Annotated in this window: 56 protein-coding genes (1 of these 56 running past the window's edge); 13 read left to right on the plus strand and 43 right to left on the minus strand. The window is 59.0% G+C overall.

Annotated features, from left to right (window positions below; genetic code table 11):
• Positions 1-383: 383 nt before the first annotated feature.
• Together FD02_RS09280 and FD02_RS09285 are read right to left on the minus strand one after the other, a co-directional pair.
• Positions 384-749 carry a CvfD/Ygs/GSP13 family RNA-binding post-transcriptional regulator gene (locus FD02_RS09280; protein WP_056952204.1) on the minus strand — a complete coding sequence of 122 codons (366 nt, stop codon included), beginning with the start codon at positions 747-749 and terminating at the stop codon, positions 384-386.
• A 2-nt stretch (positions 750-751) separates the two neighbouring features.
• Entirely contained in the window at positions 752-1,339 is a 588-nt protein-coding gene (locus FD02_RS09285) for a peptidylprolyl isomerase (protein WP_056951911.1), read from the minus strand.
• Between the two features lie 124 nt (positions 1,340-1,463).
• Between FD02_RS09285 and FD02_RS09290 the strand changes: the two genes are divergently transcribed.
• The 3 genes from FD02_RS09290 (at position 1,464) to FD02_RS09300 (ending at position 3,682) form a co-directional block, all read left to right on the plus strand.
• Positions 1,464-2,444 carry an NAD(P)/FAD-dependent oxidoreductase gene (locus tag FD02_RS09290; protein WP_235806709.1) on the plus strand — a complete coding sequence of 327 codons (981 nt, stop codon included), beginning with the start codon at positions 1,464-1,466 and terminating at the stop codon, positions 2,442-2,444.
• 9 nt (positions 2,445-2,453) lie between these two features.
• The gene (locus tag FD02_RS09295; protein WP_056951916.1) at positions 2,454-2,957 is read left to right on the plus strand and encodes a phosphatidylglycerophosphatase A family protein; all 504 of its coding nucleotides are present in this window, start codon (positions 2,454-2,456) and stop codon (positions 2,955-2,957) included.
• A gap of 71 nt (positions 2,958-3,028) precedes the next feature.
• Positions 3,029-3,682: a VTT domain-containing protein gene (locus FD02_RS09300; protein WP_056951918.1), complete on the plus strand. Its 654-nt coding sequence runs from the start codon at positions 3,029-3,031 to the stop codon at positions 3,680-3,682.
• A 22-nt stretch (positions 3,683-3,704) separates the two neighbouring features.
• Here FD02_RS09300 and FD02_RS09305 read toward each other — a convergent pair whose 3' ends face one another.
• Genes FD02_RS09305 through FD02_RS09340 form a run of 8 tightly spaced genes read right to left on the minus strand, consistent with a single transcriptional unit; the run spans position 3,705 to position 9,743 of the window.
• Entirely contained in the window at positions 3,705-4,340 is a 636-nt protein-coding gene (locus tag FD02_RS09305; protein ID WP_054723379.1) for a TIGR01906 family membrane protein, read from the minus strand.
• Positions 4,340-5,116 carry a TIGR01457 family HAD-type hydrolase gene (locus tag FD02_RS09310; RefSeq protein ID WP_054723380.1) on the minus strand — a complete coding sequence of 259 codons (777 nt, stop codon included), beginning with the start codon at positions 5,114-5,116 and terminating at the stop codon, positions 4,340-4,342. The genes FD02_RS09305 and FD02_RS09310 overlap by 1 nt, the downstream gene beginning before the upstream one ends.
• Before the next feature lie 3 nt (positions 5,117-5,119).
• Positions 5,120-5,644 (minus strand): YutD family protein, encoded by a 525-nt coding sequence (locus FD02_RS09315; RefSeq protein ID WP_056951920.1) that lies wholly within the window; start codon positions 5,642-5,644, stop codon positions 5,120-5,122.
• Positions 5,645-5,677: 33 nt separating this feature from the next.
• Entirely contained in the window at positions 5,678-7,048 is a 1,371-nt protein-coding gene (locus tag FD02_RS09320) for a bifunctional metallophosphatase/5'-nucleotidase (protein ID WP_054723382.1), read from the minus strand.
• Between the two features lies 1 nt (position 7,049).
• The gene (locus FD02_RS11385) at positions 7,050-7,652 is read right to left on the minus strand and encodes a metallophosphoesterase (RefSeq protein WP_054723383.1); all 603 of its coding nucleotides are present in this window, start codon (positions 7,650-7,652) and stop codon (positions 7,050-7,052) included.
• Positions 7,653-8,372 (minus strand): YibE/F family protein, encoded by a 720-nt coding sequence (locus FD02_RS11390; RefSeq protein WP_054723384.1) that lies wholly within the window; start codon positions 8,370-8,372, stop codon positions 7,653-7,655.
• Positions 8,369-9,457 (minus strand): YibE/F family protein, encoded by a 1,089-nt coding sequence (locus tag FD02_RS09335; protein ID WP_056951921.1) that lies wholly within the window; start codon positions 9,455-9,457, stop codon positions 8,369-8,371. The genes FD02_RS11390 and FD02_RS09335 overlap by 4 nt, the downstream gene beginning before the upstream one ends.
• The gene (locus FD02_RS09340; protein ID WP_056951922.1) at positions 9,423-9,743 is read right to left on the minus strand and encodes a hypothetical protein; all 321 of its coding nucleotides are present in this window, start codon (positions 9,741-9,743) and stop codon (positions 9,423-9,425) included. The genes FD02_RS09335 and FD02_RS09340 overlap by 35 nt, the downstream gene beginning before the upstream one ends.
• Positions 9,744-9,843: 100 nt before the next feature.
• Here FD02_RS09340 and pepV point away from each other — a divergent pair, with 100 nt between their 5' ends.
• Positions 9,844-11,247 carry a dipeptidase PepV gene (pepV, locus tag FD02_RS09345; protein ID WP_056951925.1) on the plus strand — a complete coding sequence of 468 codons (1,404 nt, stop codon included), beginning with the start codon at positions 9,844-9,846 and terminating at the stop codon, positions 11,245-11,247.
• Positions 11,244-11,996, plus strand: coding sequence for a biotin--[acetyl-CoA-carboxylase] ligase (locus tag FD02_RS09350; protein WP_056951927.1), 753 nt, complete (start codon positions 11,244-11,246; stop codon positions 11,994-11,996). Before pepV ends, FD02_RS09350 begins: the two co-directional genes overlap by 4 nt.
• On the opposite strand, the gene FD02_RS09355 is transcribed toward FD02_RS09350, so the two are convergent.
• The gene (locus tag FD02_RS09355) at positions 11,993-12,682 is read right to left on the minus strand and encodes a YjjG family noncanonical pyrimidine nucleotidase (protein ID WP_056951928.1); all 690 of its coding nucleotides are present in this window, start codon (positions 12,680-12,682) and stop codon (positions 11,993-11,995) included. The two genes, FD02_RS09350 and FD02_RS09355, sit on opposite strands and share 4 nt — an antisense overlap.
• A 98-nt stretch (positions 12,683-12,780) precedes the next feature.
• Here FD02_RS09355 and FD02_RS09360 point away from each other — a divergent pair, with 98 nt between their 5' ends.
• Positions 12,781-15,366, plus strand: a complete 2,586-nt coding sequence (locus tag FD02_RS09360) for a transglycosylase domain-containing protein (RefSeq protein ID WP_056951930.1) — start codon at positions 12,781-12,783, stop codon at positions 15,364-15,366.
• 54 nt (positions 15,367-15,420) lie between these two features.
• On the opposite strand, the gene ccpA is transcribed toward FD02_RS09360, so the two are convergent.
• Positions 15,421-16,422 (minus strand): catabolite control protein A, encoded by a 1,002-nt coding sequence (gene ccpA, locus FD02_RS09365; RefSeq protein WP_054722455.1) that lies wholly within the window; start codon positions 16,420-16,422, stop codon positions 15,421-15,423.
• Positions 16,423-16,618: 196 nt separating this feature from the next.
• On the opposite strand from ccpA, the gene FD02_RS09370 reads away from it, so the two are divergent.
• Positions 16,619-17,719 carry a M24 family metallopeptidase gene (locus FD02_RS09370; protein ID WP_056951932.1) on the plus strand — a complete coding sequence of 367 codons (1,101 nt, stop codon included), beginning with the start codon at positions 16,619-16,621 and terminating at the stop codon, positions 17,717-17,719.
• Between the two features lie 1,073 nt (positions 17,720-18,792).
• On the opposite strand, the gene FD02_RS09375 is transcribed toward FD02_RS09370, so the two are convergent.
• Entirely contained in the window at positions 18,793-19,284 is a 492-nt protein-coding gene (locus FD02_RS09375; RefSeq protein WP_056951934.1) for a YtxH domain-containing protein, read from the minus strand.
• An 11-nt stretch (positions 19,285-19,295) separates the two neighbouring features.
• Entirely contained in the window at positions 19,296-19,721 is a 426-nt protein-coding gene (locus FD02_RS09380; RefSeq protein WP_056951936.1) for a DUF948 domain-containing protein, read from the minus strand.
• 195 nt (positions 19,722-19,916) lie between these two features.
• Between FD02_RS09380 and FD02_RS09385 the strand changes: the two genes are divergently transcribed.
• Entirely contained in the window at positions 19,917-20,741 is an 825-nt protein-coding gene (locus FD02_RS09385; protein ID WP_056952207.1) for a mechanosensitive ion channel family protein, read from the plus strand.
• Between the two features lie 27 nt (positions 20,742-20,768).
• Here FD02_RS09385 and cbpB read toward each other — a convergent pair whose 3' ends face one another.
• On the minus strand, positions 20,769-21,248 hold the full coding sequence (gene cbpB, locus FD02_RS09390) for a cyclic-di-AMP-binding protein CbpB (RefSeq protein WP_054722457.1): 480 nt from the start codon (positions 21,246-21,248) through the stop codon (positions 20,769-20,771).
• Positions 21,249-21,418: 170 nt separating this feature from the next.
• Between cbpB and FD02_RS09395 the strand changes: the two genes are divergently transcribed.
• On the plus strand, positions 21,419-22,150 hold the full coding sequence (locus FD02_RS09395) for an MIP/aquaporin family protein (protein ID WP_054722460.1): 732 nt from the start codon (positions 21,419-21,421) through the stop codon (positions 22,148-22,150).
• 36 nt (positions 22,151-22,186) lie between these two features.
• Here the strand turns inward: FD02_RS09395 and FD02_RS09400 are convergent, their stop codons facing one another.
• Together FD02_RS09400 and racE are read right to left on the minus strand one after the other, a co-directional pair.
• Entirely contained in the window at positions 22,187-22,717 is a 531-nt protein-coding gene (locus FD02_RS09400) for a YfcE family phosphodiesterase (protein ID WP_056951938.1), read from the minus strand.
• Positions 22,714-24,156 (minus strand): glutamate racemase, encoded by a 1,443-nt coding sequence (gene racE, locus FD02_RS09405; RefSeq protein ID WP_056951940.1) that lies wholly within the window; start codon positions 24,154-24,156, stop codon positions 22,714-22,716. Before racE ends, FD02_RS09400 begins: the two co-directional genes overlap by 4 nt.
• A gap of 131 nt (positions 24,157-24,287) precedes the next feature.
• On the opposite strand from racE, the gene FD02_RS09410 reads away from it, so the two are divergent.
• Positions 24,288-24,752 (plus strand): DUF2507 domain-containing protein, encoded by a 465-nt coding sequence (locus FD02_RS09410; protein WP_056951942.1) that lies wholly within the window; start codon positions 24,288-24,290, stop codon positions 24,750-24,752.
• 40 nt (positions 24,753-24,792) lie between these two features.
• On the opposite strand, the gene trxA is transcribed toward FD02_RS09410, so the two are convergent.
• The 24 genes from trxA to FD02_RS09530 all read right to left on the minus strand — a co-directional run bounded on the left by trxA (position 24,793) and on the right by FD02_RS09530 (position 54,306).
• On the minus strand, positions 24,793-25,104 hold the full coding sequence (gene trxA, locus FD02_RS09415) for a thioredoxin (protein WP_054722462.1): 312 nt from the start codon (positions 25,102-25,104) through the stop codon (positions 24,793-24,795).
• Between the two features lie 68 nt (positions 25,105-25,172).
• Positions 25,173-27,527 (minus strand): endonuclease MutS2, encoded by a 2,355-nt coding sequence (locus FD02_RS09420; protein WP_054722463.1) that lies wholly within the window; start codon positions 27,525-27,527, stop codon positions 25,173-25,175.
• 40 nt (positions 27,528-27,567) lie between these two features.
• Positions 27,568-28,107, minus strand: a complete 540-nt coding sequence (locus FD02_RS09425) for a CvpA family protein (protein ID WP_056951944.1) — start codon at positions 28,105-28,107, stop codon at positions 27,568-27,570.
• Between the two features lie 135 nt (positions 28,108-28,242).
• On the minus strand, positions 28,243-28,566 hold the full coding sequence (locus tag FD02_RS09430; RefSeq protein WP_054722467.1) for a DUF1292 domain-containing protein: 324 nt from the start codon (positions 28,564-28,566) through the stop codon (positions 28,243-28,245).
• 18 nt (positions 28,567-28,584) lie between these two features.
• Positions 28,585-29,019, minus strand: coding sequence for a Holliday junction resolvase RuvX (ruvX, locus tag FD02_RS09435; RefSeq protein WP_054722469.1), 435 nt, complete (start codon positions 29,017-29,019; stop codon positions 28,585-28,587).
• Positions 29,020-29,280, minus strand: coding sequence for an IreB family regulatory phosphoprotein (locus tag FD02_RS09440; protein ID WP_054722471.1), 261 nt, complete (start codon positions 29,278-29,280; stop codon positions 29,020-29,022).
• Between the two features lie 64 nt (positions 29,281-29,344).
• Positions 29,345-31,990 carry an alanine--tRNA ligase gene (gene alaS / locus FD02_RS09445; protein ID WP_056951946.1) on the minus strand — a complete coding sequence of 882 codons (2,646 nt, stop codon included), beginning with the start codon at positions 31,988-31,990 and terminating at the stop codon, positions 29,345-29,347.
• A gap of 245 nt (positions 31,991-32,235) precedes the next feature.
• Entirely contained in the window at positions 32,236-33,123 is an 888-nt protein-coding gene (locus FD02_RS09450) for a hypothetical protein (protein ID WP_054722473.1), read from the minus strand.
• Positions 33,124-33,146: 23 nt separating this feature from the next.
• Complete coding sequence (locus FD02_RS09455; RefSeq protein WP_056951948.1) at positions 33,147-34,493, minus strand: DEAD/DEAH box helicase; 1,347 nt, start codon at positions 34,491-34,493, stop codon at positions 33,147-33,149.
• Entirely contained in the window at positions 34,486-35,445 is a 960-nt protein-coding gene (locus FD02_RS09460) for a DHH family phosphoesterase (protein WP_054722475.1), read from the minus strand. Before FD02_RS09460 ends, FD02_RS09455 begins: the two co-directional genes overlap by 8 nt.
• A 1-nt stretch (position 35,446) precedes the next feature.
• Complete coding sequence (locus FD02_RS09465) at positions 35,447-36,763, minus strand: DRTGG domain-containing protein (protein WP_056951950.1); 1,317 nt, start codon at positions 36,761-36,763, stop codon at positions 35,447-35,449.
• A 61-nt stretch (positions 36,764-36,824) separates the two neighbouring features.
• Positions 36,825-37,928: a DNA polymerase IV gene (gene dinB, locus FD02_RS09470; protein WP_054722477.1), complete on the minus strand. Its 1,104-nt coding sequence runs from the start codon at positions 37,926-37,928 to the stop codon at positions 36,825-36,827.
• 60 nt (positions 37,929-37,988) lie between these two features.
• Complete coding sequence (gene zwf / locus FD02_RS09475; protein WP_056951952.1) at positions 37,989-39,470, minus strand: glucose-6-phosphate dehydrogenase; 1,482 nt, start codon at positions 39,468-39,470, stop codon at positions 37,989-37,991.
• 10 nt (positions 39,471-39,480) lie between these two features.
• Complete coding sequence (locus FD02_RS09480) at positions 39,481-40,125, minus strand: metal-dependent transcriptional regulator (RefSeq protein WP_054722479.1); 645 nt, start codon at positions 40,123-40,125, stop codon at positions 39,481-39,483.
• A gap of 91 nt (positions 40,126-40,216) precedes the next feature.
• The gene (adhE, locus tag FD02_RS09485) at positions 40,217-42,829 is read right to left on the minus strand and encodes a bifunctional acetaldehyde-CoA/alcohol dehydrogenase (protein WP_056951955.1); all 2,613 of its coding nucleotides are present in this window, start codon (positions 42,827-42,829) and stop codon (positions 40,217-40,219) included.
• 229 nt (positions 42,830-43,058) lie between these two features.
• Positions 43,059-43,472, minus strand: coding sequence for a preprotein translocase subunit YajC (gene yajC / locus FD02_RS09490; RefSeq protein WP_056951957.1), 414 nt, complete (start codon positions 43,470-43,472; stop codon positions 43,059-43,061).
• Positions 43,473-43,540: 68 nt separating this feature from the next.
• Positions 43,541-44,683 carry a tRNA guanosine(34) transglycosylase Tgt gene (gene tgt / locus FD02_RS09495; RefSeq protein ID WP_056951959.1) on the minus strand — a complete coding sequence of 381 codons (1,143 nt, stop codon included), beginning with the start codon at positions 44,681-44,683 and terminating at the stop codon, positions 43,541-43,543.
• 9 nt (positions 44,684-44,692) lie between these two features.
• Positions 44,693-45,730, minus strand: coding sequence for a tRNA preQ1(34) S-adenosylmethionine ribosyltransferase-isomerase QueA (queA, locus tag FD02_RS09500; RefSeq protein ID WP_056951961.1), 1,038 nt, complete (start codon positions 45,728-45,730; stop codon positions 44,693-44,695).
• Between the two features lie 12 nt (positions 45,731-45,742).
• Complete coding sequence (ruvB, locus tag FD02_RS09505; RefSeq protein WP_056951963.1) at positions 45,743-46,750, minus strand: Holliday junction branch migration DNA helicase RuvB; 1,008 nt, start codon at positions 46,748-46,750, stop codon at positions 45,743-45,745.
• Positions 46,751-46,764: 14 nt separating this feature from the next.
• Positions 46,765-47,346 (minus strand): Holliday junction branch migration protein RuvA, encoded by a 582-nt coding sequence (gene ruvA, locus FD02_RS09510; RefSeq protein ID WP_056951965.1) that lies wholly within the window; start codon positions 47,344-47,346, stop codon positions 46,765-46,767.
• A gap of 37 nt (positions 47,347-47,383) precedes the next feature.
• Positions 47,384-49,297 carry a DNA mismatch repair endonuclease MutL gene (mutL, locus tag FD02_RS09515; protein WP_056951967.1) on the minus strand — a complete coding sequence of 638 codons (1,914 nt, stop codon included), beginning with the start codon at positions 49,295-49,297 and terminating at the stop codon, positions 47,384-47,386.
• Between the two features lie 4 nt (positions 49,298-49,301).
• Positions 49,302-51,872 (minus strand): DNA mismatch repair protein MutS, encoded by a 2,571-nt coding sequence (gene mutS, locus FD02_RS09520; RefSeq protein ID WP_056951969.1) that lies wholly within the window; start codon positions 51,870-51,872, stop codon positions 49,302-49,304.
• 102 nt (positions 51,873-51,974) lie between these two features.
• Positions 51,975-53,810 carry an APC family permease gene (locus FD02_RS09525; protein WP_056951971.1) on the minus strand — a complete coding sequence of 612 codons (1,836 nt, stop codon included), beginning with the start codon at positions 53,808-53,810 and terminating at the stop codon, positions 51,975-51,977.
• A 130-nt stretch (positions 53,811-53,940) separates the two neighbouring features.
• The gene (locus FD02_RS09530) at positions 53,941-54,306 is read right to left on the minus strand and encodes a DUF1827 family protein (protein WP_056952209.1); all 366 of its coding nucleotides are present in this window, start codon (positions 54,304-54,306) and stop codon (positions 53,941-53,943) included.
• 59 nt (positions 54,307-54,365) lie between these two features.
• Here FD02_RS09530 and FD02_RS11555 point away from each other — a divergent pair, with 59 nt between their 5' ends.
• Positions 54,366-54,767, plus strand: coding sequence for a hypothetical protein (locus FD02_RS11555; protein ID WP_235806710.1), 402 nt, complete (start codon positions 54,366-54,368; stop codon positions 54,765-54,767).
• A 46-nt stretch (positions 54,768-54,813) separates the two neighbouring features.
• Here FD02_RS11555 and groL read toward each other — a convergent pair whose 3' ends face one another.
• The gene (groL, locus tag FD02_RS09535) at positions 54,814-56,448 is read right to left on the minus strand and encodes a chaperonin GroEL (protein WP_054721531.1); all 1,635 of its coding nucleotides are present in this window, start codon (positions 56,446-56,448) and stop codon (positions 54,814-54,816) included.
• Positions 56,449-56,484: 36 nt separating this feature from the next.
• On the minus strand, positions 56,485-56,769 hold the full coding sequence (gene groES, locus FD02_RS09540) for a co-chaperone GroES (protein ID WP_054721528.1): 285 nt from the start codon (positions 56,767-56,769) through the stop codon (positions 56,485-56,487).
• A 157-nt stretch (positions 56,770-56,926) separates the two neighbouring features.
• On the opposite strand from groES, the gene FD02_RS09545 reads away from it, so the two are divergent.
• Together FD02_RS09545 and FD02_RS09550 are read left to right on the plus strand one after the other, a co-directional pair.
• Positions 56,927-57,562, plus strand: a complete 636-nt coding sequence (locus FD02_RS09545; protein ID WP_056951973.1) for a CPBP family intramembrane glutamic endopeptidase — start codon at positions 56,927-56,929, stop codon at positions 57,560-57,562.
• A 10-nt stretch (positions 57,563-57,572) separates the two neighbouring features.
• Positions 57,573-57,671: the 5' end (the start) of an LCP family glycopolymer transferase gene (locus FD02_RS09550; RefSeq protein WP_056951975.1), read on the plus strand. 960 nt of this gene lie beyond the right edge of the window; only the first 99 of its 1,059 coding nucleotides appear in the window; its start codon is at positions 57,573-57,575; its stop codon lies beyond the right edge, outside the window.

Here is a 57,671-nt window from a genome sequence, read left to right on the forward strand (position 1 = left end):
TAAATCGAAAAGCCCTATCACATTTACGAAACTTTGTTCAGTTTTCAAAGGACTACGGATGCCGCAAAGGCAACTTTTACAGTCTATCTTTGCGACCGTTGAAAGTCAACAACATTTTCGCTCACCGCCGTAACTAATGCGCTTAATCCCGCATCACGACGCGGCTGGTGTCATTGACAACACCAAATATCTTACCAGCCAAAAGCCTCCGCCGTCAACCACCAAACGCGAAAAAGCCCAAGTTTCACGGGGCCCGAACTTTCCGCCGGATAATATCGGAAAATCGGCATCATTTTCGGTGAAAAGCCGAACCCACGGCCTGGATTAAGTCTGCACGTTCGGGTGAAAATCAAAACACGCACCTCTCAGCGAGGCGCGTGTCCTTAATCCAGTTCTTTGAGTTGACTTGCCACCCAGCCGGGCAGCCGGTCCGCAATCGGGGTAAACCCGGTGCGATCCCGCCGGCTGGTCCAGTAATGCTTGTGCTGCCGTCCTGCGGCCATGGGTGGCGCCGGCAACAACGCGCGCACGGATAGGCTGATTTTTTTGGAGTACTCATCGATATCGAGCACCATCACCTGAATCGTGCTACCGACCTTGAAGTGATCGCTTAATCGCTCGACGTAGCCGTGCTGGCATTCCGAGATATGAATCAGGCCTTGCTGGTGGGCATCGAGCAACACAAACACCCCATACGGCTGAATCCCGGTGACGCGGCCATCGATAATGTCGCCCACGCGATAATCAATCGTCACGGTGCCGCCACCACCTTGATGCCCTCGATCACGACAGGCGTGACTGGGCGATCTTGCTTGGTTGGCACCTGTTCAATTTCGTCGACGACCGCCATGCCGCTTAACACGTGGCCAAACACGGTGTGGCGATGATCGAGCCACGGCGTGCCGCCGTTGGCATAGGCGTCAATGATTGGCTGCGGGTAGCCGGCCGCCTGCATCTGCGCCGCCATGCCAGGTTCGGCGCTTTTTTTCGTCACGATGAAAAACTGGCTGCCGTTCGTGTTCGGGCCGGCGTTGGCCATGGACAAGGCGCCGCGCAGGTTAAATGCCTCGAGGCTAAACTCGTCTGCAAATGGCGTCCCCCAAATGCTTTCGCCACCCGCCCCGGTACCGGTGGGATCGCCGCCTTGAATCATGAAGTCGGTGATTACCCGGTGAAACGTGACATCATTATAGTAGCCTTGCTTGGCCAAGCTCATGAAGTTCTCGACGGCTTTCGGCGCAATTTCCGGGAATAGCGCCAAGGTGATGGCCCCGTGGTTGGTCGTCATCACTGCCTGCGGGCCGGCAAATTCGGTTAGGTTTAATTGTGGATAATTCATCTTCGTCCTCCTGTACTCAAGAGTATTGTAGCTGACGCGCTTCGGTTTTGCTACTCCACTTGGTTGCCGGCAAATTTAATGTTAGGGTAATGCTGATACTGTAATGAAGATAAGGATGACAAACATGGAAACCCATCAATATGAAATCGCGCTGATTGGCGCCGGCCCAGTCGGCATGTTCGCGGCCTTTTACGCCGGGTTGCACACCGCCGATACCTTGGTCCTCGAAAGCCTCGGCGAAGTCGGCGGCCAACCCGCCAACCTCTATCCAGCCAAAACAATCTACGACATTGGCGGCTACCCGAGCATCACCGGCGCGGGGCTGACCGACCAGCTGCACGCGCAGCTCGACCACTTCAACCCGACGGTCGTCACCGGCGCGACGGTCACCGCAATCGAAGACGCCCACCCCGGCTTCACCTTAAAAACGACGGCCGGCGATTTTCACACCGCCAGTGTCATTATTGCTAGCGGTGGCGGCGCCTTTACCCCGCGGCCCCTGGCGGTCGATTACGATCACGCCTTAGACGGCCAGTCGGTGCTGTACAACATTCGCGACCCGCACGACTTGGCCGGATTAGACGTCGCCATTGCCGGCGGCGGCGATTCCGCCATCGACTGGGCGCTGGCCTTGGCGCCGGTGGCTAAGTCGGTGCACCTCATCCACCGCCGCAACCAGTTCCGCGGGTTGGAATCAAGCGTTGCCGCTTTGGCCGAGACCGAGGCCCAGCTGCACACGCCTTACTTAATTGCCGGCGTGCAACAGCAAGACGCCCGACTCAATCTCCAACTGGCTGAGGTGCGCGGCACCGCGCACCCGACGCTAAGTGTCGATCGGCTGTTGGTGAATTACGGGTTTGTCAGCGCCAATACCCAGCTGCAGAATTGGGGCGTCGCCTTAACGCGCAACGAAGTGGTGGTTGACTCCACCATGGCCACTAGCCGCCCGGGGATTTATGCCATCGGCGACGCGGTGACCTATCCCGGCAAGCTCAAGCTGATCGCCAGCGGCTTCGGCGAGGCGCCGACTGCGGTGAACGCCGCCTTGTTGCGCCTGCATCCCGACCGCCGCCAGCCCTTGCACAGCACGCAACTGTATCATTAGGAGGACACCATGACCAATGAAGCAAAACTCGAACAACACACACTCGCCTTGCTCACTGAACGCGGCGTAAGCATCCCGGCCATCGCTGAGTTGGTGCTGTTTTTACAAGCCAAATTTATTCCCGGCTTGGACGAGGCGACCGCTGAAGAAAGCGTGCGGATTGTGTTGCGCAAGCGCGAGGTGCAAAACGCGGTGATGACCGGCATCGCCTTGGACAAAGCGGCTGAAGCCGGCAGCTTGGAGCCGCCGCTGCAAAACATCATCGCCGAAGACGAAGGCCTCTATGGCGTGGATGAGATCTTGGCGTTTGCCATCGTCAACGTGTACGGCTCCATCGGCTTTACCAACTACGGCTACATCGACCGGGTGAAGCCGGGGATTCTGGCCAAGCTCAACGCCCATGAGCCGGGCATCATCCACACCTTCCTCGATGATATCGTCGGGGCCATCGCCGCGGCGGCCGCCAGCCGCCTGGCCCACGCCCATCCCGAGCTCGAAGACGATAATTACTAGTTTCTTAATGCGACTTTCCGCCTCACCCGCCGTGAGTGTCGGTATAATGGTGGATAACTTGGGAGGGCCTCATGACACAACTGATCGATTTTATTCTGCACATCGACGAGCACCTGGTGACCATCGTCAATCAATTCGGCAATTGGACGTACCTGATTTTGTTTGTGATGGTGTTCATCGAAACCGGCGTCGTCGTCTTTCCGTTTCTACCTGGTGACTCGCTGCTGTTTGCCGCCTGCGCCTTGGCAGCCAACCCGGCGTATCACCTCAACGTCTGGCTACTGTACGGCCTGTTTTTCGCCGCGGCAGTCATCGGTGACACCGCCAATTATGAAATTGGCCGCCACCTCGGCCTGGCCGCCAGCAACACCAGCTGGTTCTCCAAGCAGATCAACCGCGACAAGCTCGCCAGCGCGGAACACTTTTTCAACCGCCACGGTGGCAAAACAATCGCCATCGCCCGGTTCATGCCGCTGGTGCGCACATTCGCGCCGTTTGTCGCCGGCGGCAGCAACATGCACTACGGCAAGTTCATCCACTACAACCTGATTGGCGGGTTCCTGTGGGTGTCGCTGTGTTGCGTGTTGGGCTTTTTCTTCGGCAACGTGCCGTTCGTCAAGGCCCACTTCTCCGCCGTGGTGCTCGGCATCATCGCCATTTCCCTGATTCCGGTCCTGATTACCGCGCTGCGGTCCAGGCGCCGCCCGCAACCAGAAGAAGAGTAAGTGAAAAGGCGTGTGACTCAAGTCACACGCCTTTTGCGTCCCGGCGACCCAGGTGAATGCCCCAGGCCAACAGCGCCTCGGCCACCACCAAGGCAATCACGAAGCACACCAGGAAAAAGTCCTCCGGCAACACGTTGATGATGGGATCAACCGCCGGGTCAAACAACCAGTCGTTATTGCGGAACAACACGTGGTGAAACGCGATGAACACCGCGTTGAAGTTGATGGCCATCAAGCCACCGAGAATCAGCGGCACCGGCATGGCGATGGCAAACGGCCGCACCAGCAAGTAACGCCGGCGGGTGCGCCGCAGCTGAGCCAAGAAGTGCCAAGTCACCGGCGCCGTCACGATGAACACGGCGTAATCCAGCAGAAACAGGCGCTTCACGTCGGCGAAATGATGAGCCCCGCTGGCACTCGACGGAAAATTGCTCATGTGTAGCGGTGCCACCCAGGGCAGCTGCAGATAGGCCATGAGCTGATGGTAATTCCGGTTCAACACGCGCGCAGAAAACCCGCTGATTTCCCGCAGGTTATCCAGCCGGATGAACAACGGAAACAACAGGTACGACACCAAGATGGTCAGCGCAATGACGCCAGCCACGATGGTCAACCAGACGCACAGCCACTGCGCCCAGCGCTGACCCCGCGCCGCCATTACAGCACCCAGTCGCTGAGGCTGGCGACTTCATGAGTCGGCGGCACGGCCTCTTTGGCCACGGCCGCCGGCGTCGAGATCCCGGTGTACACCAGTAGCGTGTCGATGCCGGCGTTGATGCCGGCCATGATGTCGGTGTGATAATTATCGCCGACCATCACCACTTGATCGCGGGCCAGCCCCATTTTGCGCAAAGCCTGGTCCATGATGATAGCTTGCGGTTTGCCGATGTAGGTGGCGCGCTGCTGCGTGGCGCGCTCGACCAAGGCAATGACGGAGCCGGCACCGGGCACGTGGCCGCGCTCGTTGGGCAGGTTCGTGTCTTCGTTGGTGCCGATGAAGCGCGCCCCGCGTTGAATCGCCAAAGTGGCGAGTTCAAACTTGTGGTAGGTGACGTCATAATCCAGCCCCACCACCACGTACTCGGGATCAAACTCGTTGAACTTCAAGCCCACGTCGAGCAAGGCCTGCTTGAGCCCCAGCTCGCCGATGGCATACACGCTGTGGCCGTTGGCATCCCCGCCGTGTTGGCTTTGGATCCACGCCGCCGTCGCCAACGCCGGCGAGTACACCTGGTCAGGGGTGGCGTGAATGTCGTGATTATCCGCCAGGTTGCGGCACACCGTTTCCGGCGCCTGGGTGGTGTTATTCGTCAAGAACATGAACGGAATGTGCTTGGCCTGCAGCCGCTCGATGAAGTCCTTGGCCGCCGGGATCCGTTCCTTGCCGCGGTACATGGTGCCATCTAAATCAATCAAATATCCTGAATAACTCAAACCCTACTCCTTGTCATGACGCGTTCGAATCTGAAACCGCCGGCCGTGCGCGCGACTCGTCGGCGCCGTGGCGGCTTGTTTGCCGTCTAACTGCACCGCCGTCACCCGCGTTTCGCGATACGGCGCCGGCTTGCGCCGACCGCTGGGCTTGGCATTACGTTTCGGCCGCGGGGTGGGCGCGTCAAGCCGCTGCAAGACAAAATACGCGCAGCCAAAGTTGCAGTATTCATAGAGGTAATCCTGCAACGTGTCGATGGTTTGGTCGCGGCTGGCGCGCCGGTTGCCCGTGGCGTAAAACCCGCGCAGGCGCAGCTGGTCATACCCCCAGTCGCCGACGATGTAGTCGTATTTACTCAGGATGTCGTTGTAGCGCTCCGCCAAGCGGGTTTGGTCATACGCATCATGAAAATTGGTCACCACCGCGTAGCGCGCGCCATCAATGGTCAGCGTCGTGGCGTCGAGCTGCTTGACGCGGCTGTCCGCATTCGGCGCCACCGCCGCGGTTACCTGCTCACTTAACTTGGTCATCGAATCGTCCTTTCAGAAAATATTGTCAGTATATCACTTTAGCGGATACTGCGCCGCCAGCCACCGGCCAACCACCGTCCGCAGAAAGTCCGGAAACAGGAGCTCATTGTCGCCGACGATCTCCAGCGTCGGGAAAAACGGCAGGAACAAGTAGTGATCCAAGCTGGTCAGCCGATACAAGCGGTTCGGCACCAGCGGCTCACCATCGACATACACGTCGCGATTGTTCGCCACGGTTAACCCCCGATAGTCCAACCAGCCAAACTGCTTGCCGCGAAAACTCATCCCCGTGAAGTGGAAGTGACGCAAGAAGCCCTTGTTTTTTTCCATTTCCATCACGAGCCGCCACAACTCGGTGCCAGGCAAGGTCGTGACCATGAGGTGCATCGGGTGCGGCAATACGCGGTGCAAATCGGCCTTGGTCACCACTCCTGCCGGCAGGTCGCCGAGAAACAAGCCCGCGTTTAACGCCGCTAAATCCGTGTGGCCACCAGCGGCAATCGCGGCCAGCCCGGCGGTCAATAGCGGCGATGGCCCGTCGTTGTCGATGGTCAGCGCCTGCGGCAAGTCCGCCACCGGCTCGGCAGCCAACAACGCCGTACCGCGCGCCTGATAGCCGGCAATGGTCGCGGCATCCTCGGCTTCCTCCGGCAAGTCCGCCACCGCCACCGTGGCGGCGCGCATTGCCGTCACCGCGTGGGCAGCCACATCCACTGTGACCACGCCGACGTGTTCGCCGTATTTGCCCGCCGCGGCCAAAAGTGTGTGCTGATCGGTTTCGCCGGTGGGTAACAAGTGGTGCGTGTGCCCGCCGATGATCACATCGAGTTGCGGATAATGCGTGGCTAAGTAACGGTCGGTCGGCAAGCCGAGGTGAGACAGCACCACCAGCACATCATAGCTGCCGCGAATGTCGGCGAGCAACCCCGGCAAAATATCCGCCACTGGCCGCACGGACCAACCATTCGGCCGATACGAGTCAAAATACGGCGCGGTAAAGCCGATGATGGCCACGCGAATGCCCGCCACCGTCCGATACACCACCGGCTTGGCAAACACCGGCCGCGTGCCATCGGCTTCAAACAAATTGGCCAAGGCCACGGGAAAAGTGGCGTGATCATACAGGTGGGCCAGGGTATCGTGGGGGTTGCCGATGCCTTCGTTGTTGCCAATCGTCGCCGCGTCGTAGCCAGCCGCGTTGAACAAGTCGACGTTGGCCTGCCCATCCGTGGCCTCAGACAGCGGGTGCACGCGGTCCATTGCGTCGCCGTCATCGACCACCAACACGCCTTCGCCGCGCGCCAAGGCGGCCGCGCGGGTGGTGGCGATATAGCGGCTGAGTTTTGGCCAGTGTTCAAAGTGGGAATGCAAATCGTTGGTATGAATAATCGTCAACCTTGGCATCTTACTTCTCCTGTTGCAGCGCTTGCTGCTTGGCGGCGTACAGCTCGTGAATCTCGGCGGCGGCGAGCGGCGCCCCCCAAGGCAGCGGGTGCGCCAATAGTGCGCGTTCCGGCGCATCGACGCCGACATTGAGATTTTCGGCGATCGGCACGCTGCTGTGATGAATGTGCCCGTGCAGGTTCAAGGTTTGGTGCGTGATGCCCAACAACAGCGGGTAATGCGTCATGATGAATTGCGTGTGGTCGTCTTTAATGATGGTCCCGACGGTGTGGAAGCTGAATTTGGCCTGGCCATGCCAGCCCGGATCGTGGTGCGCCAGGTACTTGAAGCGCGCCTGATAGTCGTGGTTGCCCTTAATGAAGACAATCCGCCCGGCGAGCTGACTCAAAATGGCCAACACCGCCTCTTCGCTAGGCATGTCCCCGGGATTCATCGCGATGTCGCCCAGGTGATACACCACATCGTTGTCGTCCACCCGGTCGTTCCACGCCGTGATCATCGCCTGGTTCATCGCCGCCACCGTCGCAAACGGCCGCGGCGCAAAGTCGTTGTCGCCGAGCAAGTCGGCATGAAAGAAATGTGTATCCGCAATAAAATAATTCACTTACGCCCTCCGCTTGGCGACCCAAATCGTGATCGGCACCGTTAATGCCACCGCAATCACGGCAAACAACACCTGAATCAGCTCGCCCACAAATAGCTGGTCATTCAGCACCTGCAACCAAGGGTAATGTAGCTGCGTAAACCAGATGAATAGCGCCGAGAACCCACCGAAAAAGCCGAAGAATAACGTGTTTAAGGCCGTGCCGATGATGGTTTCCTGCACTGCACGCAGCGCAGCCGGGGTCGCGGCAGCACCGAGCTCGCCGACGTCTGCGGCCACCGCACACGCCGCCTCGGCAATCGCGCCGAGCGTCCCGAGCAGCCCACTGGCCATGGCGATTTGCTCAAAGTTCACGCCGATGGCTAGCGAGTAGCCTTCCAGCTCCTCGGCGTCTTCCGGCCCGAACCCGGCCGTATGGCTCAGCCACGTGCCGCCAACCACCAGCACCACGACACCGGCCATGACCAACAGTGCCGCGACAAAAGCCGTGGTCGCCACCTGCACGTGACTCGTGCTCATGAAAATCGTCACCGCCAGCACCAACAAGCCGATCACGACCGCCACCCCGACCGGTGCAAACCCGCCGGCCATGAGGATCACCGCCAAGATCATCAACAAGGTGTTGGCCAGCAGCGCCAAGAAATTGCTAATCCCTTGCGCGCCGCCCACCAGCAGCATCAGCCCCAACAACACGAGGCCGAGTAAGAAAATTGCGTTCATGCCCGCACCTCCTTGGCTAACCAAGCAGCCAAGCCACTCGTCAGCGGGACGGCCAAGACGATGCCAAAGGCGCTGACCAGCGATTGGGCAAAACCTAGCCCCATCACCCAGGCCACCGTGGTGCTGATGGCGTTGCCGTTGCGCAGCCACAACACCGCCTCGGTGAGGGTTTCGGCAATAAACAGCATGAACAACACGGCGATCAGTGGCCCCATCACGTTGCGGCCGATCGACAAGCCGGCGTTAAACCGGGCCCGCGCCGGGCCAGGCAGCTGAAACAAGGCCACGGCAATGTCGGCGCATTCATCCATCACCGCCCCCAGCGAGCCGATGATCACCTGCACGAAGAACAACAGCTGCGGCGCCTGCGTCACGTATTTCACCGTTTCGAGGTGAATACCGCGATAACCAGTTGCGGCAAATACCGTATAGCCAATCAGCACCGCCGCTGCCGTGGCGAGAATCGTCGAAGTGCTCACCACCACCGTCAGCCAGGTCCAGCGGGTGATGAACAACGTGGTGGCCACGGTAAAGGCCACCGCCAGCGCAGCAAACAGCACGAAGGCCAGCTCTTGGTGACTGGCCACTTCGATGTGCAGCGCCGCCCAAAACAGCAAGGTGTTCAGCCCGATGCTGGCGGCAGTCAGCCAAAAGCGCCGGCGCATCACCAGCAGCAACAGCGTTAAGGTCATGGCAAACAGCCCCAACACCACCCCGTCACGCTTGTGGTCACTCACCTGCCAGGTGCGACTGCCATGGGTCACAAAGAGTTGCTGACCCTTGGCGACGGGACTATCGACGGCCCCGCTTTTCGTATATTGATTCGTCAGCTGCACGTGCTGGCCACGCCGCTTGGTGTTTAACCACCGCGCCGTCACGTGCTGCGTCACCGTGACGTCGTGATTGCCGAAGTTATCGACCACCGCCTGGCGGTGGCTGCTGGTCAGCGCCGTCACCTGCACGATTGGGGCGTGGTACAACGGCGCCGAAAATCGCGCCAAGGCGAACACGACGGCAAAGGCGACCAGTGGCAACAGCCAGCGGCCCCAGTTAACCCACGTGGTTTTGCTGCATGATTTCGTCATAGGCTGCCTTAATCGGTCCTGCCGGTTTGTCCCAAACGGTCCACTCGGTCAAGTTGGCCGGCGGGGTCTGGTAATGCGCGTTGATGTAGTCTTCGTAGGTCCGCACGGCGTTACTGTGGGGAATGTTCATTTGTAAGATGCGCACCTGGCGAATCAGCCCGGTTAGCGCGGCTTTTTCCGCCCGGCCGTTCATCAAGACATTGCCGAGTTCGTTGTAGCGCGTGCCGTCGTTGAGCGTAATTTCTTGAATCAAATCAAAGGTTTGTGGCTCCGTATTCACACTCATCGCTCCTTTTGAGGTTGTATCCCCATTCTATCACGTCTGCGCCGATGCCGAAGCCTGCTTAATATGCTATGGTAAGGGAAACGAGAAAGGCGGAGAAATCATGGATTACCAACACCTTGCAGAACAGTATCAAGCGGACTTACTCACCGACCTGGCCACGCTAGTCGCAGTCGACTCTACCCGCGACGTCGCCCACGCGACGCCGGCTGCGCCACTAGGTCCCGGCCCGGCGCAGGCCTTGGCCACAATGCTCGGCTTTGCCGAACGCGACGGCTTCACCACCGCCAATATCGACCACGTTGCCGGCAGAATCGAGGCCGGCCAAGGCGACACCATCTTGGGCATCTTCGGTCACGTCGACGTCGTCCCGGCCGGCAGCGGCTGGACCAGCGACCCCTTCACCACGACAATTGCCAATGGCCGCGTCTATGGCCGCGGCACCGCCGACGACAAGGGCCCGCTGTTGGCGGCGTATTACGCCTTGCGCCTCTTGCACGACCAAGGGGTAACGCTGCACCAACGCGTGCACCTGATTGTCGGCACCGACGAGGAATCCGAGTGGGTGGGCATCAACCGCTACCTCACCACCGAGCCGACGCCGGATTACGGCTTCTCCCCTGACGCGGAGTTTCCCATTATTAATGGGGAAAAAGGCATCGCCACTTTTGCGCTAACGTTCCATCAGCCCCAACTGACCCCAGCGCCGCTGGTGCTCACGGGCTTTTCAGCCGGGTTGCGAGTCAACATGGTCCCAGAAAGCGCAACGGCCACGATGCGCGGGGCCTTGCCAGCCGATTTTGCCAAAGCACTCGGCGAATTTGCCGCGGCTAACGGCGTCACCGCCAGCCTCACGTCAACGGCCACGGACACGGTAACCGTGACGCTGACAGGCAAAGGCGCGCATGCGCTAGAACCTAAGGCCGGCGTCAACGCCGCCACGTATCTGGCCACATTCCTGACGACTTACGCCTTTGATGCCGCCGGGGCGCAGTACCTTCACGCCATTGCCACTTATTTGCACAACGACTCCCGCGGCCACCAGCTTGGCATCGCTTATACCGACAAGGTCATGGGCGAGCTCACCGCCAGCCCCGATCTCTTCAGCTACACGCCGGATGGCCCGCAAACCATTGCCATTAATGTGCGCTACCCGCAAGGCACCGATGCGGCCACGATTCGCGACCAAATCGAAACCACGCTCGGCGCCGAGCACGTCACCGTCGCCGTGGCCGGCCATGCGCAGGGCCCGCATTACGTCGCCGCCAGCGACCCGCTGGTGCAAACCCTTCTGCAAACCTACACGGACCAAACCGGCCTGCCCGGCCACGAGCAGGTCATCGGTGGCGGGACATACGGCCGCATCATCCCCCGCGGCGTCGCGTTCGGCGCCCAACCCGTCGGCCAGGAAAACGTCATGCATCAAGCCAACGAATACATGCCAATCAACGCCTTGATCCAAGCCGTCGCGATTTATGCCGACGCCATTGCGCGGCTGGCGCAATGATCGACGCCGTTGCGCTGCGCCAAGCCGTCGCCACCACTTGGCCGAACCTCGTCATTCACAGCCTGTCCACCACCAGCTCGACGCAACAAGTCGTGGCTGAGCAAGTCGCGGCCGGGGCCACCGTGCCGCGCCTAGTGGTGGCGGATCAACAAACCGCCGGGATTGGGCGCCACGGCCACGGCTTCGTGAGCCCGGCCGGCGGGGTGTATTTTACGCTGGCGCTCCCGGCCTGGGCCAGCCCGTTGCTGACGCCGGCGGCCGGGGTGGCGATGCAACGCGCCATTCACCAGGTGACGGGCCTGCAGCCCACATTAAAATGGGTCAACGACGTCTTAGTCGCTGACCGCAAAGTCTGCGGGATTCTCGCCACCCGCGTCGCTGGGCACGGGCAAGCCCGAGATTTAATCGGCTGCGGCGTCAACCTCGTCGCGCCGGCCAATGTGCCGCCCGCCGACGCGGTGCCGGTGGGCGGCTTATTCCCGCGCCAACCCGCCGCCACGGTGGCCACGGCGCTGGTAGCGGCGTGGCTGACCGAGCTGGCAAACTTGCAGGCCCAGCCCGCCACCATCATGCCGCACTACCGTCGCCACGCCGCCTGGCTCAACCAACGCGTGCGCGTGCAGCCTGGCCGCACGCCGATCGAAGGCACCTTGATTGGCTTCACCGCGACCGGTGGCTTACAGCTGCAAACGGCCACCGGCACCATGACTGTCACCACCGGTTCCTTGCGGCGAATCGCGCCAGCCTAACTCACCGCGCCGGCCAGCAGTTGCGGCAAGTCGGCCCAGTCGCTCAGCTGATACGTCGGCACGAGGTGACTGCGGTTGGGCTTAAAGCGCGGATTGTACCAAATCGTGTCGAGACCAGCATTCACGCCGCCTTGGATATCCGACGTCAGCGAATCGCCCATGATCAGCGTCGTGGTCGCGTCGTAATCGGGAATGTGCTTGGCCACATAATCAAAAAAGGCCACGCTGGGCTTAGGCACCCCGATCGCGTCGGAGACGAATAGGTCGCTAAACTGGTCGATCAAGCCAGCCTTGGTCAGCCGCGCCTGTTGCACGGCCTCGATGCCGTTGCTGACGATGTACAGCCGGTAATCGCCTAAAGCCGCCAACGTGTCCGCGGCGTGGCGCGCCACCACCGCCTCTTGATCTAAAAGCCGGTGGTAGTGGTGTTCGACGGCCAGCCCGTCGGCGGCTAGGTGAAACTGCGCGAACAACTCGGTGAAGCGCCGGGCAAAGATCTGCTCGCGGCTGATGCGGCCGGCCTCGTATTCGGTCCACAGGAACGCATTCAACTTGAGGTAGGCGGCAATCACCGCCGGCGTCGTCGGCAGGTGATAATCCGTCAGCGCGGTGGTCAACGAGCGCAATTCGCCGGCTTCAAAGTCTAAAATCGTGTCATCAATGTCAAATAATAGCGTTTGATACATGGCGCACCTCCGTTGAGCCTACCCTACCAGACCGGCCGGGCAAGCGCACGATTTTTAAGGTATAATAGGCCAATATTCGGTAAAAAGGTGGCGTTGACGTGAACACGGGACACAAAAAGCGCAGGAGCCACGCGTGGCTCGCGCGCCTCAACCACAAACTAACACAGCGCTCGCCAGAGGCCTTGCCGCCACTGTCGGGCAAAACCTGGCGGCTCTACGCCGACATCACCTTGCAAGTGGTGAAGTCGTTGGCGTATTACGTCATTGCAACGATCGGCATCGGCCTGGTGTTTGGCGTGGGCATGCTGGGCGGCTACTTTGCCGCCATCGTGGACCACACGCCGGTGCCGACGCAGCAAAAGATGACGCAAACCCTTGGCGATGTGGATTCCACCACCACGCTGTATTATGCCAATAACGTGATGCTGGGCAACATCAAAAGCGACTTGATGCGCGACAAGGTGCCGCTTGCCGATATTTCGCCGTACCTCAAGCAGGCCATCGTTGCCACCGAAGACGAGGATTTCTATCATCACGACGGCGTGGTGCCCAAGTCGGTGTTGCGCGCGGTGATTTCCGCCTTGACCGGCGTCGGCAGCCAAACCGGCGGCTCCACGCTGACGCAGCAAGTCGTGAAGCTGCAATTTCTCAGCTCGGAAACCACGTTTAAGCGCAAGGTCGTCGAGATCATGTACGCCTTACGCTTGAATCACTTCTTCTCAAAGGACCAGATTCTCGAGGCCTACCTCAACATCGCCACGCTTGGCCGCAACAACAAGGGCCAAAACATCGCCGGGGTGCAAACCGCCGCCGAGGGGATTTTTGGTAAATCCGCCAAGCAGCTCAACCTCGCCGAGGCCGCGTACATCGCCGGCTTGCCGCAAAGCCCGTCGGTGTACACGCCCTACACCATCACCGGGGCGTTGAAGGCCGATGACCAGGTGGCGCTCGGCATCGGCCGGCAAAAAACGGTGCTGTTTCGGATGTACCGCGCGGGGATGATTACCAACAAGCAATATCAAGCCGCCAAGAAATTCGACATCAAAAAAGATTTTCTCCCGCAATCCACGGCCAAGGACACCACCACGGGCAATTATGTCTACACCATGGTCCAAGGCGAAGCCGAAACCGTCTTGGCGCAAAAGCTGGCCAAAGATGACGGCCACAGCCAAGCGGCGATCCAAAAAAATACCAGCCTGGCCAACCAGTACCTCGAGCAAGCCAAAACGATGCTGTCCACCAAGGGGTACAAGGTTCACAGCACCATCAACAAACCGATTTACGACACGATGCAACAAGTCGCCAAGGCCAATGCCGGCAGCCTCGGCTACACCTACCGCACGACGCAAATCGATGCCAAAACCGGCCGGCGCACCACCATCAGCGAGCCGGTGCAAAACGGCTCGCTGCTCCTCGACAATAATTCTGGCGCCGTCATCGGCTTTATCGGCGGCGTCTCGGGCCAGTTGAATCACGTTTACACCACCCGCTCGCCGGGGTCCTCCATCAAGCCCTTGCTCGTTTACGGCCCGGCGGTGGAGAACAAACTGATTGGGTCGCAAACCATGCTGGCCGATTTTGCCAACGACTTCGGGAATTATCGCGTCACGGACTACGGCACCACCTTGCAAAACAAGTTCGTGCCGGCGACCACGGCGTTGGCGCAATCGTATAACGTGCCGGCCGTCGAGCTGTACAACGCGTTGCGCAAGAAAACCAACCCGAAGACTTACATGGAAAAAATGGGCCTGACCACCCTTACCGACCACGACTATTCCCAACTCGGCATCGCGCTAGGTGGTACCGACTACGGGCTGACCGTGGAGGACGAGGCCGCCGCTTACGCCACCTTCTGGCGCGGCGGCACCTATGTGGCCCCATACGTCATCGACAAAATTGTCGATCCGATGGGCAACGTCGTCTATCAACACAAGGCCGCCCCGACGACGGTCTTCAGCAAGGCCACGGCTTACATCATGCAGCAAATGATGCACGAAGTCGTCAACACCGGGACCGCCACTCAGCTCAAGAATCAGCTGAGTTTTTCCACCAATACCTTGATTGGCAAAACCGGGACCAGTAACGACTTCAAGGACATTTGGTTCTCCGGTTCCACGCCGGGGATGACGCTGACCAGTTGGATCGGCTACGACAATAACAACGGCAGCGCCCACCTGTTATCGGAAAGCGCGTCGAGCCTGAACATGACGTTTTGGGCCAAGGTCGCCAACGCCGTGTACCGCAAGATTCCCAACCAGTTTGCGCTCACCAAGACCATGGCCAAGCCAAGCACGGTGAAAACCGTCAAGGTCAACGCCAAAACCGGGGAGAAAATCGGCACGGTGCTGGCCAACAACCGCACCTATCACGTCGGCAACGAAACGCTGACCAGCCTGTACAACGACTGGGAACCAGGCGCCAGCAAGGCCAAGTTCGGCATCGGCGGCTCCGCCGACAACTACGCGTTGTTCTGGTACAACTTCGGCGGCGTGCGCAACGGCTACGGTCGCGTCACCACCGGCGTCAACTCGACGCCAAAGTCGACGACGATTATCAGCAACCCCAAAACCACCAAACGCACCACCAAGCCGGCGGCCAGCACCAGCAGCCGCAAAGCCTCGAGCAGTAGCAAGAAGGCCACTAGCAGCAAGGCCAGCAGTAAAGCATCAAGTGCTCGCCGCTAAAAAAAAATCCCGGTTCGCAAGCAATGCCTGCGAACCGGGATTATTTTTTGGTGGTTATTTCGTCGACTGGCGAGCGGTAATGTCAAAGCCTAACCGCACCGTTTTGGCGTCGATGTCTTCTTTGTTCATCATCTTGGTCAATAGGCGCATCGCCACGGCGCCGATATCATACAGCGGCTGATCGATGGAGGTCAGCTGCGGGCGGGCCATTTCGGTGAGCTTCGTGTTGTTGCTGGTGATCAGCTCAAAGTCCGTTGGCACCTTCACGCCGGCATCAATGGCGGCGTCCAACAGACCCACGGCCAGTTCGTCATCGCCGGCAATGGCAGCGGTGGCGCCGGACTTTTGCACCTGCTTGAACAGGCCTAGGCCGGCATGATAGCTGGCCTCGGTTTCAAACACAAGGCTTTCGTCATAGGCCAAGCCGGCCTTAGCCAACGCCTGCTTGTACCCCTGCAGGCGGTACTCGCCGTTGATCGGCTGAGTCAGCGGACCAGTCACCAAGGCCACCTGCTTGTTGCCGGTTTTAATCAGGCGCGCGGTAGCTTCTTCGACGGCGGCAACATAATCGATGTTGACGCTGCCGACTTGCTCGTCAGGATCCACGGAGCCGGCCAACACGATTGGCGTCTTGCTGCGGGAGAATTCGGCGCGCACATTGTCAGAAATCTCGTGGCCCATGTAGATGAGCCCGTCGACTTGCTTAGCCAACAAGGTGTTGAGCACCTGGACCTCTTTTTGCGAGTTCTCGTCGGAGTTGGCCAGGATGATATTGTACTTGTACATCGTCGCCACGTCATCGATCCCGCGCGCTAAGCTTGAGAAAAACATGTTCGTGACATCCGGGATGATGACCCCAACCGTGGTCGTTTTCTTCGAGGCTAAGCCCCGCGCCACCGCGTTTGGCCGGTAATCGAGGCGGTCGATCACCTCCAGGACCTTCTTGCGGGTCGCGGGCTTCACATTCGGGTTCCCGTTAACGACACGCGAGACCGTCGCCATCGAGACGTTGGCCTCGCGGGCCACGTCGTAAATCGTGATTGTTTGCTTCTCCATTGTTCATGTATCTCCTTACATTTTAATCTTTCGCAGAAATCGTCACTGTGATTTACAGGTCATTTTAGCAGACGGTTGACGGGGTTGCAAGCGTTTACTGAATTTTTCATGCAAATTTTCACGAGGACTTTTCAGAAAGCCGGTGAAAACGGCCTGTGCTATACTTAATCCGCATAACATACTCAGGAGGCGCAACATGAATCAACACTTACAGGAACTGCAAGCATGGGTGGCCAAGCAAGGCCTCGACGTCGCGTACGTCAGCAATTTCACCAACATTAATTACTACACGGGATTCTTCAGCGACCCCGAGGAACGAATCACGGGGCTGTTTGTTTTCCCCGACCACGATCCGCTACTATTCGTTCCGGCGCTATCGCTAGAAGCCGTCAAAAAAGCCGGCTGGCCATACGCGGCTGCCGGCTACCTCGATCATGAAGACCCATTTGCCCGCATCGGCGACGAAATTCGTCAAATCACGCCGCAACCACGCCTATGGGGCATTGAAAAAGACGACCTAGCCGTCTACAAATTCGAAGCCATCACCCGCCAATTCCCGCAGGCCAGCTTTCCCGCCGACGTCTCCCGCTTCGTCGAAGGCCAGAAGTTAATCAAGACGCCTGAAGAAATCGCGCAAATGGTCACCGCCGGCCAACAAGCCGACCGCGCCTTTGCCGCCGGCTTCAAGGCCTTGCGCGCTGGCATCACCGAGCAAGCCGTCGTCGCGGAAATCGAATACGCGATGATGAAGGAAGGCGTCATGAACATGAGCTTCGACACCATCGTGCAAGCCGGCGTCGATGCTGCCGATCCCCATGGTGGCCCGGAAGGTACGCAGATTCAACCTGGCGAGCTCGTGTTGTTCGACCTCGGCACCGATAATCACGGCTACATGAGTGACGCCACGCGCACCGTTGCCTTTGGTGGCGAAGTGTCGGCCAAGGCCAAGGAAATCTACGACGTCTGCTTAGAGGCGCAACTCACCGCGCAAGCCGCCGTGCGGCCAGGCCTGCAAGCCTCTGCCCTCGACAAAATCGCCCGGGATATTATCACCAAGGCCGGGTATGGCGAATACTTCAACCATCGCCTCGGCCATGGCATCGGCATGTCGACCCACGAGTTCCCGTCCATTATGGCGGGCAACGACATGGAATTACAGCCGGGCATGTGCTTCTCGATTGAACCAGGGATTTATATTCCAGGCGTCGCCGGCGTGCGCATCGAAGACTGCGTGCACGTCACCGCCACTGGCTGCGAACCCTTTACCCACACCAGCAAGGCCTACACCACGATTTAGGTGGCATACTAATTACAGACACACGAATGGCCCGCAATGGAAAAAATGCCATTACGGGCCATTTATTTTGGCCAAGTCAGCCTCAAGCAACGGTCATGACTCTGTTGCTTCAGTTGCGGCGCGGCGATGCATGCAATCGCCGACAGCCACCGACGTACAGACGTCTCTGCAAACCGGTGAGGTGCTACCCTTGCAAGTGGTAAGCGCCAAGCGCACTGACTTGATGATGGGCGCTTAATGCTGGCGGCCCGAAGCCTGGACGAAGTATTGCTGACTGTCCAAATCTGTGCGGCATCACCGGCCGGCGAATCTCGCACGCATGGTGATTCAATGACCGACGGATCCCCTAGGCACGGCAAGCCCTGAGCGAATGGTGAGGAGAAACGCAATGTTCTCACTCATGTCCGCATGGCGAGATGCGCAGTTGAGCCAAAGTGGTCATCGAATCACGGGCCTGTTCATCTCGAGCTGCGCGGGCTTGCGCCGTTAATGCGCGGTCAGGAGATTCTCAGGTCATTAGGCGACTGAAGCTGGCGGCCCGCGGCCTGGACGAAATATTGCTGACTGTCCGAGTCTGAGCGCAAATATTGCCGGCGTGCTCGCACCTGAATCGCTGAAGCTGGCGACTCCCACCTGAGTAATTGATGCTGGCGCTCCCGCCTGGACGAAATGGTACTGACTGCCCGAGTCTGTGTGAGGTTTTTGCCGGCCGGTGATGACCCTTACACCTATAAATGTCATTGAGATCGCCAAATGTTAAGGTCGCAAATTCAACAAATTTCAAAAGCCTATTGTACCAAGGGTTACAGCCACTGATTTTGATGAGAATGTTCTCATTTTTTCTGGAGCGGTCCTTCCCATCAAGTCGACCGTCATTTTTTCGTTTAAATGGATAAATGGCGAAATCCAAAATATTGCCAAAATAGAAATGCCGTTACACCGGGGCTAATTGGCCAAAAACTTAACATTTTGGCTTCTCAATGACATTTATCTATGAAGGGGGGAAACCCGACCTGCCAGACGAAAAACAAAAAACGAGCCGCCCGCGGGGGCAACTCGTTCACAATTTTCGCTTAAGCTTCTGGATCTTCTGGTGTCGTCGGCTCAGCGGCCGCCGGTGCTTCTGGGGCTTCCGGTGCCTCTGGCGCGTCAGCATCATCGGCTGGCGCCGTCGCGGCATCGAAATCATCCTTGGCTTGGGCAAAAGCGCTCTTGCCATCCACCACGATGTCGTCGAAGTCGTCATCGGTGGCAACTTCAGGCGCCGCGGTCAGCTCGTCTTTCAACGCGGCGGTGGCGTCGTCGTAGTCGGCCAAGTCGGTGGCTGGCGTTGCGTGGGCGCGTTCCTTGAGGTCGGCTACGAATTCGCCAGCGGATTCGCGCCAGTCGGCAGTGGCATCCTTGGCGTAATCGTAATAGTCAGCGGCGCGGTCCGCCAAGTCGTCTTTTTTCTCCTGCCACTTATGCTTCAGCTCGTCGCTGGTTTGTGGCGTCAGCAGATAGGTGGCGGCCAAGGCGCTGGCCCCGCCAAGAATAAATCCTAACAAGAAATGTCCCTTTGCCATGTGATTTCCTCCTATTTTGTCGCGTCTTTTTTCGTAAACAACTTCATTGCGGTGCGACCAACCTTCAGGGCCACGCCGGCCTTCGCGGAGTTCTTCGCCCCGCTAGAAACCTTCGTCGCCAGGTTGCGCGTGCTCGTATTCAGCTCCGAGACACTTTCACCAAGCTCACCAATCGCGGTAAATACCGGGTCGATGGCGGCGACTTTGCCGTTGACGTCGTTCAATAGCGTATTGGACTTGGTCAGCAATGCCTCGACTTCGTGTGTCAACCCGCCAAGCTCCGCGTTGACCACATTCAAGGTCGTATTGACCTCCTTGACTGTGCCGCGCACTTCCTTGGTGACACTCGCAATGCGCGCCGCCAGTAACAAGAATGCTAACGCAATAATCAAGAATGCAATGGCAGCGATCAATCCTGCAATTTGTCCTCCAGACATATGCTCCCTCCTCGTCCGCTAAGCGGCCTGTTACTACTAAGAATATCATCATTTAAGGCATTGAGCAATTGGAACGAGAAAGCGCTCACGCAGGTGCACAACCCCGGCGATTTCTGCTACACTGAAATGCGACGCCGGCATTTCGGCACAGGAGGTCTAGCCTTGACGGATAAAGTCACGAACCCTAACTGGCTCATGCGCTATTTTGAAAAAATCGACTGGGAACGCGTCTTGTCCTCGCTACTCGGCTTATTGTGGCAACTGGTTCTCTTCACCGTGTTATTCGCCATCATTCGTGCCGTGGGCAGAAAACTAATCGACCGTGGCTTCACGACATACGCCGCGCACTCCCACCTTAGCGCTACCCGCGTCGCGACGATGCACACGCTGAGTCTCAACGCCTTTTCCTATACGGTAATTTTCTTCTACCTGTACGCCGTCTTAACCGTGCTCGGCGTGCCGGTGGGAACGCTGCTCGCCGGCGCCGGCGTGGTGGGCATCGCCTTGGGGCTCGGCGCGCAAGGCTTCGTCAGCGACGTGGTCACCGGCTTTTTCATCATTCTTGAAGGCCAGTTTGACGTCGGCGACACCGTGACCTTAGGCGCCGTGTCCGGCACGGTCACCGCCGTGGGGCTACGCACCACCATCGTCAAAAGCGCTGATGGCACGGTCAACTTCATTCCCAATCGCAACATCACCATCGTCGCCAACAAGTCCCGCAGCCAAATGCAGGTGATTATCAAGCTTCCGGCCCGCGGTGACGCCGACCTGGATCAGATTCGCACCGTGCTGGAAGCCGTCAACGCCAAGCTCGTCCCGCAAACGCCAGCGATTACCGCCGGCCCGGATCTGTTGGGGCTGGCCCCGAATGGCGACGGCACCTTCAGCTACCAGGTCCTCATTTACGTGAAAAGCGGCGAGCAGCTGCCGACGCAACGAAAATTTTTGACCGCGTATGTGAAAGCCCTAACCAAAGCCGGCATTCCCATCCCCACAACGATTTACCCGGGTCAGGCATAAGAAAAGCGCGCCGCTGGCGCGCTTTTCTTATGCCTCAGTTGGCGGCAGCGGCGTCATGTCGTACCGCTTGTCGATGTTATGGCCGATGTAATTAATGCCCTTCATCACTTCGCGCCGAGTCACGATGCCGGTGAAGGTGCCATCAGCTTGCACAACTGGCAGAAATGGCGAATCCACCAGCAGGTGCAAGACATTTTCCACGTCGTATGGGTCTTCAATCGTGGGCACGCCGGTTTCCATCACGTCTTTGACGCACAACTCATCCAGCGGCTTGAGGTTAATGTCGTCGAGGCCCAGCATCGGCTCGGTGATCATCGCCAGGGAAATCAGGCCGAGGAAATGGTCGTCGTTATCAAGCACGGGGACCTTGGCGTAACGCACCTTTGTCAGCACCAAAAACGCGTGGCGCAAGGCGTTGTCGGCGTTGACACTGGCGACCATTTCGCCAGGAATCATAAAGTGTTTGCGATTCTCGATCAGCATTGTGTCGATCGCTTGATTCATCATTCGCTAATCTCTCCTTTAGGGTACCCTTCTATCTTAACCGATTCCCGTTGTGAAAACACTTACAAAGCTGAAACTTTACAACCCGTTAAACTGTCATTTACTATAGTTCCATAAGTTGGTAAAATTGTTTTCATGCGTGCTTTGCGCAGTCACAGAGATGGAGGAGAACAATGGATTATAGTTTAACCGTCCGCCTGATTGCTGAATTTATGGGGACAGCAATCATGGTGGCGCTAGGTAACGGTTCCGTCGCCAACGTCGACCTCAAGGGGACCAAGGGGAACGGCTCGGACTGGATGCTGATTGCCGTGGGTTACGGCGCCGGGGTCATGATTCCGGCGATGATCATCGGCGGCATTTCCGGCAACCACATCAACCCCGCCTTCACCATCGGGCTGGCGGTTGCCGGCATGTTTCCCTGGGCAGAGGTCCTGCCTTACATCCTCGTTCAATTTGCCGGGGCGATGTTTGGCCAGCTGTGGGTCGTCGCCGCTTACAAGCCGCACTACGACCTCACGACTAACCCGCAACACATTCTCGGTACGTTTAGCACCATCAGCGCCACGAAGAGCCAACTCAACGGCTTCATCAACGAATTTATTGGTTCCTTTATTTTGTTCTTCGGCGCGCTAGGCATCACCAAGGCCCCATTTTTCAGCGACAATCTCGGTACCGCACACATGGCGCTCGGTTTTCTGGTAGCCACGCTGGTCGCGTCATTCGGTGGCCCCACCGGCCCGGCCTTGAACCCTGCCCGTGACCTCGGTCCCCGCATCCTACACGCCTTATTGCCGCTGCGGCACAAGGGCGACTCCGATTGGGGTTACGCTTGGGTGCCGGTGGTTGCGCCGACCTTGGCCGCCATCACCGCGATTCTCTTGTATAAAACCGTCTTTCTTTAGTCGAAAATAGACGCCACCAGCCGGTGACGTCTATTTTTATTGGCGCGAGAATTTGCGCGTTAAACTTGGCACGAGTTGCCCGTCGCGCGTGAGAAACTCAACTTGCACCAGCGTGGCCGTCAGGGTCACGATGGCATAGGTGCCGCCTAAGCGGGCAAACTCCCCTCGCGGCTGCGAAATACTGCCGGGATTCAGCAGCACCATGCCGGCGTGCTGCTCGACGCCGAGTTGATGCGTGTGGCCAAAAATCACCAAGTCGGCGTGCACTTCACTGCCCGCGGCGATGAGCTCGCCTAACCCAAAGTTCACGCCGTAGCGGTGGCCATGCGTCAAAAACACCGTCGCCGTCACGTCGGCTGCGGCCACCGGCACGGTGCGCGTCAACGGAAAGCCACTGTCGGCATCCATATTTCCGCGCACGGCGGCAAACTGCGTGAACAAGTCATCGCTAGCCGGCAATTCCGAATCGCCAGCGTAAAAGTACCCGGCGAGGGCTGGGTGACGCGCCAAGATGGTGCTTAAGATGGCGCGATCGCCATGAGTGTCGCTTACTGCCAGTATTTTCATGACTCATCCTCCTGATACCATGCCCGCCATTTCTGATCGAGTTTGCGCAAGGCCGCGCCGCGATGACTGATGGCATTTTTTTCGGTTGGCGATAATTCCGCCAAGGTTTTGCCCAGCGCCGGCACGTAAAAATAGGGATCGTAGCCAAAACCGTCGTGGCCTTGGGGCAGCCCGACAATCCGGCCGCTCACCGTGCCGCTGACCACCAGATCCCGCTCGGGCTGGTTCGGCTTGGCGAACACCAAGGTGCTGACGAATTTGGCGGTGCGCTTGGCGTCTGGCACCTCTGCCAACTCGGCAATCAACTTGGCGTTGTTGGCGGCATCGTTATGCCCCGCCCCGGCGTAGCGCGCCGAGAACACGCCAGGTTGGCCGCCAAGGGCGTCGACCATCAGCCCGGAGTCGTCGGCCAACACCGGCAGCTCGAGCATGCGTGCATACCCGTCCGCCTTCAGCCGCGCGTTTTCCTCGAAGGTCGTGCCGGTTTCGGCGACGTCGGGCAACTCGGGATAATCGGCCAGGCTTTTCACCGTCACGCCTTCTGTGGCAAACATCGCGGCGATTTCCTTGACCTTGCCCGGGTTCTTCGACGCAACTACGATGGTATCGGTGGGCAACTTGGGCACGACGGTTTGCGGCTCGTCGGTGATGTCGACGTGTTTTGCCGCCACGGCGAGGCCCAGCCAGTCGCTGGCGATCACGTTGAACAGCTTCGCCGCCCCGGTGGTATAAAACTGGGCATTGCTGGTCTGGCCAGGGGCCGCGGCGATGCCAAAATAATCCAGGAGCATTGAGACTTCACTGACGGTTTGGACGCCGGAATCGATCAGCGTCACGTCGTCGCCCATCACGTTTTGAATCAATGGCTTGAGCAGCGGGTAATGCGTGCAGCCCATGACCAGGGTGTCGATGTCGGTATGCTGCAATGGGCGCAGGGTTTCGGCCACGACGCGCTTGGCGACGGCCGAGTGCATCTCGTTACTTTCGACCAGCGGCACCAGCTTCGGCGCGGCCAGGCTGGTCACCTGAATGTCGGTGGCTTTTTGGTGCATTGCCTGGGCGTACGCATCGCTGCGTACTGTGCCGACAGTGGCGATGACGCCGACGTGGCGCGTGTGCGTGGCGCGAATCGCGGCGCGCGCCCCGGGCACGATGACCCCAACCACCGGAATCGACAACTTGGCCTTCAAGTCACTCAACGCAGCCCCCGTGGCGGTGTTGCAAGCGACGACCAGCATCTTGATGTGCTGGCGCAACAAGAAGTTCACCATTTGCCACGTGAAGGCCCGCACCTGCGCCGCGGGTCGGGGCCCATAAGGCAGGCGCGCCTGGTCGCCTAAAAAGATGATGTTTTCGTTTGGCAACTGCCGTCGGGCCTCTTTGACCACGGTTAATCCGCCGACACCTGAATCGATGAAGCCGATTGGTTGAGTGTTCACAATAATTCCCCTTCACTGTAATCTGAACCTTTATTGTGGGCCGTCTCTGGTAAAAATTCAAGTTTACCGCGAGGTGTGAATTTTCTCAGCAAGTTGCGTATACTTAACGGTGAAAGCAAGGAGGAACCATCTTGGCCAATCAAGACTACGCATCGCTGCTTCACCAATCCACCACTGTCCCACTCACCGCACCGCTAACCCTGCGTGACCTCCTGCTGCCCGACTTGCTGGGGGAAGAAACCCACGCAATCTTATATTGGGCTGGCCGCAACCTCGCGCGCAAGTTGCCGGTGCAAGAAAGCGACCTGCCTGCCGCCTTTGCGCAGCTGGGCTTCGGCGAACTCCAGGCAGGCAAGGCAAAACGGCAAGTCCGCCTCTTCACGCTTAGCGGGCCGGTGGTGGCGGCGCGGCTGACGGCCAATACGGATGCGGACTTTCGGCTGGAGGCCGGTTTTATCGCCCAAAGCCTGCAGCAACAATTCGGCGCCGTGGTTGAGGCCGACGTCGCCGAGCCGCACCGCGACACCGTCACCATCACCTGCGTCTTAGACCCCAAGGATCCTCAAGGGGCCATCACCGATTTCCTCGAATTCTAAAGCAGCAAAAAGGGAGCGCCGCGGCGCTCCCTTTTTTGGATTACTTCGTATACTTATCGAGAATCTCGTTCAGTTGATCCTTGGTGTGGTAGCCGACGATCTTCTCGACCACGTCACCGTTCTTCTTCACGAGCAAGGTCGGAATGGCCATGATGCCAAAAGACTTCGGCGTGTCCGGATTCGCGTCGACATCCATCTTCACGAACTTCACGTCCTTGCGATCATCGGCCAGCGCCTCAACGACTGGACTTTGCATCCGACACGGGCCGCACCACGTTGCCCAAAAATCGGTTAACGTCACGCCGGCATCGGTTTCTGTCTTAAAGTTCTGATCTGTCACTGCTTGTACCATTGGAAGGCCTCCTCTTACTTTTCGTAACTATAGCATAGCACGTTCGCCAACAAATTGCTATCTTTTCGTCATTTGAATTGCACGATGGTCGCGCCCCCGCCGCCGGCATTTTGCGGCGCAAAGCCAAATTTCGCCACCTGCTTATTTTGCCGCAGGTACTTAGTGACCCCGTTGCGAATCGCGCCGGTGCCAAGGCCGTGAATGATGGTGACCTGTGGATACCCCGCCAACAGCGCGGCATCGATGTATTGATCCAGCTTGGCCATTGCCGCCTCGTAGCGCTCGCCGCGCAGGTCCAGCGTGGTGCTGGGCCCGCTGGCGCCGCGCACGGTGGTGATTCGCCGCTTTGGTTCCGGTTCGCTGGCTTGCGTCACCTTTTGCAGGTCGCTGGTCGGCAGCTGCATGCGAATGATGCCGAGTTGCACCTCCCAGTGTGTCTTATCCACCTGCTTCATCAAGGTGCCGGTTTGTCCGTATTGCAGGGACTTCACGGTGTCGCCTTGGCGCAGGCTTTGCTTGGCCTTTTCGCGACGCAGCACGCGATTTTGCTTCACGGGTTTGCTTTGATGCAAGTTGTTCAGCGCCGTTTTGGCCTCAATCAGCTGATTTTCCTTGATGTCGCTATGTTGCGCCAGCTGCAGTTGCCGCAGCTGTTTGATGATCTTATCGGCCTTAGCCTGCGCCGTGTCCACCAGCGCGTTGGCCTTGTCCTTGGCAATCGCCAGCTGGTGCTCGCGCTCAGCATAAAATTGCTCATAGGCGTGCTGCAAATCGGCGTGCAGCTGCTCGGCTTCTGCCAGCTGCCGCCGGGTTTCGTGATACTCGGTTTCGGCGGCCTTGCGCTGGTTTTCCAAGTCGGCAATCATATTGTTCAAGTCGTGCGAGTCATCGGCAATCAAGCCCTTGGCGCGCTCGACGATTGGCGCGGCCAGCCCGAGGCGCAGGGAAATGTCAAAGGCGTTAGAGCGCCCAGGCACCCCGATCAACAGGCGATAGGTCGGCTGCAAGGTGTTGCTGTCAAACTCCATCGACGCGTTGATCGTGCCCGGCGTGTTATAGCCATACAGCTTCAGCTCCGGATAGTGGGTCGTCGCCACGACGGCCGCCCCGCTTGCACCGACCTCATCGAGAATCGCGATGGCGAGTGCTGCGCCTTCTTGCGGGTCGGTACCGGCGCCGAGCTCGTCGAACAGCACCAGTGAGCGCGCATCGAGTTGATCGAGAATGTCGACGATGGTTTTCATGTGGCCGGAAAACGTACTCAGGCTTTGCTCAATCGACTGCTCATCACCAATATCGGCAAACACGTTGCTGTACACGCCGATTTGACTGCCGGCTTCGGCGGGAATGAACAGGCCGGCTTGCCCCATCAACTGCAACAGGCCGAGGGTCTTCAGCGTGATGGTTTTCCCGCCGGTGTTCGGGCCGGTCACGACAATCGCGCCGTAATCGGCGCCAAGGGTAATGCGATTGGGCACGACCTTGGCGGGGTCCAGCAGCGGGTGCCGGGCCGCCAGCAAGTCGACGTGGTTCTCGGCGGAAACCTCCGGCGCCGTGGCCTTGATAGTTTTGGCGTATTTGGCCTTGGCGTTGATGAAGTCCAGGTGGCCGAGAATGTCGGCGTTTTGCCGCAACTCCGAGGCGTAAGGCGCCACTTCGTTGGATAACTCGGCGAGGATGCGCTCGCTTTCCGTTTGCTCGGCGATTTGCGCCTCGCGTAGCCGGTTGTTCATGTCGACAATGGCTTGCGGCTCGACGAACAGCGTCTGGCCCGAGGCGCTTTGGTCATGCACGACGCCGCCAAACTGGCTACGGTGTTCGGCCTTCACCGGAATCACGTAGCGGTCGTCACGAATGGTGATGATGGGATCCGACAGGTATTTCGCCGAATTACCGCGGGTATACTGCTCCATGCGGCTACGAATGGTGTTTTCCAGCTGCCGAACCTGGCCGCGAATGCGGCCTAACTCCGGCGACGCCTCGTCGGTCAGGCGGCCGTCTTCGTCGACGGCCTTACGCAAGGTGCGCGTCAACGCCGGCAGCGCAGTGAGCTGTGCTGCCAGCGCCGCCACCGTGTCGGCCTCCAGCCGCTCGGCCAAGTCGGCGAAAAAGTCGCTGACGGCTTGCACCGTTTTCAGCACGCGCGTCACGGCGGCGAGTTCCTTGCCGTTCAGCACCGCGCCGATGCGCACCCGCTGCAAGGCCGGCGTAATGTCGGTCAAAGCGGGCACCGGAATGCCGCCGGTTAAGCGCAAAATCGCGGCCCCATCGCTGGTTTCGGCCAGCGTTTCCCGGACGGTGGCGACGTCGGCACTCGGCGTCAAGGCCGCCGCGCGGGCATCGCCGTTAGCCGTGACGACATTAGCCCGCAACGCCTGGCGAATTTTATCAAATTCAAGGGTTTGTAAAATTTTAGTGTTCATCTTGTTCCTTTCACACAAAAAGCGGCCGCAGCCGCTTTTGTCATGCCGTCACCCAAAGCGCCGTAAACAGCTGGGTCAACCCCGGGGTGTAGCGAACAATCGTCTTGGCGGCAAACGAATGCGCCAGCGCCTGTTGAATCCCGCCGACTGGGACCAAGGCCAACAGGTATAACACCAAAAAAATGATGAAATAGCCCACGACAACATTGGTCACCCCACCGACGGCCAGGCTGAGCTGCTCGTCGCCGCGCCGGAAAGTCAAGTCGTGCCACCACAGCGCGACGAAGCGCGTCACGACCCAGCCCAGCGCAAATATCCCGATGAAGGCGACGCCGTGGTAAAACGCCTCATCCAAGGTCAACCCCACCGCATGGGTGAAGAAGACAAACGTGCTGTCTTCCGTCGCGCTGGGGTAAGGGATCCACAGCGCAATCGTCTTGGCCACGCCGCGATAAGTCATTGCCGCCACCATCGCGCTCACCAGGTAGCCAATCAGGTATACGCCTTGCAGCCACATGCCACGCCGCGCACCGGCGTAGAAACTGTAGGCCAACATGGCAATAATCAACAGTGTCAGCATATTTCCTTCCTTTGCAGAGGGTGACGCGAGCAGCGCATCAGCCGAATTTTGTCGCCTCTTAGTTTAGCATATTCAACCGCGGGGCAAAAGAAACCGCGGTGGCGATCCGTTGATCACCACCGCGGTCCAAGCGCTTTAGTCGGTTGCGTCATCGTCATCCGAATCGGCCAAAAACGTGTTCAACACTTCTTCGACCATGTCCCACTCGTCGTCATCCTCGATGGGGTACAAGTCACCGGAAGCCGCGTCGCCAGCCTGGTCTGGCTTAAACGAGTAAGCCTGAATTTCGACTTCCTCGTCTTCCTGCGCCGCGCTTGGGTAAAGCAACACGTAGCTTTTGCCGTAGTCTTCAGAATCAAACGTAAACAGAACCTGATAAAGTTCTTCGTTGCCTTGATCATCGGTTAAGGTAATCTGCTGGTCATCGGTGCCTTTTTGCACATGTTTTTCGTCTGCCATCGTGTCTTCCTCCGGCGCTTATGCGCGTGTTAGTTTGCCTTTGGCGTCTAAATAATTCTGCAGGATCATTTGCGCGGCGAGCTTGTCGATGACTTGCTTTTGCCGCTTGCGGGACGCGTCTGCCTCTTCAATCAGCATGCGGCTGGCCTCCACCGTCGTCAGGCGCTCGTCGGTGTAATCCACGGGCAACCCAAACTCGGTAGCCAAGCGCTCCCCGTATTCCTGTGACTTCTCGGCGCGGGGACCCAGCGAGTTGTTCATGTTCTTCGGCAGGCCCACCACGAATCCGGTGACCTCATATTGCGTCACCAGCTCGCGGACCCGGGCGATGCCGAACTCGCCTTTGTCCTCATTGATCCGGATGATCTCGAGGCCTTGCGCCGTCCAGCCAAACGGATCGCTCATCGCCACCCCGACAGTTCGTGACCCGACGTCGAGCCCCATGAGCCGCATCTAGTCTTTCTCCTTGCCGAGGTAATTACGAACAAGCTCTTCGATGATCTCGTCGCGTTCGTGCTTGCGAATCAAATTGCGCGCATCGTTATACCGCGGGATGTAGGCCGGGTCGCCGGAAATCAGGTAGCCGACGATTTGGTTGATCGGGTTGTAGCCCTTTTCCTCCAGCGACTGATACACGGTTTCAAGCGTCTCGCGCACGTTTTTGGGATCATTGTCATGAAAGTCAAAGTGAACTGTTTGATCTAGTGTGCTCATTCCTAACACCTCAATTCTGTCTCGCCCTATATTCTACTTGAAACTGGCGAAAACAACAAGGAAACTACAACCCGGCAACCGTTTCCTTTGCCGCCGCTAAGGCCGCCGGAATCCCGGCCGGATTTTTCCCGCCGGCTTGGGCCATGTCCGGTCGGCCGCCGCCACCGCCGCCGACTTGCGGCGCGATGGCTTTGATCAAATCGCCGGCCTTGACGCCAGCCTTCACCGCCGCCGGGGCGACGGCTACCAGCAAGTTGGCCTTGTCGCCCACCGCCGTGGCCAACACGAGAATGTCGGAGCTGCCCTTGTCGTGCCATTGGTCGGCCAACTGGCGCAGTTCATTCATCCCCGCCACCGATACGGCTTGGGCAATCAAGCTGTACTGGCCGGCCGTTTCAACTTGGTCAAAAATGCCACTGGCGGCTTGGCTGGCAAGCTTGGCTTGCAGGCCTTCCACCGTCTTTTGAGCGGCCTTCAAGTCGGCTTGCAGCTGTGCCACCTTGTGCGGTACCGCGTCTAGCTGATCCAGCTTCAAGGTGTGCGCCGTGGCGCTGAGCGTGTCTTCTTGCTTGGTCAGGTATTCGTAAGCTTCTTTTGAGGTCACGGCTTCAACGCGCCGCACGCCGGCGCCGATGCCGGTTTCGCTGGTGATCTTAAACAAGCCCAACGCGCTGGTGTTGTGCGGATGCGTGCCGCCATCGAATTCCTGGTTGAAGTCGCCAATGGTCACGACGCGCACGATGTCGCCGTACTTGTCGCCGAACATCGCAATGGCGCCGAGCTTTTTAGCTTCGTCAATCGGCATTTCCCGCCAGGTAATCGGCAAGGCGCGCCAAATCTGTTCATTGACGATTTGCTCGACTTGTCGCAGCTCTTCCGGCGTGACCTGTCCGAAGTTCGTGAAGTCAAAGCGCAGGTAGTCGGGTTCAACCAACGAACCGGCCTGGTGGGTGTGCTCACCAAGCACCTGGCGCAGGGCGGAATCCAGCAAGTGGGTCGCGGTATGATTCTGCGACACCTTCTTGCGGCGAATCGGCTCAACGCTTAACCAGTACGTCGCATTGACGGCCAGCGGCGCTTGAATCGTCACGGTATGCAGGTTTTGGCCATTCGGCGCGTGTTGCACATCGCTCACCGTCGCTACCACCGTACCATCCGCCTGGCGAATCTCGCCGTGATCGGCCACTTGGCCCCCCATTTCGGCGTAAAACGGCGTGCGGTCGAAGAGCAGCTGGGCGGTACCGTGGTCGAGCTTGGCGACTGTGCCGGCTGGTGTAATGATATCCAGCAGCTTGGCGTCCTTGACGTCGAGGTCGTCGTAGCCGACAAACTGGCTTGGCGTCTTGATGTCCATCAGCAACTTGTTTTGGCTGCCCATCGACTGCTCGTCGCCGCGAGCGGCGCGCGCCCGTTCGCGCTGCTTGGTCATTTCGGCCTCGTAGCCGGTCATGTCGACGCTCATGCCGTTATCATTGGCGTATTCTTGCGTCATTTCCACCGGGAAGCCAAAGGTATCAAACAGCTTAAAGGCAGTGGCGCCAGGAATCTCGGTTTCGCCGTTAGCCTGCAAGTCGGCGATGGTTTGGTTCAACAGCGTGACCCCGCCGGCCAGCGTTTCGCGGAAGCGCGCCTCTTCGCCGCGGATGACCTTTTGGATGAAGGCCTGGTTCTTGGCGATTTCTGGGTAGTAGCTGTGCATGATGTCAGCGACGACCGGCACCAGCTCGTAGAGAAAATCATGCTCGATGCCAAGTTTTTGGCCATTCAACACGGCGCGGCGAATCAAGCGGCGCAGCACGTAGCCGCGGCCTTCATTGCTCGGCAAGGCGCCATCCCCAATGGCAAACGTCACCGTCCGCGCGTGGTCGGCAATGATTTTAAAGGCCACGTCATCTTTGGCACTGGCCCCGTACTTGCGCCCGGCGCTTAATTCCTCGGTATGGCGAATGATCGGCATGAACAGGTCGGTTTCGAAGTTCGTCTTGGTGTTTTGCACGATGGCCACCAGGCGCTCGAGGCCCATGCCGGTATCGATGTTCTTATGCGGCTGCTCGACGAAGCGCCCGTCTGGCAGGTGATTGAGCTCGGAGAACACGATGTTCCACACCTCGAGGTAGCGCTCGTTTTCGCCGCCTGGGTAGTTTTCCGGATTGCCTTCGGCCACGTTGTTGAAGCTTTGGCCGCGGTCGTAGAAGATTTCGGAGTCCGGGCCGCTGGGGCCTTCGCCGATGTCCCAGAAGTTGTCGTCAACCGGCACGATGTGGTCCTCCGGCAACCCCACCACCTCGTGCCAAATTCGCTTGGCCTCGGTGTCCTTCGGGTAGACGGTGACATATAACTTGGCCGGGTCCATGGCCAACCAGTCGGGGCTGGTCAGAAACTCCCAGGCCCACGGAATCGCCTGTTCCTTGAAGTAGTCGCCGACGGAAAAGTTCCCGAGCATCTCAAAAAACGTCAGGTGCCGCGCCGTCTTGCCGACGTTTTCGATATCGTTGGTGCGAATCGACTTCTGGGCGTTGGTAATCCGCGGGTTCTTCGGGATGACCGTGCCATCGAAATACTTCTTCAGCGTGGCCACGCCGGAATTGATCCACAACAACGTCGGGTCGTCGACGGGAATCAGGCTGGCGCTAGGCTCGACGTCGTGCCCCTTACTCTTGAAAAAATCCAGAAACATCTGGCGAATCTGAGCGCTACTCAACTGCTTCATGTGTTGCCTCCTCAAAAAAAATGAAAACACCGCTGCGAATCCAAGGACGCTCACGCGCGGTACCACCTTGGTTGCAACGATGTTGATTGTTACCTCTTCATTATCGATTAATTGTCGATCAGGGAGCGCGAGTGGCGACAACCACGGTCCTCTCAGCCACGAGACCGTTTTCTGGTTGGTTGCCTGAAGCTACCCGCATGTCCTAACGTCAGTCATTATACGAATGGTGTCGCCCAGTGTCAAACTCAATCGAGGCGAATCACCGCCACCTTGCGGTATGTGCTGGTGGCAAAGGCCGGCGCCGGCGTGCGGAACCAGGGGCTCAACGCGGCAACCTGCGCAGCGGCTAGCGGCGGCTGCAGCGCCGTGCTTTTCCCCCACTCCTCGGCAATCAACTCGCTGCCAGCCCGCGCCACCGGCACCGTCAAGCCGAAGCGATTCGGCACGTAGCGCGGCAATGGCGCCGGCAAGGTGTTGCCCCACGGCGTGGCCTGAGCCAGCCCGCCGCTCATCACATATTCGTATTGATGCTCGGTCAACAAATCAAACCCGTACCGGTGCAGGCCGTGAATCAATCCCGGGCGCTGCCAGTCTTGGCGGATGGCCACTTGGTAGTGGTGGTCGCTTTGTCGATGCAGGCTCACGCCTTGACCGCTGACGGTCGCTGGCCAATTTTGCTCACCGGCTTGTTGCAGCGCCGCCAGCACCGCCGGCTTCACCGGCACATAGGTAAAATGATCGCCGGAAAACCGCTGGGTGGTTAGGTCAATGCGGCCAATTACTTGCTCCAGGCTGGGCACGGCCTTGCGCGCCACCAACATCGGCGACACATCGACCGCAGTTTGGGGACTCAGCGTGGCGGCGCCGAGCAAGGCTTGCCACGCGGTGGGTAACGGCGTCGGCGCGCCGAGCAGCACGTGCCGGGCCCCCGGGATGAAGCGCAGCCACTCGCCGCCGCACAAGAGGTCATAGGTGGTGAAGGTCTGCCCGAAATAGGTGACATTCACGCGCACCGTGTCATCCACGGCCAGTAAGGGGCTGAGAAAATACCGGCTGATTTGGTGAATCAACAGCGCCTGCCGCTTCCACGGCAAGGTCTGCCACGTCGGCCACCACAGGTCTGCTTGCACCATCGTCATGCCTCCGTTTCGGCGGTTTAGTAGTCTTGTTTGTGCGCCTTGCGCGACGCCCGCAACTCAGTGCGCTTGGCGACGCGGCGATTGAACCAGGCCTCTTTTTCCGCGGCCTTTTTGATCTTCTTCTTGTAGCCCGGCTTGCGCTTTTTTTGTTCCTTCTTGACCATGCCGCGAATCTTCAGGCTTTGCGGCGTTTGTTGGCCTTGGCGATGCTCGCGGCGATTGCGGTCGACGCCATCCACGAGCTCGCCGTTTTTCAGGCGCTTGGGGATAAAGTGAATGCCGAGGTGCTCCAGTTCGCCGACTTGCGCCTCTTGGCCCGGCTCGTACAGCGTGATGGCCGTGCCGGCTAACCCGTTGCGGCCAGTCCGGCCCACGCGGTGCATGAAGAAGTCGGGGTCGCGCGGAATCTCCGCATTGATCACTAGCGAGATGCCTTCAATATCGATGCCGCGCGCCGCCAGGTCGGTGGCCACCACGTATTGATACTTGAGGTCCATCACGTCTTTCATCACGCGCTTGCGTTCGCGCGGCGGCACGTCGCCGTGAATCTTGGCGACGCGCAGCCCTTGCGCCTTGAGGTAAGTGGTGAGGTGGTCGGCGCTGGCCTTCGTGTTGACGAATACCAACGCGAGGAACTGCTCGCCCACCGTCAACAAGCGGTAAATTAACTGGTTCTTGTCTTGGCCATTCACCGCTACCAACAAGTTGGTGACGGTGGCCGGCACGACATGACTCGGCGCCAGCTCGATCATTTCCGGATTGGCCAGGTATTTTTTCAAAAACGGTTGCAGCTTTTGCGGAATAGTCGCGGAAAACACCAGCATCTGCACCTGCTTTGGCAAGGTGGCGGCGATTTGGTCGATGGCGGGTAAGAACCCCAGGTCCAGCGTCATGTCGGCTTCATCGACGACAAAGGCGTGGGCGGTGTGGCTCGCTAAGGCGCCGGCTTGAATCAAATCGAGGATCCGTCCCGGCGTGCCAATCACCACGTGCGGCTGTTGGTGCCGCAATTTTTCCACCTGACGGGCCTTGTCGGTGCCGCCGACATAGCGGTGAATCCGCAGGGCCGGTTCAGCCTCAGCCAGTTGGGTGGCCACCTGATACAGCTGCTCGGCCAGCTCCCGCGACGGCGCGGTGATAATCACCTGCACCGTTTGCTTGGTGACGTCGACGTTGTTCAACAATGGCACCATGAAGGCATGGGTCTTGCCGCTACCGGTTTGGCTTTGGCCGACGACGCTTTGGCCGCGCAACACCACTGGAATCACCTGTTGCTGCACCGGGGTCGGCGTGGTGATGCCAGCGGCGGTCAGGCCTTGCAGGATAAACGGCTGCAAGGCGAATTGACTGAATTGATTACTCATGTTGGGTTCCTTTAGCGACAATGGCCGCGAGTTCTGCAGTGATCTGATCGATTTCGGCGCGGTCTTGCGCCTTGGCGCCGGCGGCTAGCGGATGTCCGCCGCCTTGATGCGCCTTGGCCAATTCGTTAATGATTGGCCCCTTGGAGCGCAGGTTGACGCGATATGGCGCGTCGGCTTGCTCGACGAAAATTGCCCAGGCAACGACATTGCCCAGCCGGCCCGGCGTCCCCACGGCGGCGTGCACGGAACCGGCATCCAAACCAAGCTCCTGCACGACGGCCAGCGGAATCTCGACGGTGGCGGCACCGGCAGGCGTGATGTGCAGGTGATCGAAGACATACCCCTGCAGGCGGCCTTGCGCCAAGGTGATTTGGTTCATCCGGTTATTCAACGCCGTCGGGTCAAAATCGTACCGAATCAATTCGGCCGCAACCTGGAGCGTGTGCGGACTGGTGTTGTCGTACAAGAACCGCCCGGTGTCACCCACGATACCCGCATACAAGAACCGCGCGGCTTCAGCTGTCAGCTGCAACTGACCATTGCTCGCCGCCACCAAATCGGCAATCAGCTCGCTGGTCGAACTGGCCTCAGGCACCACCCAATTCAACTCGCCATATGGGTCGTCGTTGGGGTGGTGGTCGATTTTGATCAACCCGGCGCCGGTGGCAAACCGCGCATCGGAGACCCGCGGCGTGTCGGCGGTATCAACAGCAATCACCAGCGCCGAACGATAGGTGTCGTCGGGAATGGTTTGCATGGTGGCCAACCAACTTAAGTTTTCCGGGTCGGAGCCAACCACATAGACGGTCTTGGTCGGGTAGCTGGTGCGCAACACAGCCGCCAGTCCACCTTGGGCACCTAAGGCATCCGGATCGGGATTGACGTGGCGGTGAATGATGATGGTATCTGCGGCTTGAATCCGGGCAAGAATCTGAGCTTGTATGTCGAGCATGTTAAGTCCTTTCTAGAATCTGGCAGGTCACGATGGCCTTGGCCACGGCCAGCCCATCGGTGGTGAGGGTAACGTCAAGCGTCGCTTCGCTGCGCGTCAGTTGCAGCGGCACCACGGTGATGGTCACCGTCGCCTCGACTTGAATCGGGCGAAACGACCGCAACGTCAAATCGCCGACCAGCACATTGCGCCGGCCGTGCAGGTTCAAAAAGCCGGTAACGCTGCCGTTCACCGCTTCGCTGAGCACCCCCACCGACACGGCGCCGAGCTTGTTGATCATCATCGGCGTCGTGTCCAAGGTGTACACGGCACGCGCTTCGGTGGTCGCCGGGTCGAGTTGTAACTGGGCGCCGATGGAATCGGCGATGGTCGAGCCGACGCCTTGCGCGTTTAATTCGCTCAGGCAGGCAAACACGTTTTTCCGCGTGACAATCCCGACCAGTTGCCAATCGTCGTCGACCACCGGCAACACGGCTAGGCCATTGCCTTGCATGGTGTGGCCGACGGTGGTGACGTTCAGGTACGGCTTGACGGTTTGCGGATCTTTTTGCATGATGCGCTCCAAGGTCGTGGTCGGTTTCTTACCGGCAACTTGGCGCGGCGTCACCATTCCCACTAAGCGGCCGGTGGCGGTGACGATGGGCAGCGCAAAATCGTTATGCTCGCCGCGCAAGGCCGTAAAGTCCGCCACGGTGGCAGACGGCTGGGCGCTGATGGTGTCGGCTAGTGGCGTGTAAATCGCGGCGACGGTGATGATGTCTTGGCGAATCGCCTGGTCGGACAGCGCCCGGTTGATCATCGTGGCCACGGTGAAGGTGTCGTAGCTCGTTTGCAGCACCGGCAGCCCCGCCTGGTTGGCTTGGGCAATCACGGCGTCGCTGGTCATGAAGCCCCCGGTGATCAACACCGCGGCCCCATTTTGCACCGCCAGCGCCTGGGCGTCTTCGCGGTTGCCGATGATGACCAGGGAATTCGGCGTGATGTAGCGCAGCATCTCATCCGGCGTCATCGCCCCGATGACAAACTTGTCCAGGTGCTTGGCCAACCCGGCCGAGCCGCCTAACACCCGCGCGTCGATCAGCTTGACCAGCGCGCGAAAGGTGAGCGTTTCGATGTTATTGGTCGGCTTCTGCTCGATGCGAATCGTGCCGACGCGTTCAATCGTCGACACCAGCCCAGTCGTTTCGGCCTCTTTGATGGCCCGATAAGCCGTGCCTTCGCTGACCTGCTGGTGCTTGGCGATTGACCGCACCGAAATCTTAGCGCCGACGGGTAAGCCGGCGATGTAATGAAGAATCTGTTCGTGTTTGGTTGCCATGCCGCCACCGCCTTGTAAGAGTCAATTTTGTTCAGTATACCACATGGGCCGCTGCCGCCTGTCACACCGGCAGGTCGACGTTTTCAAAACTCGCCGGCGCGAGATTCGTCACCGTGATGCCTAACAGGCGCAACTTGAGCTCCGCCGGTGCCACCTGCCGCCACAGCGCCACCGCTGCGGCGTTGATGGCCGGCGCGCTGGCGACGTATTGCGGCAGCGTGACCCGGCGCGTTAGGGTTTCAAACTCGGTATTGCGCACCTTCAACACCACCGTTTTTCCGTGGAGCTGGTGCTTGGCCAACGCCGCGGCCACCATGTCCGCCAGGCGGGCAAGTTCCGCGACAACCTGCGCATCGGTGGTTTTCGGCGTGCGGTAGGTGCGCTCCTTGCCCAGCGACTTGGCGCGCCGCACCTGCACCGGGCGGTTATCGATCCCGCGGGCATGCTCGTACAGCCCCAGACCCATCTTGCCAAATTCCTGCACAAGCGTCGCCTGGGATAAAGCGCGCAGGTCGGCCCCGGTGGCCACGCCCAGCGCGGTCAAGCGCGGTAGCGTCTTTTTCCCCACCCCGCGAAAGGCCTCGATTGGCAGTCGGTCCAAAAACGCCAAGGCCTGCTCGGGCATGACGACGGTGCGCCCGTTTGGCTTGTTGTACTCCGAGGCTTCCTTGGCCAAAAACTTGTTGTAAGACAGGCCAAAGGAACAGGTAAGTTGCGTGGTCGCCATGATTTGGCGCTGAAGCCACAAGGCCAAGTCGATGGTCGTTGGGAATTCCTGGTTGGCCGTGACGTCGAGGTAGGCTTCGTCTAACGCCACCGGCTCAATTAAGTCGGTGACCTGGTGAAACAAGGCGTGAACCTGATCCGACACGGCGCGATACTTCGTGAAGTCCGGGGGCTGGAAGGTCAATAGGCGCCGCGGTACCAGGCGCAAGGCCTCTTGTGCCGGCATCGCGGAATGCACGCCGTATTGCCGCGCGACGTAATTGGCGGTTGTGACCACGCCCTTGCCGCCGGTTTGGCGCGGGTCATAGGCCACCACCAGCGCGCTCCGCTTGAGCTGCGGCGCGTCGCGTTCTTCAATCGACGCGTAAAATGCGTCCATGTCGACGTGCAAAATGCGCCGGTGCGTATCGTTGCGCAACGGCAACTCAAACAGCGCCACGAAGCTCCCTCCTTTCCACACAGAAGGCGAGCCAGTCATCATCAAGCTGGCTCGCCCATATTAATCTGCCAACCGAATATGAGTCGGTTGCCAGAACCACTGATGGCCATCCTTGGCCAGTAACTCGAAGGCCTCACTGGGCCCCATCGACCCCGCCGGATACGTCGGCATGGTCGGGTCATCCGCCCAGCCGGCGGCGATGGCGTCGACGAAGTGCCACGCCGCGGCCACTTCCTGCCAGCGGGTAAAGTCGGTTTCATCCCCGGCCAATGCCGAGCCGATGAGCCGCTCGTAGGCCTCAGGGGCATTAGCCGCCGCGTGTGGGTCGTGGCGGTACTTCAATTCCTCGGGCATCAGCGCCGTGGTGGTGCCGAGCTGCTTGCCGTTGATGAACAGCGAATAGCCTTGGTGCGGCTCCAGGTACAGCGTCAAATTCGTCGGCGCCGCGCCGGCAAACAAGCCACTGGTCGTCGGCTTAAACGTCACCGTCACCTGGGTCGACTTGCGCCGTAACCGTTTGCCCGTGCGGACGTAAATCGGCACCCCGGCAAAACTCGGCGAGTCGACCCCAAGCTTGCCGGCAACAAACGTATCGGTCAGCGAATCGGCAGCGACGCCGGTTTCCTCGCGGTAACCGTTAATGCGCGTGCCGTTGATTGTCGCGGCGGCGTATTGGCCGCGGACAAAATTGGCCGCGGCTTCAGCCGGCGTGTAGACGTGCAACGCCTCAAAAGCCGCGCTTTTGACCTCGTGAATCGCCGCCGCAGTTTTGGCTGCGGGTTCGGCCATGGTCAGGTAGGCCACCAGCTGCATGATGTGATTTTGCACCATGTCGCGCAAGGCGCCGGCGCCTTCGTAATACCCCGCGCGCTCCTCGACGCCCACCGCCTCGGCCAGCGTGATTTGGATGTCTTGAATGTAATCCTTGTTCCATACCGCCTTGAACAGCGGGTTGGCAAAGCGCAACGCCAAGATAGCCTGCACCATTTCCTTGCCGAGGTAGTGGTCGATGCGATAAATTTGGTGCTCATCAAACGTCGCGGTGATCGAGTCGTTCAGTTCCTTGGCCGAGGCGTAATCGTGGCCGAAGGGCTTTTCGATGACCAGGCGGTTGAAGCCGGTGCTGGTCAACAACGCCTCGGACTTCAGGTGCGTGGCGATCGTGGCGAAAAAGCTGGGCGCCATCGCCATGTAATACAGCCGGTTACCGCCAACGGCATACTGGTCGTCGAGCTTAGCCGCCAAGTCCTTCAGCGTCGTGTAATGCGCCGCGTCGGTGACATCATGGGATTGGTAATAAAAATGGCTGGCAAACGCCGCCACCTGGCCAGCCGTTGCGCCCGGTTCGTCTTCGACGGCAGCGCTGACAATTTCGCGATAATAGGCGTCACTCCAAGGCCGCCGCGCCGTACCAATCACAGCAAAGTGCTGGCACAACTGGCCGCGCCGAAACAGTCCAAACATGGCCGGGTACAGCTTGCGCCGGGCCAAGTCCCCCGACCCGCCGAACAAAATAATTACCGCATGGGTTTCTTCAGTCATGTGTGCCTCCCTAAAGTTGAACGAAAATGTGATCGGCGCGCGGCAGGTCGATGTCGACCTGCTCCCCGGAGCGGGCCAGCATCAGCGTGATTTTCTCCGCGTTGGTGGCGACGACGGTGAAGTGCTCGCCGACGTGGACGCCCAGCGCAAAGATATAGTCGATCACCGCCGCCTCGTCGACGACCCGCTCGATGTGGCCCTTGTCGCCGACCTTCAAGCTGGCCAGCCGCACGCGACTTTGCGGCAGATAGTGGCCGTCTTCGTCGGGAATCACCCCACCGTGCGGGCAGTACAGCGGATTACCGAGCATGCGCGCCAAGCGGTCGGCCATGTCTGGCGTCGTCGCGTGCTCCAGCATTTCGGCTTCTTGGTGAATCGCGTCGACGGGATAGCCCAGCGAGTTCACCAGGAACACTTCCCACAGCCGGTGGTTGCGCACCAACAGCGCCGCGGCCTTCAACCCGGTGGCGGTGAGTTTGATGCCTTGGTAAGGCGTGTGGGTGACATAGTCTTGCTCCACGAGTTTGGTGACCATTTCGCTGACCGATGCCGCGCTGACGTTGAGCCCCGCCACGATTTGTTTGTTGCTGATCAGTGCCGTATCGCCACCGATTTCAAAAATCATTTTTAAATAATCTTCTTTATTTGGGGTCATAGGCATTCTTACTTTTTCCTCGCATTCATACTCCTATTATGCACGAAACGGCGTAAAAAAACACGCCCTTTCACAGGCGTGTGGGTGGGGCTTAGCGAACGTTGGCGCTACTTGCGGGGCCTTCGTATTCGTCGAGCACCATTTGCTTCATATCGGCAATCAAAGGCTCTACCGGGTTAGTCACCGTGCAGTTGTCCTCGTAGGCCAGCTCGGCGATGCGATCGGCGTTGTTCACGACGTCGGCCTTGCTGATGCCTTGACCCTTCAGACTCAAGTCGACGTTGACTTGGCCAGCCAGCTCGATGATGGCTTGCACATAGGCTTCGACCAGCTCTTCGGTGGTGTTGCCTGGCAGGCCGATGTAACGGGCAATCGTGGCGTAGTCTTCGGCGGCGTGGTGGTAACCATACTTTGCCCAAATGGCGCGCTTGTGCGGCGTCATCGCGTTATAGCGAATCACGTGCGGCATCGTGATGGCGATGCAGCGGCCGTGCGGCAGGTGGAAAGTTTGGCCCAACTTGTGCGCGATGCTGTGGTTGATCCCCAGCAAGGCGTTGGCAAACGCCATGCCGGCAATCGTCGAGGCGTCGTGCATCCGCGCCTTGGCCTCCAAGTCGCCGTTATAGCTGTCGACGAGGTGGTCAAACACAGACTTGATGGCCTGCAGGGACAAGCCGCGCGTGTAATCGGAGGCCATGGTCGAGACGTAACTTTCCGTCGCGTGGCACAGCACGTCCAAACCAGTATCGGCAACCACCTTTGGCGGCACACTTTCGATGAACTGGCTGTCCACTAGCGCGACGTCAGGCGTCAGCGCATAGTCAGCCAACGGGTACTTGATGCCCGTTTCCGAATCGGTGATGACGGCAAATGGCGTCACTTCCGAGCCGGTCCCAGACGTGGTCGGGATGCACACGAGCTTAGTTTTGTTCAGCTTCGGGAACTTGTAGGTCCGCTTACGGATATCCAAGAACTTCTGCTTGGCGCCGAAGAAGTCGCCATCGGCATCGTAGAACAACCACATCCCCTTGGCCGCGTCCATGACCGAGCCGCCGCCGATAGCCACGATGGTATCCGGCTTGAAGGCGCGCATCCGCGCGGTACCGGCATACACCGTGTCGGTACTTGGGTCGGGTTCAACATCGGTGAAGGTTTGGATCTGCACCGGATTGTCCCGCTTGGCCAACACGTCTTCGACAATCTTCACGTAGCCGAGCTTGTCCATGCCGGCATCCCCGACGATGAAGACGCGCTCAAGGCCTTCCATCGTTTCCAGGTAGTTCACCGAGTTTTTTTCAAAATAAATCTTCGGTGGCAGTTTCACCCATTGCATGTTGTTGCGGCGCTTGGCCAAGGTTTTGATATTCAGCAAGTCGATCGTCCCCACATTATGCGAAATGGAGTTGCCACCATAGGAGCCGCACCCAAGCGTGAGGCTCGGAATCATGTTGTTGTACAGATCCCCGATGCCACCCATCGTCGACGGCGAGTTGACCAGGATCCGGCAGGCACTCATGCGATCGGCGTAGTCCAGCGCCAAGTCGTCGTTCTTGGTGTGAATCACCGCCGTGTGACCGCGGCCGCCGACGTTGAGCATGCCTTCTGCCAAATCGAAGCCTTCTGCATGCCCGGCTGCTTTCACCATGGCCAGCACCGGGCTGAGTTTTTCACGCGACAGTGGGAATTTCGGCCCGACGCCTTTCAGCTCGGCAACGAGGATTGGTGTTTCCTTCGGGACGTCGATGCCGGCCCACTGGGCGATTTGCCAAGCGCTTTGACCAACGATCTTCGGATTCACAGCCTGCTTGTCGAGGTCGATCACCGTTTCTTCAAAATGCTTGAGGTCCTTTTGCTTGACGAAGTATGCGCCTTGCGCCTGCATCTCGCGCTTGACGTCGGCGTAAATCGGCTCGTCGACGATAATGCCCTGCTCGGAGGCGCACACCATGCCGTTGTCGAAGCTCTTGCTCAAGATGACGTCGTTGACGGCCTGCTTGATGTCCGCGGTGGCCTCGATGTAAGCCGGCACGTTCCCGGCCCCAACGCCTAACGCCGGCTTGCCGGAACTATAGGCGGATTTCACCATGCCCGGGCCGCCAGTCGCCAGAATCGTCGCGACGCCTGGGTGGTTCATCAACGCCGTGGTGGCCGCCATGCTTGGCACCGGCACGTATTGCAACGCCCCTTCCGGCAGCCCCGCCTGCTTGGCGTAGTCACGCATCACCTCAAGGGCACGAGCGGAACTCTTTTGCGCCAGCGGGTGGAAAGCAAAAATAATTGGATTGCGCGTCTTGATGGCAATCTCGGCTTTAAACATGGTGGTCGACGTCGGGTTGGTCACCGGCGTTACCCCGGCAATGACCCCGATTGGTTCGGCAATCGAGATCAAGTTCTTTTGCTTGTCCTCGGCAATCACGCCCACCGTCTTGTCGTCCTTGATGGTGTTCCAGATTTCCTCGGTGGCAAACATGTTCTTGATTGCCTTGTCTTCATAAACGCCGCGCTTGGTTTCTTCCACCGCGAGTTTGGCCAACTCCATATGGTGATCGAGCCCGGCGATGGCCATTTGGTGCACGATGTTGTCGACCTTCGCTTGATCGAAGCCCTTCATTTCGGCCAGCGCCGCTTGGGCGTTGGCGACCAATTCGTCAATCATTGCGTCCACTGTTGCCTGCGTATCCACCGTTGCTTTATCCTTCAGCATATCTTTGCCCTCCACGAGTCACGATTTCGTTACGCTTTTCACAAGACATAATATACACGATGATTGTGAACTTGTAAACAGGTTTAGTGAAAAATTTCACCAAGGATTTCTAACGTGCCGAATTGTCGGCATTCTCAACAAAATTTTACCGATTTTTACTTGTACGGTGATGAACTTACCGGCCAATTTACGGCAACAAAAAAGCCCTCGCAGTGAGGGCTTGATTGATTTACTTGGCGTCAGTGTCGCTGTCAGTGTCGGCTTTGGCGTCGCTGTCAGCGGCCTCTGGTTCAGCAGCCTGATCTTCAGTCTTGGTATCAGCTTGCGCTTCGGCCTTAGGCTTGGCGACGACCTTGGTGGCCGGTGCGGCAGCCTGGCTTGGTTCGTTCACGGCGCGGATGGCGCTGAGGTTAAAGGTCAAATACACCCCGTCGCAATCCAGGTCAACGGTTTGCTTGGCTTCGTCGATGGAATCGATCACCGCATGCAAGCCGCCAATGGTGACAATTTTGTCGCCCTTCTTCATCGCGCTGAGCATTTCTTGGCGTTTTTGCTGCTGCTTTTTTTGCGGCCGCATCATCCCGAAGTACATGAACGCAAACAAGACGACAATCATTAACAACATAGATAGTCCTTGACTCAAATTAGGCACCTCGTTTTTCTTTTTTTAATCATAGAGTACTGTAACAGATTTTCTCGCCGGCGACCAGCCTAGAAACTCTTTGCGTCGGCGCGGTTATAACCGTAGCGCTCGAAGAAATCTTCGCGGAAGGCGGCGAGGTCGTCGTGGGCGATGGCGTCGCGCACTTGCTGCATCAGGTGCAACAAGAAATACAAGTTGTGGTAGCTGGTGAGGCGAATCCCGAAGGCCTCGTCGGTGTGAATCAAGTGGCGGATGTAGGCGCGCGTGTAGTTGCGGCAAGTGTAGCAGTCGCAGTCGGGATCAAGCGGCGTGAAGTCGCGGGCGTACTTGGCGTTTTTGATGACGACGCGGCCGTGGCTGGTCATCGTCGTGCCATTGCGGGCAATCCGCGTCGGCAAGACACAATCGAACATGTCGATGCCGCGAATCACGCCGTCGATCAACGCATCCGGTGAGCCGACGCCCATCAGGTACCGCGGCTTGTCCGCCGGTAACAGCGGCGTGGTGAAGTCCAAGACGTGATTCATTTCCTCCTTGGACTCCCCCACCGACAAGCCGCCGATGGAATAACCGGGAAAATCGAGGCTGACCAAGTCGCGCGCGCTTTGTTGGCGCAGATCCTTGAACCCGGCGCCTTGGACAATGCCAAACAGCGCCTGGTAGTCGGGATGCTGGTGCGCCGCCAAGCCGCGCTCGGCCCAGCGGCTCGTGCGGGCCACGCTTTTGGCCACGTAATCGTAGCTTTCAAAAAACGGCGGGCACTCGTCGAAGCTCATCATGATGTCTGGCCCCAAGGCGTTTTCGATAGCGATGGCCTTTTCCGGCGACAAGAACATGTTGGCGCCGTTGAGGTGATTCTTGAAGTGCACGCCTTCCTCGGTGATGTTGCGCATGTCGGCGAGGGAAAAGACCTGAAACCCGCCGGAATCGGTGAGCAACCCCTTGTGCCAGTTCATGAACTGGTGCAGGCCCCCGGCTTCTTCAATCAGGTCCTCACCGGGCCGCAGCCACAAGTGGTAGGTATTGGCCAAGATGATGCCGGCGCCCATCGTGTCGAGCTCTTCAGGCGAGAGCGTCTTGACCGACGCTTGGGTGCCCACCGGCATGAACATCGGCGTGGGAAACGTGCCGTGCGGGGTGACGATTTCCCCGAGGCGCGCGCCAGTGTGTTTGTCGACGTGCTTGAGGTGGTAGGTGACGGCTGGTTGCATAACGACTCCTTACTTGTGGATGAACATGGCATCGCCGAAGCTAAAGAAGCGATACCGTTCTTGGATGGCGTGCTGATAAGCGTTCAAGATGCGCTCGCGGCCGGTGAAGCTCGCCACCAGCATCACCAGCGTGGACTTCGGCAGGTGGAAGTTGGTGATGAAGGCATCGACCAAGCGCCACTGGTACCCCGGCTTGATGAAAATGTCGGTCCAGCCCGAGTCGGCTTTGATCTCGCCGTCAAACTTGGTGCCGATGGTTTCCAGCGTCCGAATCGACGTGGTGCCAGTGGCGATGATGCGCCCGCCGTGATTGCGCACGTCGTTCAGCTCGTCGGCCGCTTCTTGGCTAAACCGGTAAAACTCGCTGTGCATCTTGTGGTCCTCGATGTTGTCGACGGACACCGGCCGGAAGGTGCCCAAGCCGACGTGCAAGGTCAAATACACCAGGTGCACGCCCTTGGCCTTAGCTTTGGCCAGCAGGTCTTCGGTCCAGTGCAACCCGGCAGTCGGCGCGGCGGCCGAGCCGACCTCCTTGGCGTAAACGGTTTGGTACATCTCCGAATCGTCGAGCTTGGCATTGATGTAAGGCGGCAGCGGCGTTTCGCCGAGCTGGTCGAGAATCTCCATGAAGATGCCATCGTAGTGAAACTCAATGATGCGGCCGCCGTGATCGAGCTCCTTGATCACCGTCGCCTTCAACAAGCCGTCTCCAAAATCGATTTCGGCGCCAACCGGGGCCTTGCGCGCCGGCTTCATCAAGGTTTCCCACTGGTCGCCTTCAGTATTGTGCAGCAACAAGACTTCCATGTGCGCGCCGGTATCCGGCTTAACGCCGTACAGCCGCGCCGGCATCACGCGCGTGTCGTTCATGACCACCGCGTCGCCGGGGTTCAGGTAGTCGAGAATATCATAAAAATGCTTATCCGCCATGTCGCCGGTGGTGGCGTTGAGCACCAGCATCCGGCTGGCGTCGCGTTCCTTCAGCGGGGTTTGGGCGATCAGTTCATGCGGCAAATCGTAGTCAAAATCTTCAGTGGTTAACACAATAATCCTTCCCGTCTAATGTGAGTACGGCATGTCGAGGTGGGCGAACCCGGCCGGGGTGACCATGCGCCCCCGCGGCGTCCGTTTCAAGTAGCCGATTTGCAACAGATATGGTTCATACATTTCCTCGATGGTGGCCGTTTCCTCGCCGATGTTGGCGGCAATCGTGGCCAATCCCACCGGGCCGCCATCGTAGTCGCGGATCATCATCATCAACAACTTGCGGTCGATGGCATCGAGCCCTTGGTCGTCGACGGCTAACGCCGCCAGTGCTTTATCGACGATGGCTACCGATACCGGGGCGACTTCCGCCACCTCGGCGTAGTCGCGCACCCGGCGCAACAGCCGGTTGGCGATGCGCGGCGTGCCGCGCGAGCGCCGCGCGATTTCATAGGCGCTTTCTTTCGGCAGCGTCAGGTGAAAAATATCGGCGGTGCGCAGCACGATTTCCGTCAACTCAGCGGCTGGATAATACGCCATGTGCACGCGAATGCCGAAGCGGTCGCGCAACGGCGCCGCCAACATGCCGGCGCGCGTCGTCGCCCCCACCAAGGTGAACGGCGGCAGCGGAAAATGCACGGGATGGGCGGTGGGGCCTTGGCCGACGACGATGTCGACATAGAAGTCCTCCATCGCCGAGTACAACATTTCCTCGACAATTTTAGGCAGGCGATGAATCTCGTCGATGAACAACACGTCGCCAGGTTGCAATTCGTTTAACATCGCCACCAGGTCGCCCGGTTTTTCAATGGCCGGGCCGCTGGTGGTGCGGATGTTGACGCCAAGCTCGTTGGCAATCACCAACGCCAGCGTCGTTTTACCCAAGCCAGGCGGGCCGTAAAGCAACACGTGATCCAGCGCTTCTTGGCGCTTTTGCGCGGCTTGAATCGCCACGGCCAGCTGGGCCTTGACCGGCTCTTGGCCGATATATTCGGCTAACTTCTGCGGGCGCAGACTTTTTTCGATACTGGCTTCGGCGGCGGATTCGCTGTCCGAAGCCACCAGGCGGTCTTGATCTGCCACGGCGCGCCTCCTTTCTACTTAGTTAACAATGCTAAGCCTTGGCTGAGGTAGGCCTCAGTCGTGGTCGCCGGCGCCTTGGCCAGCGCCTTGCCGACCTTGGCCACGTCGCGCTCGGCATAACCCAGCGCGGTGAGCGCCGCCAAGGCATCAGCCAAGGCGGGCGCCACCGACGGCGCAGCCGCCGGGGCGACCTCAGCCGCGCCCACGGCCAGCTTGCCCTTTAAGTCGAGAATGATTTGCTGGGCGGTTTTCTTACCGACGCCGGGAAACTTCGTCAAAAAGGTCACGTCGTCTGCGGCCACCGCGCTGGCCAGCCCGGCCGGGTCGGCGTTAGCCAAAATGGCCAGCGCCGACTTCGGCCCGATGCCGGTGACGGTGAGGAGCTGATTAAACGTCGCCTTGTCTTCTTCGGTCGCAAAGCCGTACAGACTTTGCTCGGTGTCGCGGATGATTTGCTGCACATACACGCGAGCGGTTTCCCCGACTGTGAAGTGGTAGGGATTGGCGGTGAGCACGCGGTAGCCGACGCCACCGACGTCCACGACGATGCCGCTGGGCGTCACGCTAGCGATGGTGCCATTCAGGTATTCGTACATCTTCTCCTCCAGAAACTCTGCTCATTGTAGCATACGCCTAATCCAGCCCGAAGCTTTGGTGACTGTCTTGAATTCGCTTGAACATCTTCTCCAAGTCCGTGGCGGAAAAATGCACCAGCACCGGCCGGCCATGCGGGCAGTTGAACGGGTTCTCGCAGGTGGCCAGCTTCGTCAACAGCGCCGCGGCCTGGCGGTCATCGAGGTGATGGTTGGCCTTAATGGCGCGCTTGCAGCTCATCATGATCGCCGTTTTCTCGCGGAACTGGGCCACCGACAACTTGCCGTCGCGCAGCACCCAGTCCACCATTTCGCGAATCGTGCTTTCTTCCTGACCGGCCTTAAACCACGTCGGGTGCTGGCGCACGGCAAACGTGTTTTGGCCGAAGTCTTCCAAATACAAACCGACGCTTTCAAGCACCGGCTTGGCGGCGCGAATCGCCACCGCGTCGCTGGCGGGATAATCCAAGACGATTGGCACCAACAGCGCCTGCTGGTCGTCACTGACCTCGCCGATGGCCTGCCGGTAATACTCGTAGTTGACGCGTTCCTGAGCGGCGTGTTGATCGATCAGATACATGCCATCCGGGCCTTCTGCCACCAGGTAGGTGCCATGCACCTGGGCGAGGTAGTGAAGCGCCGGAAAGCGGTCAGGGGTAGCGGCCGGCTCAACCGGGGCGGCGGCACCGTAACGTTGGTCCCAAGCCGCGAGCCGGTCGGGTTCGGTGAAAATCGGCCGGTCATCCAGCTCGGTGATACTTAAGCCGAGATCCGGCTCGGCAGAGGCGGCATCAGTGGGCACGGCACTGCCTGGCGCCGAAGCGACCGGTTCACGCACCGTCGTGGCCGGCTGCGGCGCTGGGGTCGGCTGGGCCGAGGCGTTGCTGGCGGCATTCAGCGACTCGGTCAACGCGGCCATGTCCACCGGCTCGCGGTGGCGCAGGTTGGTCAAGGCGTCGGGAATCAGGTTTTCTTTGGCCAGGCGGTCGCGAATCGTTTGGGTTAACAGCGCGGCCAGTTGTGCTTCCTTGCTGAGGCGTACCTCCTGCTTGGTCGGGTGCACGTTGACGTCGACCAGTAATGGATCCATGGTGACAGCCACCACGGCAATCGGGTAGCGGCCGACCATGAGCTTCGACCCGTAGCCGGCGATCAAGGCCTTCACCAGCTGATAATTCTTGATGTAGCGGCCGTTGATCATGATGCTCAGGTAGTTGCGACTGGCGCGGGTGGTGTCAGGCAGGCTCGTGTAGCCGCTGACGTGAAAGTCGAGGTCTTCACCGGCAAATGCCACCATCGCCTTGGCCGTGCTGACACCATAGATGCCCGCCAGCGTTTGTTGCAAGTCGCCGTGGCCGGCGGTTTTCAACACGAGGTTCTGGTCGTGACGCAGGGTCAAGGCCACCTCGGGATGCGCCAGCGCCAAGCGGTTGACGATGTCGACGATGCGCGCCAGCTCGGTTTGCTGCGACTTCACATACTTCAGGCGCGCCGGCGTGTTGTAAAACAAGTCGCGCACAGTGATCTGCGTGCCTTGGCGCACCGCCGCGGCGTGAGTGTCGTCGAGCTGGCCGCCGGCGATGTGGGCCACCGTGCCGAGGCCGCTTTCGGTGGCGGTTTCCAGCGTCACGTCTGCCACGGCGGCGATGCTTGCCAGCGCCTCGCCGCGGAACCCAAGCGAATGCACGTTAAACAAGTCACGCGTCGTCAGAATTTTCGACGTGGCGTGACGTAAAAAGGCAATCGGCACATCCGAAGCGGCGATGCCGCTGCCGTTATCAATGACTTGAATCTCGCGCAACCCAGCGTCCACCACGGTGATGTCCACCTGGGTGGCGCCGGCGTCTAGCGCGTTTTCGACGAGCTCCTTGACCACGCTGGCCGGCCGCTCGATGACTTCCCCGGCCGCGATTTGGTTACTGAGCGTGGTCGAAAGCTGATGGATTTTTCCCATGTGCTCACTTCTTCTTTAAACGATTCTGCAGATTATAAATTAGGTTCATGGCGTCCATCGGCGTGGCCCCCATCAAATCAAACTGCTTGAGCTTGGTCAAGATGGGGTCGCTGGCCGGCGCCACCGGTTCAGGCGTAAACAGACTCAGCTGCGTGTCACTTGGCGGCTCCGCCACCGTGTCGGCGCTGGCCGGTGCCGTGTCTTCCAGGTCGGTGAGAATGGTATCGGCGCGGTTCAACAGCGCCGTGGGCAGCCCCGCCAGCTTGGCGACGTGAATCCCGTAGGACTTGTCGGCCGGGCCGGGCATCATCTTGTGCAGAAAAACAAGGTTGCCTTTTTCCTCGACGGCGCCGACATGGACGTTGCGCAGTTTCTTAAGGGAGTCGGCGAGGCTGGTCAGCTCGTGGTAGTGGGTGGAAAATAACGTCTTGGCGTGCACGTGGTCGTGCAAATACTCGACGATGGCCTGCGCCAGCGCCATGCCGTCGTAGGTCGCCGTCCCGCGCCCGATTTCGTCAAACAAGATCAGCGAACTGGCCGTGGCGTGGCGCAAGGCGGCGTTGGCCTCCATCATTTCCACCATGAAGGTGCTTTGGCCGGCCGCCAGGTTGTCCGCCGCGCCGATGCGGGTGAAGATCTGGTCAAAAATCGGCAACTGCGCCGAATCCGCCGGCACAAAACTGCCGGCTTGGGCCATCACCACGATCAAGGCGAGCTGGCGCATGTAGGTGCTTTTCCCGGACATGTTCGGCCCGGTGATCAACAGGACGTCGGTGTCATCGCCCATCACCACGTCGTTGGGAATGTATTGCTGGCTACCCAAGACGCGCTCGACCACGGGATGGCGCCCGCCGTGAATCGTCACGGCATGCGTCCCGGCTTGCATCACCGGCCGCACATAGTGATTGTTCTCCGCGACCACGGCAAAGCTTTGCAGCACATCGAGCATCGCCACTTGTGCGGCCAACGCCTGCAGCCGCGTGATTTGCGCCTTGACCTGGTCGCGAATCTCTTGGAATAACTGGTACTCCAGGGCCGTGCTGGACTCTTGGGCGGTGAGAATGAGACTTTCCTTTTCTTTTAGGGCCGGCGTGCTAAAGCGCTCGGCGTTGGTCAAGGTTTGCTTGCGTTCATAGCGCCCCGCCGGCACCTTGGCGAGGTTGGCCTTGGTGATTTCGATGTAGTAGCCAAACACCTTGTTGTAGCGAATCCGTAAGTTGTGGATGCCGGTGGCTTCGCGCTCTTGGGCTTCGAGTTCGGCAATCCACTGCTTGGAGTTGGCCATGGCGTCGCGGTAGTCGTCCAGCTGCTGGTTGTAGCCGCGCATAATCACGCCGCCATCAGTGACGCTAATCGGCGGGTCGGGTTCGATGGCGCGCCGAATCAAGCCGGCGATGTCGGCCACCGGATCGAGGTGCTCGCGCAAGGCCTTGAAGCTACCATCGTCGAGCTTGCCGAGAATCTCCTGCAACGCCGGAATCTGGTCCAGTGACGTTTGCAGCTGAATCAAGTCGCGGCCGTTGACGTTGCCAAACGCGACGCGGCCGGCCAGGCGTTCCAAGTCGTACACCTTGGTCAAGCGCGCTTGTAGCTCGCTGCGTTCAAAGTAGTGGTCCAACAAGTCCTGAACGCGTTTTTGGCGGGGGCTGATGGCGGCGATATCGAGCAGCGGCCGGTCCAGCCACTGCTTCAACAGCCGCCCGCCCATCGCCGTTTTGGTTTGGTCCAAGACGCTGAGCAAGGTGTCGCCTTTGAGGCCGGTGCGGCTATTTTTCAAGATGTCGAGGTTGACCCGGGCGTCTTGATCCATCTCCAGGTAATTGGCGGTGGTGTACGCAACGGCAGTCTGGATATGCGCGAGGCTGCGCTTTTGCGTTGCCAGCAAGTACTGCATCAGCAAGGTGACGACGGCTTGTTGCAAGGAATCCGTTAGGCCTTGCGTGACGTAGCTAGCCTCGGCGGCGGCGCCGGTGTCGGCTTGCGTGGAGACGAGTCGGTCGCCTTGGTGGAGCAACGCCGTCAGGGCGGCGTCGGCGTCGGGCCGCGTCACGACTTCGCGCGTGTTGAGCGCCGCCAATTCGTTTTGCAGGCTGAACTGGCTGGCCAAGGTGGTGACCTTCAGCTCGCCGGTGGACAAGTCGGTGTAGGCAAAACCATATTGGTGCTTGGCCGCAATCACCGCGGTGAGGTAGTTGTTGCTTTTGGCTTCACCGGCCTTCACCGCCATCTTCGTGCCGGGGGTGACCAGCTGAATTACTTCGCGCTTGACCATGCCCACGGCGGTTTTCGGGTCTTCCATTTGTTCACAAATGGCCACCTTGTCGCCGTGGTCGATCAGGATGTCGATGTAGCTTTGCACGGCGTGGTGCGGCACCCCGCACATGGGGATTGGGTCGGCCGCGCTTTTGTTGCGCGCCGTCAGGGTCAACTCCAACAACTGCGAGCCTTTAATGGCGTCGTCGTAAAACAATTCGTAAAAGTCCCCGATGCGGTAAAACAAAAACGCATCCGGATACTGGTTTTTAATCGCCATGTACTGTTGCATCATGGGCGTTTCGCTGGTTTGTTGCGGCATGAACCCACCTCTTTTCACGCGGACGTTCCTTACATTTTACCATTGTTCTGGGCAAAGCAAAACGCGTCGCCAACCAGGCGACGCGCAAGCGGCAATGGGTCATTATTGCTTCAAGTGGTAACTATACGTGGCGATAATCACGTTTTCCCGACTGGCAAACGCCGCGCGCAAGCGGATGTTGGTTTGGTTGTGCAGGATGGTTTGCCACCGCTTGCGCGGCACAAACTGCGGAATCAACACGGTGGTGGTGAAGTTCCGCTTGGCCGCGTTTTTGGCGATGATGTCGACGAAGCGGATCACCGGGCCTTCCACCGAGCGGTAAGACGAATGCACATCGACGAAGCGCACGTCTGGGAAGTCCTGCTTGAACTCGCTTTGCGTCTCGTGTTCCTTGTTGGGATTCTCGTCCATCGACACGTGCATGGCGATGACGTAATCGCCGATGGTTTGCGCATAATTCAACGCCCCGCGGGTCACCCTGGTGACGTTGCCGACCAGCACGATCACCGTGCTGCCCGCGTATTCATGCGTCTGCACGGTACTCGGCAGGCGCAGCTGCGCGGCGACCTTGCTGTAGTGATCGTGAATCTTATAGAACACCACGACCAAGGCCGGCATGATGATGAAAAACGGCCAGATGTCCGGCAGGCGGTAGGCGAAGAGAATCACCAAAATGGCAAACGAAATCAACGCCCCGGCGAAGTTGGCCACCGATTTGCCCAGCCACCCGGGCTCCGTCACGTGGCGCTTCCACCAGTGGCGAATCATCCCAGTTTGCGACAACGTAAACGGAATGAACACGCCCACCGCATACAACGGAATCAGGCGCTCGGTGGAGCCATGAAACAGCGCAATCAACAAGCCGCTGCCCACCGCCAAGGTCAAGATGCCATTGGAATAGCCCAGCCGGTCGCCGCGGTCGAGGTACATGTGCGGCAGAAACTTGTCCTTGGCCATGTTGTAAGCCAAGACGGGAAACGCGGAGAAGCCGGTGTTGGCGGCCACCGCCAGAATCAACGCCGTGGCAAACTGGATGACGTAATACATCACCCCGTGGCCGCCAAACGTCGCGGCGGCCACCTGCGCCAGCACCGTGACCTTCGGCGCCGGCACGATGCCGTACCAGTAGTTCAAGAAGGTGATGCCGGCAAAGAAGAAGCCCAGAATCGTCGCCATGATGGCCAAGGTGCCCGCGGCGTTATGCTCCCGCGGCTTTTTGAAAAACGGCACGGCATTACTGATAGCTTCGACCCCGGTCAAGGAACTCGACCCGCTGGAAAACGCGCGGAAGATCAAGGCCATCGTGATGCCGGGCACGACTCCGCCGACGACGGCTGTCGCGTGGTACGGAATCGCGCCGGTGAGGATCTGGTACAACCCCCAAAGAATCATCGCCGTAATCGACGCGACGAATAAGTACACCGGCACCATCAAAAACGACGCCGATTCGCTCATCCCCCGCAGGTTCATCGTGGTCAAGAGCACGATGATCACCAGCGAAATGGCAACTTGGTGGCCGTACAACGCCGGAATCGCCGAAATGATCGCCTCGGCCCCCGCCGACGTCGACACCGCCACGGTCAGCATGTAGTCGATTAACAGCGAGCCACCGGCAGCCAGCCCGGCATTTTTGCCCAGGTTTTCGCTGGCCACCAGGTAGGCGCCGCCGCCACTCGGGTAAGCATAGATAATCTGGCGGTAAGACAGCGTCAACGCCAGCAACAGAATCAACACGAACAGCGCAATCGGCAGCGAATACCAAATCGCCGCCGCCGACAGTGTGGTGAGCACCAAGACGATTTGCTCGGTCCCATACGCCACACTGGACAGCGCGTCGCTGCTGAGCATCGCCAGCGCCTTGAACTTGCCTAGTTTTTGTCCGCCTTCTTCGGAGGATTTCAACGGTTTGCCCACCAAGAGGCGTTTCAAGTGATTCATGCATCTGCTCCATTTCAGCTCGTGTTGTCAAAAATCAAACTATGCCATTCTAACGCACCCGCTACTTCAATACTATCATCATGCCAAAAAAAAGCCCACCGTCACGCATGGCGTGGTGGTGGGTGGCGGGTTAAGCCGCGCTAGTCGGCGTTGGTTGTTCAACAATCACCAGGTCCTTGACGCGAATCTTGCGGTGGACCTCGCCTTCAATTTCATCCTTGGCGGCATGATTGATCGTCAAGGTCTTCGGGTCGACCCCAGGCAGCAGCTTGCCCAACACGAAGTCGAGCTCGGCTTGCTTGATGGTCCGATGATCATGGGTGAGGATGATGTCCAGCTTGTCAAAGCCTTCGATTTGGTACACGTGCACCGACCCCAGCGTGAACAACCGGAAGCTCTTCACACTTGGCGCGTTGCCGTACAAATGGCGAATCGTGTACGGCAGCATCTTGTGGAGGCTGGCGTTAAGACGAATTGGGTTTTCGATGAGTTTCATCAGCATCACATCCTTTTCTCCAGTTTACCACAGCCACGAACCAGCGCGAAAAACCGAACGTGGACAAAAATGCCGCGAAAAAGCTCGGTGACATCGTGTTCACAAATTGCAGACAGGTACTGAAATTTGTTCACGAATTAGGCGTTTTTGCCCATGCGGTTCACATTCCCGGCGACCGGCCTTCACGCCAACGGGCCCAAGGGTTTGCGCGATTCGCGGCGGCCAAGCTCGGCGAAATAGGCGCGATTTCGGCCAGGCCGACCACCGATTCTCAATCCCCCAAAAATTGCTGTGCACAGCGGCGCAGGGATTTTCGCGACCAGCGTCGTGAGGCCTTGGGCGTCAAGGCTTCCCGAAATTTTCCCGCGGTGCGCCCGGGCTTGGCAAATAGCCAGCTCCGTCGGTTGCTCCCAGTCACGCGAAAACCGCGCGAGCGAATGTGCCCACGCGGTTCACATTAATCGTTCGGCAACAAAAAAGAAGCGGCGCGAGGCCGCTTCATCAGTGTTACATCATGCCGCCCATGCCTGGGGCGCCAGCGCCAGCCGCTGCAGCAGCGTCGTTAGCCTTTGGATCCGGCTTGTCGGCGACAACCGCTTCAGTCGTCAGCAACAAGGCAGAAACGGAAGCGGCGTTTTGCAGCGCGGACCGGGTCACCTTGGTTGGGTCGATGATGCCGGCCGCAGCCATGTCTTCCCATTCGCCGGTCGCGGCGTTGAAGCCGATGCCGACCTTTTCGTCCTTCATGTGCTCAACGATGACGGAACCTTCCATCCCGGCATTTTCGGCAATCTGCCGAACGGGTTCTTCAAGGGCGCGCAGCACGATGTTGACCCCGGTTTGGACGTCGCCTTCCTCTTTGAGGGCAGCAACCGCCTTGATGGTATTAACCAAGGCCACACCACCGCCGGCTACGTAGCCTTCCTCAACGGCAGCCCGCGTCGCGTTCAAGGCGTCTTCGATGCGATACTTGCGTTCCTTCAATTCAGTTTCGGTAGCGGCACCAACCTTGATGACCGCAACGCCGCCGGCCAACTTGGCCAAGCGTTCTTGCAGCTTCTCGCGATCAAAGTCGCTGGTAGTGTCTTCGATTTGCTTGCGGATAGTTTCCACGCGCTCGTCGATGGCGGCCTTGTCGCCGGCGCCTTCAACGATGGTGGTGTTGTCCTTAGTGACCGTGACCTTGCCGGCTTGGCCAAGCTGTTCAAGCTTGGTGTCCTTGAGGTCGAGGCCCAGATCCGAAGTGATGACCGTCGCGCCAGTCAAGGCCGCGATGTCTTCCAGTTGAGCCTTGCGGCGATCGCCAAAGCCAGGGGCCTTAACGGCAACCACGTTGAACGTGCCGCGAATCTTGTTCAAAACCAAGGTCGGCAGTGCTTCGCCGTCGACGTCATCGGCAATAATCAACAGTGCCTTGCCTTGTTGCACGATTTCTTGCAGCAGTGGCAGGATGTCTTGAATGTTGGAAACCTTCTTATCGGTAATCAGGATATATGGATTATCGAGGTCGGCTTCCATCTTGTCGTTATCGGTCACCATGTACTGAGACAGGTAGCCACGGTCAAACTGCATCCCTTCAACCACGGAGAGTTCGGTTTGGATCCCCTTGCTTTCCTCGATGGTAATGACGCCATCGTGGCCAACCTTTTCCATCGCGTCGGCAATCAGATTGCCGACTTCTTCGTCAGCGGAAGAAACGCTGGCGACCTGGGCGATTTCCTTCTTGCCGGAAACCGTGTGGGAAATCTTGTGCAATTCGTCAACGGCAGCGGCGGTCGCCTTTTCAATCCCGCGGCGAATGCCGACTGGGTTGGCCCCGGCGGTGACGTTCTTCAAGCCTTCGCGGATGATGGACTGGGCCAAGACCGTCGCGGTCGTGGTGCCGTCACCAGCGATATCGTTGGTCTTGGTGGCCACTTCAGCCACCAACTTGGCCCCCATGTTTTCGTAGTGGTCTTCCAAGTCGATACTCTTGGCGATGGTCACACCATCGTTAGTAATCTCAGGGGAGCCGTAACTCTTGTCGAGAACGACGTTGCGGCCTTTCGGGCCCAACGTGGTCTTCACGGTGTTGGCCAGCTTGTCGACACCAGCTAACATGGAACGGCGTGCATCTTCACCAAATTTAATTTCTTTAGCCATTTTTCTCATTCACCTCATCTATGATTGAGTCAAAAACTATTCCGCAATCGCCATGATGTCCTTTTCGTGCAGGACCAGGTAATCTTCGCCTTGGTACTTGACCTCGGAGCCGGCGTACTTGTCGTACATGATCACATCGCCAACCTTGACGCTCATCGGCAGGACCTTGCCTTCTGGGGTGCGGGCGCCTGCGCCCACCGCAACGATCTTACCGGTTTGGGGCTTTTGCTTCGCGTTGTTGGCCAACACGATGCCGCCAACCGTTTCTTCCTGTTCTTCAACGACGGACACGATCACGCGATCTCCTAATGGTTTTAACAAGTCAATCCCTCCACAAATCAAATTTTTTGAATTTTAGCACTCTAGGTAGTTAAGTGCTAACCACAATTGATACTATAACGAGTTCGGCAGCGGAATGCAACCCCCTAAAGTGCATTCTGGTATACTAAACCTGTTAGTTCGACTCAGGAGGCGGATCATGTCCCTACGACAGCACGCGATTCAATTAATTGCCACATATCTCGGCTACTTTCTGGCCAGCACCCTGTGCCTACACTTTTTCCCCGGCAGTGCCGGGTTGTGGGCCGCCACCATCCTCGCCATCACGGCGGCACTGGTGGCCTGGCACTTCAATCGCCAGTTGGTGATTCCCACCGCCGTGGAAGCGCCTGGCGTCAGCCCCGCGCAGGTGCAAGTCGGCTGGGGCCTCGGCGGCATCGCCATCGTCTTAGTGGCTGAACTGATTGGCACCAAGCTCAGCAGTTGGTTGTTCCTGCAGCCCGCCTCGCGCCAGCCGCTGGCCGCGTTAATGGCTGCCATCACCACCACGCCCGCCTATGCGCTGGCGGCGGTCGTTGCGCTGCCGGTGCTTGAGGAGCTCGTATTTCGCCGGGTGGTGTTTGGCAATCTCGCCGGCGTGACCGGAACCTTTGGCGCCGCGGTAATCAGCGGCTTGCTGTTTGGTTTTGCCACCGACCCCGCTCACTGGCTGACCGCCACCTTGGTCGGCATTGTGTACAGTTACTTATATCACGCCACCGGCAGCGTCAACGCGCCGCTGATTGCTCACATCGGCACGATTGCCCTTACCTTGGGCTACGCGTTCACGCATTAAGGAGGCCGCCATGCCCACTCGTCAGGAACAACACTTACTCAACCGGCCGCGCCACATCGTCGCGAAACTCGTCGGCTTGGCCGTCGTCACCTTGGCTTTTGCCGCCGGC

Origin of the sequence: Lacticaseibacillus nasuensis JCM 17158 (genome assembly GCF_001434705.1) — a bacterium.
GTDB lineage: Bacteria > Bacillota > Bacilli > Lactobacillales > Lactobacillaceae > Lacticaseibacillus > Lacticaseibacillus nasuensis.

Bases quoted from the DNA above. Each gene is read 5' to 3' on its own strand.
- FD02_RS09285 (WP_056951911.1), bottom strand. From the start codon at position 1,339: ATGAATTATCCACAATTAAACCTAACCGAATTTGCCGGCCCGCAGGCA.
- FD02_RS09290 (WP_235806709.1), top strand. From the start codon at position 1,464: ATGGAAACCCATCAATATGAAATCGCGCTGATTGGCGCCGGCCCAGTC.
- FD02_RS09295 (WP_056951916.1), top strand. From the start codon at position 2,454: ATGACCAATGAAGCAAAACTCGAACAACACACACTCGCCTTGCTCACT.
- FD02_RS09300 (WP_056951918.1), top strand. From the start codon at position 3,029: ATGACACAACTGATCGATTTTATTCTGCACATCGACGAGCACCTGGTG.
- FD02_RS09305 (WP_054723379.1), bottom strand. From the start codon at position 4,340: ATGGCGGCGCGGGGTCAGCGCTGGGCGCAGTGGCTGTGCGTCTGGTTG.
- FD02_RS09315 (WP_056951920.1), bottom strand. From the start codon at position 5,644: ATGACCAAGTTAAGTGAGCAGGTAACCGCGGCGGTGGCGCCGAATGCG.
- FD02_RS09320 (WP_054723382.1), bottom strand. From the start codon at position 7,048: ATGCCAAGGTTGACGATTATTCATACCAACGATTTGCATTCCCACTTT.
- FD02_RS11390 (WP_054723384.1), bottom strand. From the start codon at position 8,372: ATGAACGCAATTTTCTTACTCGGCCTCGTGTTGTTGGGGCTGATGCTG.
- FD02_RS09335 (WP_056951921.1), bottom strand. From the start codon at position 9,457: ATGACGAAATCATGCAGCAAAACCACGTGGGTTAACTGGGGCCGCTGG.
- FD02_RS09340 (WP_056951922.1), bottom strand. From the start codon at position 9,743: ATGAGTGTGAATACGGAGCCACAAACCTTTGATTTGATTCAAGAAATT.
- pepV (WP_056951925.1), top strand. From the start codon at position 9,844: ATGGATTACCAACACCTTGCAGAACAGTATCAAGCGGACTTACTCACC.
- FD02_RS09350 (WP_056951927.1), top strand. From the start codon at position 11,244: ATGATCGACGCCGTTGCGCTGCGCCAAGCCGTCGCCACCACTTGGCCG.
- FD02_RS09355 (WP_056951928.1), bottom strand. From the start codon at position 12,682: ATGTATCAAACGCTATTATTTGACATTGATGACACGATTTTAGACTTT.
- ccpA (WP_054722455.1), bottom strand. From the start codon at position 16,422: ATGGAGAAGCAAACAATCACGATTTACGACGTGGCCCGCGAGGCCAAC.
- FD02_RS09370 (WP_056951932.1), top strand. From the start codon at position 16,619: ATGAATCAACACTTACAGGAACTGCAAGCATGGGTGGCCAAGCAAGGC.
- FD02_RS09375 (WP_056951934.1), bottom strand. From the start codon at position 19,284: ATGGCAAAGGGACATTTCTTGTTAGGATTTATTCTTGGCGGGGCCAGC.
- FD02_RS09380 (WP_056951936.1), bottom strand. From the start codon at position 19,721: ATGTCTGGAGGACAAATTGCAGGATTGATCGCTGCCATTGCATTCTTG.
- FD02_RS09385 (WP_056952207.1), top strand. From the start codon at position 19,917: ATGCGCTATTTTGAAAAAATCGACTGGGAACGCGTCTTGTCCTCGCTA.
- cbpB (WP_054722457.1), bottom strand. From the start codon at position 21,248: ATGATGAATCAAGCGATCGACACAATGCTGATCGAGAATCGCAAACAC.
- FD02_RS09395 (WP_054722460.1), top strand. From the start codon at position 21,419: ATGGATTATAGTTTAACCGTCCGCCTGATTGCTGAATTTATGGGGACA.
- FD02_RS09400 (WP_056951938.1), bottom strand. From the start codon at position 22,717: ATGAAAATACTGGCAGTAAGCGACACTCATGGCGATCGCGCCATCTTA.
- trxA (WP_054722462.1), bottom strand. From the start codon at position 25,104: ATGGTACAAGCAGTGACAGATCAGAACTTTAAGACAGAAACCGATGCC.
- FD02_RS09420 (WP_054722463.1), bottom strand. From the start codon at position 27,527: ATGAACACTAAAATTTTACAAACCCTTGAATTTGATAAAATTCGCCAG.
- FD02_RS09425 (WP_056951944.1), bottom strand. From the start codon at position 28,107: ATGCTGACACTGTTGATTATTGCCATGTTGGCCTACAGTTTCTACGCC.
- FD02_RS09430 (WP_054722467.1), bottom strand. From the start codon at position 28,566: ATGGCAGACGAAAAACATGTGCAAAAAGGCACCGATGACCAGCAGATT.
- ruvX (WP_054722469.1), bottom strand. From the start codon at position 29,019: ATGCGGCTCATGGGGCTCGACGTCGGGTCACGAACTGTCGGGGTGGCG.
- FD02_RS09440 (WP_054722471.1), bottom strand. From the start codon at position 29,280: ATGAGCACACTAGATCAAACAGTTCACTTTGACTTTCATGACAATGAT.
- alaS (WP_056951946.1), bottom strand. From the start codon at position 31,990: ATGAAGCAGTTGAGTAGCGCTCAGATTCGCCAGATGTTTCTGGATTTT.
- FD02_RS09450 (WP_054722473.1), bottom strand. From the start codon at position 33,123: ATGGTGCAAGCAGACCTGTGGTGGCCGACGTGGCAGACCTTGCCGTGG.
- FD02_RS09455 (WP_056951948.1), bottom strand. From the start codon at position 34,493: ATGAGTAATCAATTCAGTCAATTCGCCTTGCAGCCGTTTATCCTGCAA.
- FD02_RS09460 (WP_054722475.1), bottom strand. From the start codon at position 35,445: ATGCTCGACATACAAGCTCAGATTCTTGCCCGGATTCAAGCCGCAGAT.
- FD02_RS09465 (WP_056951950.1), bottom strand. From the start codon at position 36,763: ATGGCAACCAAACACGAACAGATTCTTCATTACATCGCCGGCTTACCC.
- zwf (WP_056951952.1), bottom strand. From the start codon at position 39,470: ATGACTGAAGAAACCCATGCGGTAATTATTTTGTTCGGCGGGTCGGGG.
- FD02_RS09480 (WP_054722479.1), bottom strand. From the start codon at position 40,125: ATGACCCCAAATAAAGAAGATTATTTAAAAATGATTTTTGAAATCGGT.
- adhE (WP_056951955.1), bottom strand. From the start codon at position 42,829: ATGCTGAAGGATAAAGCAACGGTGGATACGCAGGCAACAGTGGACGCA.
- tgt (WP_056951959.1), bottom strand. From the start codon at position 44,683: ATGCAACCAGCCGTCACCTACCACCTCAAGCACGTCGACAAACACACT.
- ruvA (WP_056951965.1), bottom strand. From the start codon at position 47,346: ATGTACGAATACCTGAATGGCACCATCGCTAGCGTGACGCCCAGCGGC.
- mutL (WP_056951967.1), bottom strand. From the start codon at position 49,297: ATGGGAAAAATCCATCAGCTTTCGACCACGCTCAGTAACCAAATCGCG.
- mutS (WP_056951969.1), bottom strand. From the start codon at position 51,872: ATGCCGCAACAAACCAGCGAAACGCCCATGATGCAACAGTACATGGCG.
- FD02_RS09525 (WP_056951971.1), bottom strand. From the start codon at position 53,810: ATGAATCACTTGAAACGCCTCTTGGTGGGCAAACCGTTGAAATCCTCC.
- FD02_RS09530 (WP_056952209.1), bottom strand. From the start codon at position 54,306: ATGAAACTCATCGAAAACCCAATTCGTCTTAACGCCAGCCTCCACAAG.
- groL (WP_054721531.1), bottom strand. From the start codon at position 56,448: ATGGCTAAAGAAATTAAATTTGGTGAAGATGCACGCCGTTCCATGTTA.
- FD02_RS09545 (WP_056951973.1), top strand. From the start codon at position 56,927: ATGTCCCTACGACAGCACGCGATTCAATTAATTGCCACATATCTCGGC.